General features: G+C 46.3%; 51 protein-coding genes and 1 other RNA gene (2 of these 52 cut by a window edge). 30 read left to right on the top strand and 22 right to left on the bottom strand.

Annotated elements, in window-relative coordinates; genetic code table 11:
- Together AAC052_RS02085 and AAC052_RS02080 are read right to left on the bottom strand one after the other, a co-directional pair.
- Positions 1–381, bottom strand: the 5' portion of a protein-coding gene (locus tag AAC052_RS02085; RefSeq protein ID WP_339810558.1) for a hypothetical protein. It extends 159 nt beyond the left edge of the window; the window shows 381 of its 540 coding nt (coding positions 1–381); its start codon is at positions 379–381; its stop codon lies off the left edge, out of view.
- Positions 382–443: 62 nt separating this feature from the next.
- Positions 444–1,196: an SH3 domain-containing protein gene (locus AAC052_RS02080; protein WP_339810555.1), complete on the bottom strand. Its 753-nt coding sequence runs from the start codon at positions 1,194–1,196 to the stop codon at positions 444–446.
- A 465-nt stretch (positions 1,197–1,661) separates the two neighbouring features.
- On the opposite strand from AAC052_RS02080, the gene AAC052_RS02075 reads away from it, so the two are divergent.
- Positions 1,662–3,014: a hypothetical protein gene (locus AAC052_RS02075; RefSeq protein ID WP_339810554.1), complete on the top strand. Its 1,353-nt coding sequence runs from the start codon at positions 1,662–1,664 to the stop codon at positions 3,012–3,014.
- A gap of 48 nt (positions 3,015–3,062) precedes the next feature.
- Here AAC052_RS02075 and AAC052_RS02070 read toward each other — a convergent pair whose 3' ends face one another.
- On the bottom strand, positions 3,063–5,258 hold the full coding sequence (locus AAC052_RS02070) for a DUF5916 domain-containing protein (RefSeq protein WP_339810552.1): 2,196 nt from the start codon (positions 5,256–5,258) through the stop codon (positions 3,063–3,065).
- 556 nt (positions 5,259–5,814) lie between these two features.
- Here AAC052_RS02070 and AAC052_RS02065 point away from each other — a divergent pair.
- From AAC052_RS02065 to AAC052_RS02055, 3 genes are read left to right on the top strand one after another with little or no spacing between them, the layout of a single operon-like run.
- Positions 5,815–7,554, top strand: coding sequence for a CHASE3 domain-containing protein (locus tag AAC052_RS02065; protein ID WP_339810549.1), 1,740 nt, complete (start codon positions 5,815–5,817; stop codon positions 7,552–7,554).
- Entirely contained in the window at positions 7,544–7,996 is a 453-nt protein-coding gene (locus AAC052_RS02060; RefSeq protein WP_339810548.1) for a response regulator, read from the top strand. Before AAC052_RS02065 ends, AAC052_RS02060 begins: the two co-directional genes overlap by 11 nt.
- Positions 7,993–9,132, top strand: a complete 1,140-nt coding sequence (locus AAC052_RS02055; RefSeq protein ID WP_339810546.1) for a hybrid sensor histidine kinase/response regulator — start codon at positions 7,993–7,995, stop codon at positions 9,130–9,132. Before AAC052_RS02060 ends, AAC052_RS02055 begins: the two co-directional genes overlap by 4 nt.
- 45 nt (positions 9,133–9,177) lie before the next feature.
- Here the strand turns inward: AAC052_RS02055 and AAC052_RS02050 are convergent, their stop codons facing one another.
- The 11 genes from AAC052_RS02050 to AAC052_RS02000 form a co-directional block, all read right to left on the bottom strand.
- Positions 9,178–9,378 carry a hypothetical protein gene (locus tag AAC052_RS02050; RefSeq protein WP_339810544.1) on the bottom strand — a complete coding sequence of 67 codons (201 nt, stop codon included), beginning with the start codon at positions 9,376–9,378 and terminating at the stop codon, positions 9,178–9,180.
- 223 nt (positions 9,379–9,601) lie between these two features.
- Positions 9,602–9,946 (bottom strand): hypothetical protein, encoded by a 345-nt coding sequence (locus AAC052_RS02045; RefSeq protein WP_339810542.1) that lies wholly within the window; start codon positions 9,944–9,946, stop codon positions 9,602–9,604.
- 5 nt (positions 9,947–9,951) lie between these two features.
- The gene (locus tag AAC052_RS02040; protein ID WP_339810539.1) at positions 9,952–10,095 is read right to left on the bottom strand and encodes a hypothetical protein; all 144 of its coding nucleotides are present in this window, start codon (positions 10,093–10,095) and stop codon (positions 9,952–9,954) included.
- Positions 10,096–10,468: 373 nt separating this feature from the next.
- The gene (locus AAC052_RS02035; protein WP_339810537.1) at positions 10,469–10,885 is read right to left on the bottom strand and encodes a response regulator; all 417 of its coding nucleotides are present in this window, start codon (positions 10,883–10,885) and stop codon (positions 10,469–10,471) included.
- A gap of 5 nt (positions 10,886–10,890) precedes the next feature.
- Positions 10,891–12,051 carry an ATP-binding protein gene (locus AAC052_RS02030; RefSeq protein ID WP_339810534.1) on the bottom strand — a complete coding sequence of 387 codons (1,161 nt, stop codon included), beginning with the start codon at positions 12,049–12,051 and terminating at the stop codon, positions 10,891–10,893.
- Positions 12,052–12,485: 434 nt separating this feature from the next.
- Positions 12,486–13,199 carry an ATP-binding cassette domain-containing protein gene (locus AAC052_RS02025; RefSeq protein WP_339810532.1) on the bottom strand — a complete coding sequence of 238 codons (714 nt, stop codon included), beginning with the start codon at positions 13,197–13,199 and terminating at the stop codon, positions 12,486–12,488.
- A 2-nt stretch (positions 13,200–13,201) separates the two neighbouring features.
- Entirely contained in the window at positions 13,202–13,405 is a 204-nt protein-coding gene (locus tag AAC052_RS02020; protein WP_152000535.1) for a fructose-6-phosphate aldolase, read from the bottom strand.
- Positions 13,406–13,450: 45 nt separating this feature from the next.
- Positions 13,451–14,107, bottom strand: coding sequence for a fructose-6-phosphate aldolase (gene fsa, locus AAC052_RS02015; protein WP_152000509.1), 657 nt, complete (start codon positions 14,105–14,107; stop codon positions 13,451–13,453).
- A gap of 69 nt (positions 14,108–14,176) precedes the next feature.
- Positions 14,177–14,274: signal recognition particle sRNA small type (gene ffs / locus AAC052_RS02010), an RNA gene on the bottom strand.
- 62 nt (positions 14,275–14,336) lie between these two features.
- Positions 14,337–14,570 (bottom strand): hypothetical protein, encoded by a 234-nt coding sequence (locus tag AAC052_RS02005; RefSeq protein ID WP_339810531.1) that lies wholly within the window; start codon positions 14,568–14,570, stop codon positions 14,337–14,339.
- A 27-nt stretch (positions 14,571–14,597) separates the two neighbouring features.
- A complete protein-coding gene (locus AAC052_RS02000) occupies positions 14,598–14,765 on the bottom strand; it encodes a hypothetical protein (RefSeq protein ID WP_339810529.1) in 168 nt (55 codons plus the stop codon).
- Between the two features lie 84 nt (positions 14,766–14,849).
- Here AAC052_RS02000 and AAC052_RS01995 point away from each other — a divergent pair, with 84 nt between their 5' ends.
- Positions 14,850–15,401, top strand: coding sequence for a GNAT family N-acetyltransferase (locus tag AAC052_RS01995; protein WP_339810528.1), 552 nt, complete (start codon positions 14,850–14,852; stop codon positions 15,399–15,401).
- Here the strand turns inward: AAC052_RS01995 and AAC052_RS01990 are convergent.
- Together AAC052_RS01990 and AAC052_RS01985 are read right to left on the bottom strand one after the other, a co-directional pair.
- Positions 15,387–15,863 (bottom strand): hypothetical protein, encoded by a 477-nt coding sequence (locus AAC052_RS01990; protein WP_339810526.1) that lies wholly within the window; start codon positions 15,861–15,863, stop codon positions 15,387–15,389. The two genes, AAC052_RS01995 and AAC052_RS01990, sit on opposite strands and share 15 nt — an antisense overlap.
- Before the next feature lie 50 nt (positions 15,864–15,913).
- Positions 15,914–16,507, bottom strand: coding sequence for a PepSY domain-containing protein (locus AAC052_RS01985; protein ID WP_339810524.1), 594 nt, complete (start codon positions 16,505–16,507; stop codon positions 15,914–15,916).
- Positions 16,508–16,920: 413 nt separating this feature from the next.
- On the opposite strand from AAC052_RS01985, the gene AAC052_RS01980 reads away from it, so the two are divergent.
- The 4 genes from AAC052_RS01980 to AAC052_RS01965 all read left to right on the top strand — a co-directional run bounded on the left by AAC052_RS01980 (position 16,921) and on the right by AAC052_RS01965 (position 21,449).
- Entirely contained in the window at positions 16,921–17,649 is a 729-nt protein-coding gene (locus AAC052_RS01980; protein WP_317490202.1) for a porin family protein, read from the top strand.
- A gap of 280 nt (positions 17,650–17,929) precedes the next feature.
- The gene (locus tag AAC052_RS01975) at positions 17,930–18,190 is read left to right on the top strand and encodes a hypothetical protein (protein ID WP_317490203.1); all 261 of its coding nucleotides are present in this window, start codon (positions 17,930–17,932) and stop codon (positions 18,188–18,190) included.
- A gap of 244 nt (positions 18,191–18,434) precedes the next feature.
- A complete protein-coding gene (locus AAC052_RS01970) occupies positions 18,435–20,357 on the top strand; it encodes a tetratricopeptide repeat-containing sensor histidine kinase (protein ID WP_317490204.1) in 1,923 nt (640 codons plus the stop codon).
- Positions 20,358–20,363: 6 nt separating this feature from the next.
- Positions 20,364–21,449, top strand: coding sequence for an alkaline phosphatase (locus tag AAC052_RS01965; protein WP_317490205.1), 1,086 nt, complete (start codon positions 20,364–20,366; stop codon positions 21,447–21,449).
- Between the two features lie 66 nt (positions 21,450–21,515).
- Here the strand turns inward: AAC052_RS01965 and AAC052_RS01960 are convergent, their stop codons facing one another.
- Together AAC052_RS01960 and AAC052_RS01955 are read right to left on the bottom strand one after the other, a co-directional pair.
- Positions 21,516–22,358 carry a gliding motility-associated C-terminal domain-containing protein gene (locus AAC052_RS01960; RefSeq protein ID WP_339810520.1) on the bottom strand — a complete coding sequence of 281 codons (843 nt, stop codon included), beginning with the start codon at positions 22,356–22,358 and terminating at the stop codon, positions 21,516–21,518.
- Positions 22,359–22,447: 89 nt separating this feature from the next.
- A complete protein-coding gene (locus AAC052_RS01955) occupies positions 22,448–23,728 on the bottom strand; it encodes an aminotransferase class V-fold PLP-dependent enzyme (protein ID WP_339810517.1) in 1,281 nt (426 codons plus the stop codon).
- Between the two features lie 247 nt (positions 23,729–23,975).
- Here AAC052_RS01955 and AAC052_RS01950 point away from each other — a divergent pair, with 247 nt between their 5' ends.
- The 9 genes from AAC052_RS01950 to AAC052_RS01910 all read left to right on the top strand — a co-directional run bounded on the left by AAC052_RS01950 (position 23,976) and on the right by AAC052_RS01910 (position 35,468).
- On the top strand, positions 23,976–24,659 hold the full coding sequence (locus AAC052_RS01950) for a hypothetical protein (RefSeq protein WP_339810514.1): 684 nt from the start codon (positions 23,976–23,978) through the stop codon (positions 24,657–24,659).
- Between the two features lie 171 nt (positions 24,660–24,830).
- On the top strand, positions 24,831–25,154 hold the full coding sequence (locus tag AAC052_RS01945; protein WP_339793149.1) for a helix-turn-helix transcriptional regulator: 324 nt from the start codon (positions 24,831–24,833) through the stop codon (positions 25,152–25,154).
- Positions 25,155–25,233: 79 nt separating this feature from the next.
- A complete protein-coding gene (locus tag AAC052_RS01940) occupies positions 25,234–27,801 on the top strand; it encodes an ABC transporter permease (RefSeq protein ID WP_339810511.1) in 2,568 nt (855 codons plus the stop codon).
- Positions 27,802–27,916: 115 nt separating this feature from the next.
- Positions 27,917–28,252 carry a PadR family transcriptional regulator gene (locus AAC052_RS01935; protein ID WP_317490211.1) on the top strand — a complete coding sequence of 112 codons (336 nt, stop codon included), beginning with the start codon at positions 27,917–27,919 and terminating at the stop codon, positions 28,250–28,252.
- A gap of 6 nt (positions 28,253–28,258) precedes the next feature.
- The gene (locus AAC052_RS01930; RefSeq protein ID WP_339810509.1) at positions 28,259–30,859 is read left to right on the top strand and encodes an ABC transporter permease; all 2,601 of its coding nucleotides are present in this window, start codon (positions 28,259–28,261) and stop codon (positions 30,857–30,859) included.
- 59 nt (positions 30,860–30,918) lie between these two features.
- Complete coding sequence (locus AAC052_RS01925; RefSeq protein WP_317490213.1) at positions 30,919–31,473, top strand: Uma2 family endonuclease; 555 nt, start codon at positions 30,919–30,921, stop codon at positions 31,471–31,473.
- Between the two features lie 147 nt (positions 31,474–31,620).
- Positions 31,621–31,947, top strand: a complete 327-nt coding sequence (locus tag AAC052_RS01920; RefSeq protein WP_317490214.1) for a PadR family transcriptional regulator — start codon at positions 31,621–31,623, stop codon at positions 31,945–31,947.
- Positions 31,947–34,529, top strand: coding sequence for an ABC transporter permease (locus AAC052_RS01915; protein WP_339810506.1), 2,583 nt, complete (start codon positions 31,947–31,949; stop codon positions 34,527–34,529). The genes AAC052_RS01920 and AAC052_RS01915 overlap by 1 nt, the downstream gene beginning before the upstream one ends.
- A gap of 168 nt (positions 34,530–34,697) precedes the next feature.
- Positions 34,698–35,468: a hypothetical protein gene (locus AAC052_RS01910; protein WP_339810503.1), complete on the top strand. Its 771-nt coding sequence runs from the start codon at positions 34,698–34,700 to the stop codon at positions 35,466–35,468.
- A 252-nt stretch (positions 35,469–35,720) separates the two neighbouring features.
- Here the strand turns inward: AAC052_RS01910 and AAC052_RS01905 are convergent, their stop codons facing one another.
- Together AAC052_RS01905 and AAC052_RS01900 are read right to left on the bottom strand one after the other, a co-directional pair.
- Positions 35,721–36,110: a helix-turn-helix domain-containing protein gene (locus tag AAC052_RS01905; protein ID WP_339810500.1), complete on the bottom strand. Its 390-nt coding sequence runs from the start codon at positions 36,108–36,110 to the stop codon at positions 35,721–35,723.
- A 10-nt stretch (positions 36,111–36,120) separates the two neighbouring features.
- On the bottom strand, positions 36,121–36,414 hold the full coding sequence (locus AAC052_RS01900; protein WP_317490222.1) for a type II toxin-antitoxin system HigB family toxin: 294 nt from the start codon (positions 36,412–36,414) through the stop codon (positions 36,121–36,123).
- Between the two features lie 143 nt (positions 36,415–36,557).
- Here AAC052_RS01900 and AAC052_RS01895 point away from each other — a divergent pair, with 143 nt between their 5' ends.
- From AAC052_RS01895 to AAC052_RS01875, 5 genes are all read left to right on the top strand, one after another.
- Positions 36,558–39,179: an ABC transporter permease gene (locus tag AAC052_RS01895; protein WP_339810499.1), complete on the top strand. Its 2,622-nt coding sequence runs from the start codon at positions 36,558–36,560 to the stop codon at positions 39,177–39,179.
- A 106-nt stretch (positions 39,180–39,285) separates the two neighbouring features.
- Positions 39,286–39,624 (top strand): PadR family transcriptional regulator, encoded by a 339-nt coding sequence (locus tag AAC052_RS01890; RefSeq protein WP_339810496.1) that lies wholly within the window; start codon positions 39,286–39,288, stop codon positions 39,622–39,624.
- Positions 39,621–42,290: an ABC transporter permease gene (locus AAC052_RS01885; RefSeq protein WP_339810494.1), complete on the top strand. Its 2,670-nt coding sequence runs from the start codon at positions 39,621–39,623 to the stop codon at positions 42,288–42,290. The genes AAC052_RS01890 and AAC052_RS01885 overlap by 4 nt, the downstream gene beginning before the upstream one ends.
- 174 nt (positions 42,291–42,464) lie before the next feature.
- Positions 42,465–42,659: a hypothetical protein gene (locus tag AAC052_RS01880; RefSeq protein ID WP_339793137.1), complete on the top strand. Its 195-nt coding sequence runs from the start codon at positions 42,465–42,467 to the stop codon at positions 42,657–42,659.
- A gap of 207 nt (positions 42,660–42,866) precedes the next feature.
- Positions 42,867–43,925, top strand: a complete 1,059-nt coding sequence (locus AAC052_RS01875; RefSeq protein WP_339810492.1) for a right-handed parallel beta-helix repeat-containing protein — start codon at positions 42,867–42,869, stop codon at positions 43,923–43,925.
- A gap of 3 nt (positions 43,926–43,928) precedes the next feature.
- Here AAC052_RS01875 and AAC052_RS01870 read toward each other — a convergent pair whose 3' ends face one another.
- Both AAC052_RS01870 and AAC052_RS01865 read right to left on the bottom strand, forming a co-directional pair.
- Positions 43,929–44,261: a type II toxin-antitoxin system PemK/MazF family toxin gene (locus AAC052_RS01870; protein ID WP_339810489.1), complete on the bottom strand. Its 333-nt coding sequence runs from the start codon at positions 44,259–44,261 to the stop codon at positions 43,929–43,931.
- A complete protein-coding gene (locus AAC052_RS01865; RefSeq protein ID WP_317490230.1) occupies positions 44,258–44,491 on the bottom strand; it encodes a ribbon-helix-helix protein, CopG family in 234 nt (77 codons plus the stop codon). Before AAC052_RS01865 ends, AAC052_RS01870 begins: the two co-directional genes overlap by 4 nt.
- 147 nt (positions 44,492–44,638) lie before the next feature.
- On the opposite strand from AAC052_RS01865, the gene AAC052_RS01860 reads away from it, so the two are divergent.
- The 7 genes from AAC052_RS01860 to AAC052_RS01830 form a co-directional block, all read left to right on the top strand.
- Complete coding sequence (locus AAC052_RS01860) at positions 44,639–44,971, top strand: PadR family transcriptional regulator (protein WP_151998862.1); 333 nt, start codon at positions 44,639–44,641, stop codon at positions 44,969–44,971.
- Entirely contained in the window at positions 44,971–47,607 is a 2,637-nt protein-coding gene (locus tag AAC052_RS01855) for an ABC transporter permease (RefSeq protein WP_339810483.1), read from the top strand. Before AAC052_RS01860 ends, AAC052_RS01855 begins: the two co-directional genes overlap by 1 nt.
- Positions 47,600–50,275 (top strand): ABC transporter permease, encoded by a 2,676-nt coding sequence (locus AAC052_RS01850; RefSeq protein WP_339810479.1) that lies wholly within the window; start codon positions 47,600–47,602, stop codon positions 50,273–50,275. The genes AAC052_RS01855 and AAC052_RS01850 overlap by 8 nt, the downstream gene beginning before the upstream one ends.
- On the top strand, positions 50,268–52,895 hold the full coding sequence (locus tag AAC052_RS01845) for an ABC transporter permease (protein ID WP_339810477.1): 2,628 nt from the start codon (positions 50,268–50,270) through the stop codon (positions 52,893–52,895). The genes AAC052_RS01850 and AAC052_RS01845 overlap by 8 nt, the downstream gene beginning before the upstream one ends.
- Positions 52,888–55,536, top strand: a complete 2,649-nt coding sequence (locus tag AAC052_RS01840; protein WP_339810475.1) for an ABC transporter permease — start codon at positions 52,888–52,890, stop codon at positions 55,534–55,536. The genes AAC052_RS01845 and AAC052_RS01840 overlap by 8 nt, the downstream gene beginning before the upstream one ends.
- A 192-nt stretch (positions 55,537–55,728) precedes the next feature.
- A complete protein-coding gene (locus AAC052_RS01835; RefSeq protein ID WP_151998858.1) occupies positions 55,729–56,358 on the top strand; it encodes a response regulator transcription factor in 630 nt (209 codons plus the stop codon).
- Positions 56,359–56,728: 370 nt separating this feature from the next.
- Positions 56,729–57,671, top strand: partial view of a SusC/RagA family TonB-linked outer membrane protein gene (locus tag AAC052_RS01830; RefSeq protein ID WP_339810470.1) — the 5' portion only. Its footprint extends 2,378 nt past the window's final position; the window shows 943 of its 3,321 coding nt (coding positions 1–943); the start codon lies at positions 56,729–56,731; its stop codon lies beyond the right edge, outside the window.

The following is a 57,671-nucleotide window of genomic DNA, read 5'->3' as shown; positions in this document are numbered from 1 at the left end:
ATAGTAGGGTATGATGACCTCTTTCAGCCATCGCTGGCCAATGCCCTGGCCCCGCTCCATGATGTGGAAGTATTTGAGGATAAGAGATTTTTCCGGCTCCGGTATCGGATACCTCGATTCAATAGTTGCCAGCTCGCCACGCAGGATGAAAAGAGCGCCCTTCAGTTTTCCCCCCTTCATTAGCAAGTGTGAATCTACCTCCAGGGTGGGTTTCTTTTGCGCTTCATCAAAAAAACGGGTGGCATGGGTCAGCTCATTGTAGTCGTCCCAGTCGTTGGTGAGCTTCCATTGCACGTAGTGTTCGGTTGGCGCCAGAAACCTGGGGTGGAATGATTGACTGAGGAAGAACGACCAATCGCCTGAAGTATATAGCTTTTGCATCACTCCACAAAAGAAGTAAATATATGGCCCGCCCGGTAGAGCGGGCCATATAAAAGTGGGAACTACTGCCCTGTGCTAACACTGTCGGCCGGCTCAGCCAGTGGGTCAATATCCATTCCCTCCAACTCGCCCTCCAGCCTTGGAATAAATGTCGAGCCAGAGAAATCAGGATTGTTTACAATGTCGGAAATGGCCTGCTTTCTCTTTGCCATGTCTTTTTCGTTCAGTGCGATCCTGCCAAATTTGGCGGCAGCAATATCAACAGGCTTTGGCGACAAATTCTCTTTTTTCACCCAGCCTGTTTCTATCCAGGTGCCTTCATTGCGTTTGCCAACAACTTCCGCCCAGTCATCTTGCAGGCTTTTGATGGCTACGATGTCCATTTGGCTGAAGCTTTTGTCGGACTTGGTGAGCAGGTCGGGTCTTTTATAAATTGAAACATCGTCGGTGAACACAGCAGCCATGCCTCCCTCAATCACCAACAGGCTCTGTGCCCAGCCTTCCTTGCCATCGGCCAGGCTTACTTTGGCATATGTACGGTTGTTGTCGGCAGAGTCAACGGCAGATTCTCCCAGCAGGGTCAGTGTTTCCCCAATGCTGATCGAGGTGATGTACTTGCTTTTTGAGTTAGGCTCAGCTCTTACGGAGAGGTTGTCCCACACGCACACTGCGGCGAGTGGCTGTGCGCCTGCTTCGCTTTCGTCGGAGCTGGCCACGCCTTCCACTGTATCCTCATCGGTGGCGGAAGTTTTTTCTGTTTGTGAGCATGCTGCCAGGAGAAAGGTTGACAGAAAAAAGAATGCTATCTTTTTCATAGTTAGGTTGGTTTGGTTGTAATAGTTAAATAATTATTTCTTCAAAATAGAAATAATAAAGATGTAATGAATCATCTATTTCAAAAAAATACGCTTGGAAACTACAGTCATATCAATTGGATTGAAATACTTGTACTCTCATGATTCCCTGTAAACGCAGTGAGAATAGGATGCAAAACGAAAGCATTGCGCTCCAAAGTGACCAGATAGAAAGTGGGTGACGTTAAAGGTGAACCTGATTTCGATGAAAGAAGAAATATTTTTTCAGCACGGGTTACCTTCGAAAAGTCATATTGTAATATGCTTATATTCAGAGTAATATGCCTGTGAGATAAAATTCTATGATATTTTACATATTCAGAATAATCGTTTAAAAATATCAGTTCATCGAAATTATAGAAACATTTATATTAAATATTCAGTATAATATATTGAAATGAATGTTAAACTTAAAACCATAAAACTATGACAATCTTGGGAATTTTGGCAATTATCTTCGGGCTTTTGATGCTCTTCTTTAAATCTGCGCTGTCGGGGCGAATGTCGTCATTTAGCGATCCAAATTCAGACAGCCGGTTACCGGCTTTTTTTATGCTCTTTTCACGAGGAACAGCATTGGCCACCGTTCTGGCAGGCGCTCTTTTGGCCACCATGCCGTACATGTTTTTCTGGGCAGAGCCGGGTTATCAGTACTTCCTGGTCTACCCCACAGGTAACACCGGGGTGGAAATGGATCAGGGTATAAAATGGAGAGGTTTTGCGAAAATCACTCCCTGGCAAAAGTTCATTGACGTGAAGGTGTTGGCTGAAGGAGCCGACAGCAAGGAGATAGAGGGCGTAATGCGTCCGATACCTATCCGCTTTATCGATCAGGTAACGGCCACTGTGATGATCTCAGGCCGGTTCCAGTTGCCTTCCAACGAGGAGGACTTCATCAACATCGCTATCAAATACCGAAGCATGGATAACCTGGTGCAGAACACACTGATACCAACGATCAGGGAGCAGACCAACAACACTGGCTATATGTTCGCTGCGCAGGACTACATCTCGGGTGAGGCACAAAGCTTCAGGCAGACGCTGGATGAGCAGTTGAAGGATGGAGCCTATGCGGTGATCAAGATAGAATCGAAAGATACTGTTTTCAACGAAATACAGATGGACAGGGAAGACCGGACGATCAAGGAAATACGTGCCAGGTACACAGTGGAGAAAGTGTTGGAGAATGGTGTACCGAAACGAATTCCGCATGAGCTGACGGAGAACAACATCATAGTGTCGCAGGTGATTGTGGATGATGTGGAGCTGGAGCCCACCTTCAAGCAGCGACTCGAAGCACAACGTGATGAGTCGGCCAAGCGGCAGATTGAGCAGCAGAAGGTAGAAACTGCCAAAGCCGCACAGTCGAGGATCATTGCTGAAGGTGAAAGAGACAAATCAGCCGAGCGGGTAACGCAGGAAAAGGAGCAGGTGAAGCAGCTGATTTCGATAGAAACCAAGCTGAAGCAGGAGCGCACGAACAAAGAGCTGGCAGCTATCGCTCTGGAAACTGAAAGGCTGAAATCAGAGCAGCGAAGAGTGGCAGCCGATGCACAGGCCTATGAAAACGCCAAACTGGTAACGGCTGGTCTTACGCCACAAGAAAGGGCCGAATGGGAATACAAGACTGCCATTGGTGTGGCAGGTGAAATAGCCAAGCTGAACTTCCCTCAAACGATGATTATGGGGAACGACGGTAAAGGCGGCACTCCCCTGGAAGCGCTTATTGGGGCGGCCATGTCGAAGCAACTGACACAGCCGAATAGTTTTAAAAACTAGGGTTAAGGTAAAACAAAGGCCGGTGTAACAGCCGGCTTTTTTGTTGGGTTAAATATTCCACCAGTAAGTAAACTTCAGCACGATGGCCCGATTTTTTACATTGAACAGGCCAGGCTCATAGGGCGTGGGCAGGTAATTGTCGGTATACACAATGAACAAATCCGACGCCGGAGCATAGCGCCACTGAATCCGTGCATTCAGGTTCACATTGTCCTGCTGATCGTTGTACTGCAAAAAGCCCGTGAGATAGAGCTTATTGGTCATGGTCACGTCGAGGCGTGGGCCAATCAGCCAGAACTTGGTGGTGTTCCATGGCTCCGACATCACAATCTTGTTGTAGCTCGAGCTTAGGGCAATGCTTACGTAGGGCTGGAACCGGTAGCCAATATCGGTGGTGAAGTTGAACCTTGTGCCGTCGTTGTAGTAACCACCGTAGCGGGTGCTGAACCCGTAGGTGAAAACACTTTGTGGCCGACTGCTGAACTCTGTACCCCACGAGGCCCAATTGTGCTTGCTGCCCGTTTGCAAACTGTCCTTGCCTGAGTTGGTGGGGTCAAATGGAAATAGCAGCTCCACATAATCGTAGCCTCTCCATACGGTGAACTTCTCTTGTTTTCTGAAAACAAAATTGTAGCTACCAAAAAGGGTGTTGTCGGTCAGGTAGAAGTCAGGTTTGAACACGGTGTAAGTACCAAGCGTAGGGCCGTGGCTGAGCAGTAGCTTGCCCTTTGGGAAGAAGTTGTAGCTCACCTGAGGCGAAAGGCGAATAAAATTTTTGCGGGGCACGTAACCAGCTTCGGCCGTGAAGTTTTTGCCCACATATTCGTGCTGCCATGCCACTGTCAGTTTCCTCCCGGAGTACTGCAGGTTGGCAGCCTGGGTGAAGTCCTGCCCTTTCACGTCGGGGCTAAACGACTTAAGGAAGAGTGCTTTGCCGGTCAGCTTGTTGTTTGACGTGGCCAGGTTATACTCCAGGCCCATGTTGCGGTTGTACTGCGAGTAAACCGGCTTATCCGAGCTGAGATCAGGCGTGTAGTTGATCGACTCTTTGTTCACAAACAGGAAGCCTATATTAGAACGGGCAAACACCCGGCGTTGCAACGCCATCACGGCAAAGTTTTGCGACGGAAGGGCGGTCTTTTCAACCTTTCCCGTTTGCATATCCATCAATCCAATCCGCCAGTTGCGGTTAATTCTTCCACTCAGTCTGGCGCCGAATTGAATAGGCACTCCCAGGCCAACTCTCCGGGAAAAGAACGGGCGAATGGAAGAGTAGCCAAAATTGGCAAAGAGGTCACCGTTTTCCAGAAAAAACTGTCGGCGTTCCGGGAAAAACAATTCAAAGCGATCGAGGTTGGTTACCTGCCTGTCTACATCCACCTGCGAGAAGTCGGGGTTGATAGTAAGGTCGAGGTTGAGGGAAGAGGTGAGCGCTATTTTGGCATCGGCTCCCACATCGCCGGTCACGTCGGCGTCGGTGCCTTCTTCATAGTTTTTCGTCACACGACCGAGTGTGTAGGGAATCACCGAGATGTTAGGCCCCGCTGCTGGTGGCGGCTGGTCCCAAACGAGTATGCCGGTGTAAGCCAGCGAAGCACTTGGAAACTGCCTTGGCACAGGCGCCCAGCTCGACTTCTCAGTCGTTTTCAGGTCGAGCCTGCTGAAGTTGATACCCCAGTTGGTGATGCCATTTTTGTATCGGATGCTTTTGAAAGGCACAGCCATTTCGAACACGTAGCGGTCGTCGTAATTTTTCACCGCCGAGGTCCATTTGTTGTCCCAGCTGAGATCTACCGAACCCCCGTTGTACATAATGCCATCCCATTGGGCACCAGCCGCATTGGCACCAAAACTGAAGCCATTGGTCTGATCGTCGAACGGATCCATGAACAGCAGGAAGTTGTCGTTCTTCCCGAAGCTAAAGTCCCGCCGCAGTGACTCCACGTAGTACGGGCCTTCTATTGGCCCATGAAAACAAGTGGCTATCAGATAGAGGGTGTGCTCGTCGTAGGTCATGCGCACATCGGTGCGCACCTTTGCAAAGCTGGTATCCATGGGCAGGATACTGAAGAAATCGGTGGCCACATCCGCATCGAGCCAGGCTTGTTCGTCCATGTCACCGTCGATAACTATTGGTGAAGAGGCCTTTTGGATATGGAGTTTGTAGTCTTCGTTTTTTTTCTGAGCTAAAGTGACATGCCATGTTAAACTGAATAGCGTCACCAGGAGTAAAAAATGCTTCACGTAGTAGGGGGTATTGTTTAAGAGGTTCGGGCAAAAGTAAAACCTTATTTCAAGTTTTGAACAACGGATTTGACCAACGGCCATAAGTCAGTTGATTATGGAGCCAGGTAGCATTTTCGTTCGCATGGTGACTAGCAAGTTCCATGTTTTTTTCAGAAGTATTGCCTCCATCGGTGCTAGTCATATTTAGCCGCAATGAGGCTACATTTTTTTCAAGGCAAAAATTGAAGACTATTGCTTTTTCAAATAGAAAAGTTACTTGTGTTAATAGCTGGTATTCAATAATATGGGATGAAACGCATCGTCTTAATTGATGGGTGGTTGGAACTTGTTTGCGTAAATTCTGTAGATTTATAACAGGTGCCAGAAGTAATTCGGCGTTTTCAATCTGGTAATATTTATCTTATTTGTTGGTATTTTGCAATTTTTATTATAAATAATTATCCCATATCACTTTTAGCTGACTTTTTGTGGTATGGAATATTTTTACGAAAGGTTAATAGTTAAGGCAGAATAACAGTGGAATTGGCTAAAACGCCGGTTTTATTCTGCCGCTTTGAAGAGAAGAAAGATGCTATCGGAAGTTGACAAACGTATTATTGGGGGCTTTGTGACGGCACTTTTGCTTCTGGTTGTTACGATGTTCTTTTCCTACCGGAATATGTCACAATTTCGCTCCATCACCTTTGAAGTGTCGCACACACAAGAAGTGCTTTTTCAAATTGAAGGGATTTATTCAAATCTTCTTGAAATTGAGTCGAGTCGACGTGGCTTCCTGCTTTATGGAGAAAAATCCTTTGAGGATACCTACAAGCAAAGGAGCAGGGATATTGCCGTACACTTGGATAGCCTGAAAAAGTTGGTAGCCGACAATGCCGTGCAGCTTGGAAGTTTGGATACTCTGGGACAGCTAATAGCGCAAAAGATTGCATTGGGAACCATGGAAAGTGCGGGTATTGGCCAACTTCCAGCTCCGCCGAATAGAAATTCGCTGACAGGAAAGCGGCTTACCGATGCCATCAGGCGGGTGTCGGAGGGTATGAAGAGCCGTGAAAGAGACCTGCTAGGCAGGCGGGTGAGTCTTGCTAACGCTTCCAATCGCCAGTTCTACCAATTGTATGTGGCCTTTGGGTTGATTATTCTGGTGATCATTATCATTACACTATATATTTTTCGAGGCCGGATGAAGGAGCGTCAGGCTGCTGAAAATGCGCTACGACAGCGCTCCGAAGAGATAAGGGATCTGTACGATAATGCTCCTTGTGGCTATCATTCTCTTGACGACAGGGGTTATTTTATTGAAATAAACAATACTTTGTTACGCTGGCTGGGGTACAACAAGGATGAGGTAGTATACAAGAAGAATTTCTCAGATTTTCTGAAGGAGGAAGAGCGGGAGGTTTTCAGATCGAATTTCCAACTGTTCAAAGAAGGCGGGAGGGCGGATGCTGTTGAATTCGAGCTTGTTAGAAGTGACGGTACTTCTTTCCCAGCTATATTGAATGCAACGGCTGTAGTTGACGGAAATGGAAAATTTATCAAGGATCGTGCTTCTATCTTCGATATCACTGCCAGAAAACAGGCAGAAGAAAAGGCTCATTTTTTGAATGCCGAGCTGGAAGCATTTAGTTACTCCGTTTCACACGACTTACGTGCACCGTTGCGGTCAATTGATAGTTATACGAAGATTATTGCAGAAGAGTACAATGATAAACTTGACGACGAGGGTAAAAGACTGATCAGCATTGTAATGCGAAATGCTGTCCGAATGGCCCGGCTCATCGACGATTTGCTGGACTTTTCACGCCTCGGCCGGAAGGAGTTGGTAAAATCAACTTTTAGCATGAACTTCTTGGTGCAAAGTGTGCTGGAAGAAATGGAGGTAAGGAACGATGACCCCAGGATTTTCTTGAAAAATGAAATAGCGCTTGATGCCTGGGGGGATAAAAAAACGATACGGCAGGTTTGGTACAACCTTATCTCAAATGCGATCAAATACTCTTCCAAAGTTTACAGAACTGAGCTAACCTTTGGCTGTTATTCCGAATCACACCGGCAGGTGTACTTCATAAAGGACAACGGCGTGGGGTTTGACATGGCCTACTATGATAAACTATTTGGTGTTTTCCAGCGGCTGCATAGTGCGAAGGAATACGATGGCACAGGAGTGGGCCTGGCCTTGAGTCATCGGATCGTTTCCAGGCACGGAGGGAATATATGGGCAGAATCTAGCCCGGGCAAAGGCGCAACATTTTACTTTAGTATACCTACCAAAAATACAAAAGATGATAGCTGAAACAGACGGAGAACCTTATTTGGTAATTGTAGATGACAGTGAGGAAGATGCAGAACTCACTACCAGAGTGCTCAAATCGGAAAAGTTGATCAAGAGCGTTGTGCATTTCTCTGATGGTGCGGCAGCGCTGGATTATTTCTTTTCAACTTCATTCAGAAGGCTCCCCGTTCTCATGTTGCTTGACCTGGACATGCCGAAGGTGGGTGGGCTGGAAGTTTTACGAAAGATAAAACAAGACGAACTAAAAAAACATATCCCTATCGTGATCATGTCATCCTGTGGAGATGATAACGTAGTACGGGAGTCTTACTCCCTCGGGGTAAATGGTTTCGTAAGGAAACACGTGCAGTTTGAGAGATTCAAACAGGAGATGCTGTGCGTTGGCGATTTCTGGCTGAGAACAAACTACTATCCGGGCAACCCGAACCAAACTGACCAATGAGCAAACCCAGTTCTTTGCGAATATTGATCCTGGAGGATTTCGAAGAGGATGCTGATCTCTTAAAGATCAATCTTAGGAGGCAAGGCGTTGTTTTTGAAGACGTTGTTGTGGACAACAGGGATGATTATGTCCGGCAGCTGACGGATTTCTGTCCGGAGGTGGTGTTGTCCGATCATCAGCTTCCGCAATTTGATTCAACGGAAGCCCTGCAAATTTGCAGGGAGAAAACAGATAACATCCCATTTATTTTGGTTACAGGCACGGTGTCTGAAGAGTTCGCCGTACTGTGTATTAAGCAGGGTGCAGATGACTACATACTCAAAAGCAACCTTACACGTCTTTCTTCGGCCATATTTAGCGCACTCAATCAACGGGAAGAGGAGAGGAAGCGAAAAGAAGCTGAAGAGATACTGAGAGAACAAAACAAGGAGCTTACCAAACTCAACGGAGAGCTTGATAGCTTTGTGTACAGGGTTTCCCATAACCTCAGGGCCCCCCTCACTTCAGTGCTGGGCCTTATTCAGCTCTCTAAGCTGAATGGCGTGTCGCCTTCCGAAATAGAAAAATACCTCAGTTTGATGGAGCAAAGCATTGTGAAGCTCGATCATACTGTACGAGGCATTCTCGACTACTCACAGAACACCCGGAAAGCTCTTGAGAGTGAAGAGGTGGTTTTCGTTACGGCGATTGATGAAAGCATCTCTAATTTCAGGTACATGGAAAGGTTTGATGCCATTAGTATCAAGAAAGAGATCGATCAGACCACAGATTTTCACTCTGATACACTCAGGCTGGCTTTTATTTTTGATAACCTCATTTCCAACGCCATCAAATTTTCAAAAAAACGAACGGAGGAGCCTCCGTTTATCAGGATTGGGGTCAAGGTTGGAAAAGAGAAGGCGGTCATTATTGTGGAAGACAATGGGATTGGTATAGAACCCGAATATACCAGGAAGGTGTTTGACATGTTTTTTAAAATGGGTGAGTCAGGAGCTGGCCTTGGTTTGTATATCGTCAAAGAAACCGTAGCCAGGCTAAAGGGTAGTATAGCGTTGAGCTCCGAGCCTGACAGGGGCACAACAATTACGATAGAGCTTCCGAATCAACTTCAGCATTCTTTTGAGGCTGATCAATAATTCTGTCGGGTAAGCCGTAATGCGCCGACAGCTCCTTCATCTTCTTCAGCAGCGCATCCAGATAGTAATCTGGCCATTACAGTTTTTCCCTTCAAAAAAGCTGTGGTAATTCTCCGTTAGGTCAGGGAAGTACTTGCTAACAGCCCTTGTCACGAGCATTTTGCGATCGGAAGGCCCGTCGCCAAAAAGGGTCAGGCTGGCAGGCATTACGTACCGTTCACCTACTTTTTGAAAACTGCTCATCATTTGAGAAGGTGCCTGCCGGTGTCAGAAATGTAGGGCAGAAGCGGCATGAGGCTTATACCGGTGTGAAAGCCTGAACTCCAGCCCCCGAGCCTTACTGAGGGTGGAGTGGCGCCGGGCTCAAAAATATAAGCAATGGTATCATTGATTGTGGAAATTGAAAACGTGATGAGCAGATCCGGGGGTGCTTTGCCTTTGAGGTCATCGGGCAAAATAGCCTTGCTTTTTATTCCCTCTGGCAAATCAAAATCTCTGACAATAAGGTCTGACCTGGTGATCCTGGTGTCTTTTTCAATCTGTAGGTAAGGGTCTGTGGCCGACGACAGCACAATGTAGCCGTACTGACCTTTCGGGCAAGTAGGAAAAGGGCTTTATCGAGGAGTGTTGCAGCATTTTGCTTCACAGCCAGCTTTTCCTCCATATGGATACCGTACTTGCTGCCTCGGATATAGCAAAACAGGCTGTTGAAGGAGCAGCCGCTATAAGGGTTGATGGTGTAGTCGTCCAGAAACCAGGGGTCACGCCTTTTGGGTTTGCTGAGGATGGTTTTTGCCTGGATAAGCTGTGGCATGGGGGCTACGTTGAAAAGATCACCTTTCCTTTAATGTACTCAGTCATTCTCAGCAACTCAAGGTTTTCGTTGAAATTGCCCCGGAAAGCAAATGGCCTGCTGTCCATCACAGGCTGGTAGATATGCCATTCTGGCTCGGGTGTAGGCATGTCAGGCACGCTGGCAAGTGCTATCTACTCAAGGGTGCCCTCCATTGCTGGGTGGAGGAGGCAGACGGGCAATGTCTGCCATGTACACAAAGCCGCACCGTCTGTATTTTGTAGGCGAAGTTTCTACAAGGATTCCACAATGGCTCATGTAAGACAGTTTGATGCCGGTTTCTTCCAGGGGTTTCTCTTATTACTACCTCGTGGGGGCTGTCAAAGGGGTTAAGTTTGCCACCCACGGGTGCATAAACCGTTTAAGTTTTTTTTGCCGTTTCAAAAACAGCAGCTCTTTTTTGAACCTGAGAACGCCAATCACAGTGGCTTTTTTTCAGGCCTTTTGGTGCTTGGTGAGCTAGCATCAATTTACGACCGTTTATTACCTGCTTGGGAAATAGTCGCCTACAATGTCATGAACCATCTCGATCGATAATGGCTTGGTTCTAAATCCGGATATAATTGGTTCGCTCTCTGCTCTTGATCGATCGTCCGGGTTAAGCGACGTGGTTAGCATCACCAGTACTATATCGCTTTTTTGATCTGCCCGAAGTCCCCTGTACCTTTCGAGGAAAGTCCACCCATCCATTACCGGCATGTTGATATCAAGGAAAATCAAATCGGGCGGTGTTAAGCCATCATTCAGCGCATCGGCAGAGAGATATTCCATTGCCTCTTTTCCATTTAACCTTATGGTTATATTGTCTGCAACTTCAGCTTTTTGGATAACCATTTTGTTGATCAAATTAGTCGAGTGATCATCATCAACTAGTAAGATGTTTTTCAGTTTACGATGCATATCAATTAAGTTATTGGTATTGTGAAAAAAAACGTACTGCCCCTGCCAGGCCTGGGTTTTGCCCATATTTTTCCGGCGTGCAGGTCGATAATTTTTTTACAATGCGCCAACCCAATGCCGGTACCTGGGTATTCGTCCCGGTTATGAAGGCGTTTAAAAATCATAAAAATAGTTTCGCTGTGCTCGCTCTCAAAGCCGATCCCGTTATCTTTTACCGAGAACTGCCAGGAGCGATTTTTTCTTTGAGCTGATATGTTTATTGCAGGTCTGCTGCCTGTTTTTTTGAATTTAATAGCATTTGCAATTAAATTTTGAAATAGGAGTCGCAGTTCCACTTTATAACCTCTTATTTTTGGCAAGGGGGTCGAGGTAATATTTACGCCTCCGGCTTCTTCAATAACAACAGCTAAGTCGGCCAGCACTCCATGTAGTATAGCATCACAATCAACCACCTCCATTTGCCTGTCTTTGCCAATTCTTGAGTAATCAAGCAACCCTTTGACTAATTCTTTCAGCCTGTTGGATGATTCAACGATATATTTTAAATAGAGGCTGGTTTGCTCATTAAGATTGCCGACAAGGTCATTTTTAAGGAGTTCAACCAAGCTTAGTAATGAGCGCAAAGGTTCCTGTAAATCGTGAGAAGTGATGTAGGCAAACTGGGCTAGTTCTTTATTTTGTTGAGCCAGGATGGCGTTTTTGGCAAGAAGCTCTTTTTTGCTTTTTTCAATTTTTTTTGTGCGTTTAACCACTTCCTTTTCAAGGGTCTCATTTAGTAGCTGAATTTCTTTTGATCGTTTGACAATCTCGACTTCCATTTCATGCACAGTGCTGTTTAAATTGCTTGTTAGCTCTTTTGTCTTCTTGTCCTCTTCTGTCAGGTTGATGTAGTCGGTTACATCCTCCACTTTGTTCACAATACAAATCAATTCATTTTTCTCGTTCAGAACAGGTTTATTCACAGGACACCAGTACCTTACTTCAAAGGTGCCATCTATCATTGGGATGTCGTATTTTATCACTCCCATATTATGTGGTTTCTTGTTTTTTAAGACAAATGAAAGAGATTTCTTCAAGGCTGAAGGGCCATCATTTTCAGGGTTATCAGGATTGGCTGGAAATACCTTAAATATGTTCTTTCCTATTATTTCCTCTTTCTTGGTCATTGTGGCAGCAGCATAGGAGTCCGTGAGGTCAATGATTATCAGCTCTTTGGATAAGATTAAGTTGAGGCCCGGAAGGGAGTCAAATAGAATTTTATAGTTAATTTGGGTCATTTTTACTGTAAGCGAATAAGATTTGATTCTTTGTGGAAGAAATCAGAATCTAACGATTTGCATCTTTTAAGATGATATCTAATGTTGAATTATGGCATGAAAGTATAATGAAAATAAACGGGAAAAAGAAACACGGCTTTGAATTCTTTAAATGAAGCAATGCATGTTTGGGAAACAACATTTTTAATCAATTGTTTCCACTGTCTTATTCACCTATATCACCTTGTTGTTCTGAAGATGAATATGGGCTAAGTTTTTGGAGTGAGTTGCCTGCAAAATAGCAGGAGTCGGGGGGGTAGAGGAAAAAGGATAATAAGGTAGTCTTATAGGTCTTCTGTGGAGAGACTGAAGCTATCTTTTTTGGAATCGAGCAAGCGCCCGGCCTCACATTTGAGCACCCGGCCCGGATATTTTTTCAGAAAGGCGTGGTTGTGAGTCGCCATCAGAATGGCCGTGCCGCTGTTGTTGATTTCCAGAAAGAGTTTGAAAATGCCATCAGAAACGTCCGGGTCAAGGTTACCCGTAGGCTCGTCGGCCAGCAGTATAGCAGGCTCGTTGATCAGCGCCCGGGCAATCACCACCCGCTGCTGTTCGCCACCCGAAAGCTGGTGAGGCATTTTGTTGCCTACTGAGCCCAGACCCACTTTCATCAGCACTTCCGACTCACGGGCCTTCATTTTGGACCGGTCAGTCCATCCGGTGGCCTTCATCACGAAGTTGAGGTTTTCGGAGACGGTTCTGTCGCTGAAAAGCTGAAAGTCCTGAAACACGATGCCTATTTTCCTGCGAAGGTAAGGTACTTTTGAACTTTTGATGTTTCGGATTGAGTGACTTGCCACTGTGGCGTCGCCAAGCCTTAAAGCAAGGTCGGCGTAGAGGGTTTTTAGCAAAGATGACTTTCCGCTTCCTGTTCTTCCAATCAGGTAAACAAACTCGCCTTTTTCAATCTCAAATGTAATGTCATTTAGCACCGTGCTGTTTTCCTGAAACACAGTAGCATTACTTATCGCAACAACGGGTTCAGAACTAAATGACATTTTCAGAGGCTTAGCTTTTGGAGCTTGCCAAAAGGCAGCTCAGTGATCAATTTTTGAAGTGCTTCTTCCTTCCCCTCCAATCCGTACTTTTCAATATTTTTCAAAGGCCTGTCAGCCCTGAAATAGGCAATAAGCACAAAATTATCATCCCTCAGCTGGATGTAGTCTGGAATTTTGGCCTTGCCTTTCACTTTGATAATATACATATCTTCAATGGTAGATGAAGATACAACTGCTGAGACACTCATTTGTTAGGAGTTGCCTTTTTTGTAGTCGGCCAGAAATTTCTCCAGACCGCTGTCAGTCAACGGGTGCTTCAGCAGCGCTGTTATAACATTCAGCGGGCAGGTAACCACGTCGGCGCCTATTTCAGCACATTTGATCAGGTGCATGGTGTGGCGAACCGATGCAGCCAGGATCTGCGTTTCAAAAGCATAGTTGGTGTAAATCTGCACCATTTGCTCAATCAGGTCAAGCCCGTCATGAGAGATGTCATCGAGTCTTCCGATGAAAGGAGACACATAGCTGGCTCCAGCCTTCGCCGCCAGAATAGCCTGGCCTGAGCTAAATACCAATGTGCAGTTGGTTCTGATGCCCTCAGCAGAGAAAGCTTTGATGGCTTTCACGCCGTCACGGATCATCGGCACTTTTACAACAATTTTATCATCAATTTTGGCAAGCTCTTTTCCTTCCTTCATCATGCCTTCGAAGTCGGTAGAGATAACTTCGGCACTTACGTTGTCATCCACAATCTTGCAAATGGCTTTGTAATGAGCCAGAATATTTTCTTTGCCTGTAATGCCTTCTTTGGCCATCAGGCTTGGGTTGGTGGTTACACCATCCAACACGCCCAGGTCGTTGGCTTCTTTAATCTCGCTAAGGTTCGCTGTATCGATGAAAAATTGCATAGTATGAGGGGGTTTTAAGAATGCTTACAAAGCTAGTTAATCTCTGCTAAATTGTAAGGAGGGAAATAAAAAATGGCAAACCGAATATCGCACCGCTACAACCGCTTACCCTTGCTTCCTTCCGGACCTGGGGGATTCAGCAGGAGCTGGTCGTACCGATTTGCCGCTGCAAAGTTATGGAATTATTAATGGTAAAATCAAATAGAAAACAAACTTTGATCGGATTGCCTTATTCCACCAGGCCTTTGAGGTACAGATTAAATTCGAGAGGGCTTCCTTCTTTGAATTCATCCGCCGCCAGGTCTTCGAAAATATCTTTGTCGAATACCCTTTTGGTTTTTTCTATCTGCCCATTGGCATGGACAATTAGTTCTGTGCCCCTAAAGCTCTCCGGATTGATCTGAACCAGTATTTTGAAGCCCTCAAGCTCCTTTTTATAATATTGATGAATGATGTCTTTCATACCTGGGGTAAAGGTATGAAATGGAAACTACAGATCGTCTATTCTTCTGTAACTGCTCTCTCTGCTAACCGACACATCGTAAAATGTGTCGTCGTCATCATCGTCTGTGTCTTCGCTGGTTACAACCACCGTCTTTTCGTATGTGTTGTCCCACAGGTCAGAGTATAAATCGTCGAGTTCTCTTTCTGCTTCCATATCCTGTTGTTTGGAAGCAAGGTATGGTTGGTGGTTTACAACTATCGAAATTATTTTTTAATCTTAAGTGAAATATTGGTAACAATGACCACACCTCAAGTGAAGGAACAGTTTGAGACAGAAAGACTGAAAATAAGAAAGATTGTGCCCACTGACACGCCCCACGTGTTCAATACTTATGCATCGGTTAAAAAATCGACCAGATACATATCGTGGCCTACTCACAAGTCCGTAGAAAAAGATACGCTGCCTTTTGTGGACTACGCCCTACAAGCTTGGAATGCAGGCACTGACTTCACTTACCTGATTTTCGACCTGAGTGGCACCCCTGTTGGCTCAATTGGCTTTATCAATGAAAAAGGCAGAGTGTCTTTTGGCTATATTCTTGGCCCGGCGTTTTGGGGCAAGGGCTTTATTGTGGAGGTGCTGAACGAAATGCTGCCGTGGTTTGCTGCCCAGGTTTGGGTGTACCGCCTGTGGGCCTGCTGCGATGTGGACAATACCGCCTCGAAGCGGGTGCTGGAAAAGGCTGGGCTTCAATTTGAAGGGCGAATTGCCGACTGGGCGATTTTTCCCAATCAAAAATTCAAGAGCAAAGACTGTTTCTTTTTTTACTATCCGTTAAAGAAGAGGTAGCTTTTGCAGCGAGGGCTGAGTAGCATCGGAAATATTCACTTTGTCGAGTAGTTCATCCTCCAAAGCTGATGCCCATGTTGTCAGGTACTTTACCACATCGTCTCTGTGGTTGTGGCGGAGGTTCCGATCCGTCAGGGGAAGCTTGCCAAGCACTTCCTGGTCAGAAAGCCTTTCCAGATGCACAAGATCTTCCCTGTCAAGTCCTGCGCTCAGCATTTCGCTAATGAGCAAGTCCATTGGCATGCCGCTGGTGGGACAGAAGTCGTTGATTTGATCCGACCAGTCGCCATGGCCTCTCATCGCATAGGCATGGATATCGGCCCTGGTCAGCTGAGTGATTTCCTGGGCCAGATTGCCGCAGTTGCAGCTTCCCATATGGCCCCACATATAGTCGTTGCCCTTTTTTAGTTTTTCGGCCGTCCGACGAATCGCCTGAATCAGGGCCGCATTTGCTTTAGCCATCCTACTCTTTTTTGATGGAAAATTTAATCATCTGCTCGATATTTTGCTAACTATGCGTGCACCTTATTTGTTTGCTTTCTCATGGCTTTCGGCCCATACCAGAGCCAAAAACCGGTGATTGTAAACACTAGGAGAGCGAGGCCAATGACTGTGGTGTATGTAAGCTTAAAAAGGCCTTTCTGCCATCCAAAAGCATCGTCGACAATAGAACCGTCGTGGATGTGCTCGATCAAATCTGATAATCTGGTTTCGGTATGCAGCACCTCCCCCGTGGTGCAGTCGATCTGAAGGCTTTGATAATGATCAGTAAACAAGATTTTCACTATCCCCTTGTCGGGCCGGATGTCAAGCCTGTCAATTGTAGGGGAAAGCGAGGCGTCTATGGAGTCGTGAAGGTATGTTTTGGCAATTGTCATTATTTCACTCATTGGTTTCCATTCCTGCTGGTTCGCTGACTGCCCGGTTCGGGTTTTGGCCAGGATCAAGTCGCCCGAATGTTTTTTCCACCCGAGCAGCAGGCCTGATATGGAAACAAAGAAGAAGAATACGAAGAGGAATGCGCCAGTTAGGCGATGCACCTTTCGGAAAACTCTCAACACTTTTGCTTGCGCCTTGCGGGATGCGTTGGCTTCGGAGTTGCTCATTTTAATTTCCTTGCTGTTTCTGCGAAACTATCCGTTACAGGAATTTATTCCCTTCCGGCTATGGAAATTGTGAAAGGAAGTTGCGGGTTCATGGCCGGAAACCGGTAATGGTAGAGGGCAATGGTACATTCGTCGTGAAGGAACCACTAAAATTTGCTAATATTGCACTTCAACTTAAATTTGCACCGCAAAACATAATTACAATGGGAAGAGGAGATAAAAAGACGAGAAAAGGAAAAATTACAATTGCTTCTCACGGCAATTCCAGGCCAGCTAAAGAGAAGAATGAGAAAACCAAAATCCAGAGCCCAAAGGAGTCATAAACTCTTTACAGGTTTTTGGTACGTATGAATGTCTCATGGGAAAGACAATAAATCTTGCCTTTGAGACATTTTAATTTAAAAGGAATCCAAATGAGGTTTTTTCGGATTTTGATCTTCATTGCGGCTTGCCTGTCCGGGGTTTCTGTATCGGGCCAGGAAATTGATGAAACGGCTACAGCGCCCACCGGCAGCAGTAAAGGAGGCGCATGGGGCTATTTTGGCTTGCGTGGGGGTGCGCATTTCAGTGAAGTGCTTTTCAGCGACACGTTCAGGCCTGTGATTATGCAAACTAGTTTTGTTTACGGTAAACAATATGGTGCCGTAGGAAAACTCTTTCTGGCGGAACATGCGGGCATTCAAATGGAAGTGAACTACATCGAGAAGGGCTACAAACAACTTCTCGACTCTGGTTTTTACACCACCAAAATGAATTATTTGGAGATCCCCTTGCTGATGAATGCCTATCTCGGAAAGCAAAAGACTCAATTTTTTGTGAACATGGGCCCCTATCTGGAGATATTCCTCAATCAGAAGGACGAACTGCAGGGCGTAGTAAAAGATGGTGAAGAGTTTTATCGGTTTGACCCGAATGTTGATCGAACCATTGGCTATGGGCTCAGAGCATCGGGAGGGCTCAACAGACTTTTCAGCTTCGGGCTGCTACAACTGGAGGGAGGCCTTGAGGTCACCATCAGCGATATGATTTTTTCAAACAGGCTCATTTCTACTATCCCCGACGGCTCCAAGCACCTGGTAGGCTTTGTGTCTTTGGCCTACATGATTCCCATGGGCAAAAAACCAGAAGCTCGAGGGAAATAATATCTTCGCTTTTTTCCAATTTATTCTGTTTGATTCAAACACACTTGCAAGTGTGCAAATAGTGCTGTTCTCTTTTCTGTTACGTGCTTGTTTCGAAGCAATGTGTCGAAGAGTGGCGACGCCTGGAAATGAAGAATCGCCTGACAAATGCCGCCGAAATCGTTTGTTTAATTAAGTCATTGTTAATATTGCTCGCATTTCTTTGCATTTCATCTAACGAAGTGATTAATTTTGTGCATAATTATTAAAGATATTATTACTCTATTAAGCATTACAAATTATGGCTACTTCAGCTAATGAGAAAATTGAGATGGCTTGCGTTGAGGCACGTGAGAAGCTCGCACAACTTGGGATTGAAGAGAAAATTCAAGCGGAGTTGGACTGGGTACTTGGAAGTTTCAGGAATGACCAAAACTCGTCTGGATTGTATGAGATAGGAGCAAAGGCTTTGAAGGCACTTGTGAAATATAAAAAAGACAAACCCAAAGCCGTTACTAAGAAAATGATTGACGAGCTTGAAAAGGCACTGAAAACGAAGTAATTTTTTTGGTACTACAACAGAGCTGTTTCAATAGGCAGTTGCGAATTTGGTAGTAGACCAAATGTCGATATATTGAGAGTGCGCCTTTCTTTCAATCAGGTTGGTCGGGTAACTACCTTTGAAACAGCTTTTTCTTCACTTCCCATCCCAAGATTTCACAAACCTTTAATCACAGTTCTGCTCCGTGCTGGATCATAATTGCTATTTTTGTTCCGTCAGCGATTTTAGGCGCACCCATGGTTCAATGAAAGGAAGGAAGATACTTTTTATACTACTGTTCTTAATGAGCGGGTCGGTGCCCCCCTTGTTCGGGAGACATTTTTACCAGGAACCGGCGAAACCATCTCACGATCACGTCTCGCTTGTCGACAGCATTAACCATCTTGCCGGCGTTTTCCTTAGAACGGAGCCTGATTCCGCTCAGGCATTAATCACCGAATCACTGGAAGTTTCCCGACAGTACGACTACACTGCAGGCGTTGCGAGGGCTTTATTTCTACAGGGTAACTATTACCAGAACAGAGGCCAGCTTGAGCTTGCCTACAGGACTTTTTACGAGTCGCTTCAACTTCATGAATCTGAGAAGGACAAAAAAAGCGTAGCGGAATGTTATAATAGCATCGGCGATGTTTTCAGAAGGCAAAAGAACTACAAGGAAGCAAGCAGAAACTATGATTTGTCCTTTGCTTTGGCCAACGAAATAGGAGATTCAGCACTAGTCTCGGAGAATATCAACAATTTTGGCGATGTTTTCAGAGATCAAAAAGACTACGATGCGGCTATTCTTCGGTACAATGAGGCACTCGAAATTGATCTGAAAATAAACAATGGATACGGCGTAACCGATGGCTATAATAACCTGGGCGATGTGTATCTCTACCTGGCAGACTACGACCAGGCCATATCGTACTACAATCGTGCCCTGAGGCTGGCAGAGTCAATGAATAATCAGCTGGAGGTGGCAGACAACCTCAATAAACTGGGCCGGGCTTATGCTGCAAAAGACGACCTGGAAACTGCTTTGTTTTACTCGAAGCTGGCAGCCACGGTAAGCGGCAGAATCAGGCTAACTGAGGAGCTTATGGAAGCCTACTACAGCCTGGCGGAGGTGTACCAACGGGTGGGCAGGTATGACAAGGCACTTGAGAGCCATATGCTGTATTCCAAGTTTCAGGACTCACTGCTTGACGTTAGGTCCGTTCGCAAAATATCGGAACTACAGTTTTTGTTTGAATCAGAGAAGAAGGACAGTGAAATTCTATTGAAAGAAGCAGAACTTGAAACACAGTCCGTTCAGCTCAAATGGCTGATTACGGCGGTTATACTGCTGATCATTTTGGCACTGGTGTTTTATCGAAACTACATTTCAAAGCAAAGGGTAAACAACAAGTTGATTGCTCAGCAGGAGGAAATCAAACGCCAGACCGAAAGACTGGAAGAAAAGAACCGACAGCTGAAAATTATCAATGAAGAAAAAAATGAAATCATTGGCATGGTAGCGCACGATTTGAGAGCACCGATCAACCAGGTCATGTCGGTGGTTAACCTTATGCACTACGAAAAGGAATCATTTTCCGACGATATGGTTTCCTATCTGAGCATTATGGAACGGGCTACTACGAGAATGAAATTCATGGTGAGCGAGATTCTTGATGCGGAAGCGATAGAAAACTCGACTTTCAATATGGATATTGAAAATGTCGACCTGTGCGAAATTATTGAGGAGGAGAAGAAGAATTACCGGTTATATGCCGACAAGAAAAAGTTAAAACTGACTACTGAACTGGTGGGAAACCCAGCTTGCGCCAGGGTTGATAAAAATATCTACCGGAATATAATAGAGAACCTACTTTCCAATGCGCTGAAGTACTCTCCAGAAGGAAAAGAGATCAAGTTGATTCTCCGGTTTGAGGCTGACAGGGTTGTCACTTCGGTGAAGGACGAAGGGCCTGGGTTGAGTGACGAAGATATGAAAAGGGTTTTCGGAAAATACCAGAGACTAAGTGCTCAGCCAACGGGAGGTGAGGAAAGCATCGGGCTTGGGTTGTCGCTGGTGAAAAAATTCACTGAAGCCATGAACGGAGAGGTGTGGTGTGAAAGCACAGAAGGAAATGGCGCCGAATTTTTTGTGTCATTTGAAAAAGTAACTTCCAATTCAAACAAATAAACATCAATGTATCTAGCTAAAAGAATTCTTATGCTGCTGTTAGTAATAGTGGCATCCTGCAATCCTCCAAAGGAGGTTTCTACTCAACCTGAGAAAAAGGCGGTGAAGAATGTGATCTTCATGGTAGGTGATGGCATGGGGCTTACACAAGCCACCGCAGGCTTGGTTGCCAATGATTTCAAGCTTAATCTTGAGAGGGTGCAATATGTTGGGTTAAGCAAAACTTTTTCCAGCGATGCATTGATAACCGACTCAGCGGCTGGCGCAACTGCTTTTTCCATTGGAGAGAAAAGCTACAACGGAGCCATTGGTGTTATGCCCGATTCAACTTCGAGAGAAACGATTCTGGAGACAGCCGGAGCTAAGGGACTTGCTACAGGTCTTGTTGTCGTATGCACCATTACCCATGCTACCCCGGGTTCCTTTTATGCTCATCAGCCATCGAGAAACATGCATGAGGAAATTGCTTCCGACATGATCGATTCGCCTCTCAACTATTTTGTTGGAGGGGGAAGAAAGTACTTCGCCACTCGCAAAGACAGCAGCAGCATATTGCCTGCTTTGGAGGAAAAAGGCTTCAGTTTTGTAGAAAGCCTGGAGGCATTCAAAAGTAGTGCATCGGAGAAAATTGGCTATTTCATAGCTGATGGGGAGCCTGCTCCCGTGGCAGAAGGCAGAGGGCCGATCTTGAGCGATGCGGTAGAAGCGATGCTTCCAAAATTAGCCAGCGACCCAGAGGGCTTCTTTTTGGTCGTAGAAGGTTCTCAGATTGACTGGGGTGGGCACTCCAACGACTCTGACTATATCACCTCTGAGATGATCGACTTTGACAACGCTATAGGCAAAGTGCTCGACTTCGCTGCTAAAGATGGTAATACGCTGGTGGTGATTACTGCTGACCATGAAACGGGCGGGTATTCGCTCACCGAATCAGAAGATCCGTGGAAGTTTGAGCCCAAGTTCACTACTGGGCATCACACCGCTACCATGGTTCCGGTGTATGCTTTCGGAGCCGGTTCGGAAGCGTTTGCTGGCATCTACCACAACACGGAAATTTACCACAAGATGATGAAGGCCTACGGCTGGAAATAGCTTGCCATGTGTTTTGAGCTTCTGGCACCTGCTCGCTGGAAGCTCAAAACATTTGGTTTAAAATTCTTACCTGATAATACTCACTTCGCCTTTCCAGGTCTTATCTTTTATCGAATTGGTAAGCGTATAAAAGTAGACGCCTGACGGCCAGTCTCCGCCAGCCCAGTCATTTTGATAGTCTTCGGTTTCAAAGGCCATGTCGCCATCTCTGCTCACTACCTTAAGAGACGATGAAGGCTTGATTCCTTTGATAAAAAACTGATCATTGAATCCGTCCCCGTTAGGTGTGAAAGCCGTGGGAATAATCAGTGGTTCCTCAATCAGGTCGAAATTATCTATAAGAATATTGCCATTGGTTGCACGATTGCCTTCAGGGGTTGCCACAAAAACCAGGTACCTCAAGTTGTCCATTTCAGGCCGGATTACTTCCTCAAAATGTATCCAATCTGTGTTATCAATTAATGGAGACTCCCATAAAAGTTCTTCCATAAGGCAACTTTCGGTTCCTCCGTAAATTGTCAGCTTTATTGGCCGATTGACCCATACGAAAGTGCTATTATCATCGTATCCCATGTCATCGGCATGAGCCAGGCTTACGCTGATCACGTAAGGAAAGCCCGCAATCATTGGGAGGTTGAGTCTGGTTTCCATGTCCTCCCGCACTTCGAACGGTTCGACAGGAAGGCTCCGGGTAACGATGCCCATATAGGTTTTGCCATCATCGGCTGGTAAAGTCACACCATAAGAAAAAGGTTGGGTGTCCGGTGTGCTTTCGGATGAACACGGGTACCAAAACGCCGGTGGTCTGTTGGGGCGGTTGGCTCCTTCGAATGATTTGTTGTTGACCAGCTGAGCCCAGCCAGAGTGTTGAAACATGTAAGCAAATAATAACAATACCAGGTTCTTCATTCAGTTAAATATGGCCTGTTGCTTTTTATTCAATGACAATGAAAATTTCTGGCTCTACACAATCACCTAAAGGTAAACAGAATTTGGGCTTATTTTGAAACTATCTTGGTCAAAGCTTCCACCAGCTTGTCGAGCTCTTTAATGGTGGTATACAAATGCGGAGCAATTCTGGCACCCTGTATGTCATCGTTGTCGATAGCCACAGTGAATATCTTGTATTCGGAATAAAGAGTATCTACCAGTTCATTCGGAGACATTCCTTCAACACCCAGATTGCAAATGGCGTAGGACTGGCCTTCTCCCAATGGCGTGTTAATTTTTATTTTGGGAAAGCTTTTTACCTTACTCACCCAGTAGTGTTTGAGGTAGTTCAGCCGGGATGCCTTCAGGCTACTGCCTATACTCTCGTGGAACCGGATGGCAGCAGCTATCGACAGTTGATTGGCGCATGGTTGCGTGCCAAAGTGCTCCAATTTCTTGATGTTATCTTCAGCAAAGTCAGTGTCGCCAAAAAGTGGCCATATTTTGCTTGCCTTCCCTTTTTTTACATAGAGCAGGCCGTTGCCCAAAGGAGCGCAGAGCCATTTGTGCAGGCTGCACGCAAAATAGTCACAGTCTAGATCCGAGATTTTGAACGGCACATGGGCAAATGCATGGGCTCCGTCTACGATCACTTCAATGCCCTTTTTGTGTGCCATGGCACAAATTTCCTTGACTGGCAGCACCTGGCCTGTCAGGTAGGTCATGAACGATACCAGTATCACTTTCGTCTTACTGGTAACAGCTTTCTCTATAAGCTGCACGATTTGCTCTTGCGAATCGGGAACCAACGGAAGTGGGACCACCTTTACCGGCGTGCCGAATCTCTTTTGTCGCTGATCCAAAGCCTGAATCATGCTTGGGTACTCTCGATTGGTGCGGAGAATCTCCTCGCCCTCTTTCAACGTTAGCCCCTGAATGATGATGTTAAGCGATTCAGTAGTGTTTCTGGTCATGATGAGTTCATCGGTGCCACAGCCGGCAAAGTCTGCGAGCTGCTGCCGCAAGGCGTCTCTTTCTTCAAACTGCTTCCGTCTCATGTAGAAGCTTGGTGACTCATTGATCATGCGCACATTGTCGATCTGGTCTTCCAGGGTCACATTGGCAGCGGGGCTAAAATACCCAGCCTCCAGGTTGATGAAATGCGGGTTCTGTACGTAGCATTGCTGCACCTGATACCAGAACGATTCATCGGTTATCAGCTCAGCGTCAGACTTATCAAGAGGCTTTTTCAATTGGGGCAGGCTCTTTTCGGTGCTTGTTAATGGAAGAAATGTGGCACCAAGTGCAGCTTCGCTTGTTTTTGTTAAGAATGATCGCCTGTCAATCATGGAAGTTTTTTTATTCAATAAAGCAAATTCTGCTGAGGGTAGCACGGTTGTTTAGGGGTATGTTATCAAAAGTTTGTCTTATAGTTACTTTCCAAGAAATACATAGGTTTCTTGTTTTCTGTATAAATACCACCCATGCATTAGCGGGTGGTATTTTTTATGCCCTATAGCTTCCGCAAAGAGGTATCTTTCTTACCTTATATAGTGTTATATTTCAAAATTCTTTTCCCGTTTGAACTCCAAAATTATGAATGTCAACAAGCTGCTTTTTACCGTGCTCCTGGCTTTTCTTTTTTCTCCGGCTTTTTCGCAGTCTTTTAATGGACGGAACCTTGCCGATCATATGCTGATCAAGATCATGGATAAGAGTCTTTACAAACAAGAATATCCTGTTGATGGCTCTCCTTACTTAAACCCAGAGTTTGTAGAAGGTGAGGTGTACACCAGCAAGGGAAACTATACCGAGGTGCCTTTGCGATACAATATTGATACAGATGTGATTGAATTCAGCCAGAACGAAGCGGTGTATGCACTTGATCCGGAGCCAAGGATAAAGAAGGTGGTGATAGGGGAAAATGTGTTTGTGGTCGACAAAGGAGAAATAGTGGGTAAAATGAATAATAGCTTTTATCTGCGGCTTGACAGCGGTAAGGCTCAGTTGCTGATGAAAAAAACAGTGTCGTTCAGAGAAGCTCAGGCAGCGCAGGCCATGCAGGCGGCCTCTACTCCAGCAAGGTACCAAAAGATGCCGGATCAGTATTTTTACAAAATAGGGGACGGCGGGGTAATGAAAATCGGCAGTATCAAGAAATTGATCGAAGAGTTTCCTGACAAACAGGAAGAGCTCAGTGCTTTCGCCAAAAAGGAAAAGATATCTCCTAAAAATGAGAAAGAGCTGGTCAGCTTTTTTCAGTATTACAATTCCCTATAACCCCGGTGCCAATCGGGGTAATCGCATGGCTTGAGCCGGTAAGTAAGTTTTAGTTTGCTTTCAATCATCATTTCCTTTGCAAACAGGAAATAAATAATTTCTATATCATTTGGTTTTAGGAATCAAATCTGCTTACATTAGATTTGGTTTTAGGAATATAATACGTAGACTATGAAGCTAGGAGCATTTGAAGAATTGGTATTACTGGCAGTAGGTTCGCTTGGCGAGGAGGCCTATGGGGTTACTGTAAAGGAAACACTTCAGCAGAAAATGGGTAAGAACCCCAGCATTGGTGCGCTACACTCCGCTCTTTACCGGTTGGAGGATAAAGGCTGTGTAACGTCTGAGGAGGGCGGTGCAACGACAGAACGGGGCGGGCGCCGGAAGAAATTTTATAAGCTGACGGCCTATGGCATTACCATGCTGGAAGAAGCCAATCAATTGCGAATGGAGTTTGCCCGTCAGGTGCCAGGGCTAAACTTAAGCACGGAGTAAGTCGTGCCCACAGCGACACATCAGATTTTATCGCTGTCAGTTCAGTGAGAAGCTGGCGGCACGATTTATAGAAAGAGCCATGTCAAATAGAAAAATACACCCTCCCCGCCTTGCCGACCGCTTCCTCCGGTGGTTCTGCTCCGACGAAGTGCTGGAAACACTCCAAGGGGACTTGTATGAGCTGTATGAAAAGCGGAGGGAGAAAAAGGGGGAGCTCCTTGCGGACATTTACTATGCGTTCGATGTGCTAAGTGCACTTCGGCCATTTGCACTTGAAAAGAAAAGGTCAAACTCAAATTATACAACGATGTTTCATCATTACATAACCATTTCGTGGCGGAACCTCCGGGTCAACCGCCTTTACTCATTGCTCAATATTTCCGGGCTGGCCGTTGGGTTGGCTTGTGGTATACTGATCCTTTTATGGATTTCGCATGAACTGAGTTACGATACTTTCCACAGAAACCAGGCAAATATCTACCAGTTGATGCGCCATGAGGTAATGAGCGGTGAATACTTCACAGGCGATGTTACCCCTGCACCATTGGGGCCGAGCCTGAAGAGTGGCATGCCCGAAGTACTTTATGCGACCCGGACGCTTGGGGCTGGCAAACAGCTGGTGAACGCAGGGCATGAAAACACCTATGAAGCGGTGCTTTATGCTGACCCTGATTTTTTTAATATTATGACCTTTCCGTCCATTACCGGGAATGCTATAGAAGCATTAAATTCTCCTGGGAGTGTGGTCATTACCGAGCGTACTGCTAAAAAGCTATTTGTGAATGCAGACCCAATAGGAAAGGCGATCACTGTTAATAATACCGACGAATTTTTGGTAGCAGCCGTTATTCGGGACATCCCAACCAATAGCTCAATCCGATTTGATATCGTTATTCCTTTCAGCACCTATGAACAAAACAGACATCTTACGTGGGACAATAATTCCTTCCAGACATGGATACTGCTTGCTCCGTCCACGGATTTGCTTGCTTTTAATGAAAAAATAGATGGCATGGTTGAAGAGCATTTGGACAACGAAGAGGTTCATTTGTTTGCTTTTCCCCTCGAACGCCTGCACCTCTACAACCACTTTGCCAACGGAAGACCCGATGGTGGCAAAATAGACTTCGTGTACCTGGTCGGTGCGCTTGGTGTGTTTATTTTGCTCCTTGCCTGTGTGAACTTTATGAACCTGGCCACGGCACGCTCTGAACGCCGGGCAAAGGAAGTGGGGATCAGGAAGGTGATAGGGGCACAGCGAAGAATCATTGTGGGGCAATTTTTGACCGAGGCGATGATGATCACTTTTTTTGGCCTTTTTCTCAGTGTTATTGCAGTCAAGCTTGTGCTACCCTCGTTTAATGAACTGACAGGAAAAGACCTTTCGATGTCGCTGGCCAACTGGCGACTTTGGTCATCAGTGTTGTTGCTCGGCTGGACTACAGGTATGGTGGCGGGAAGTTATCCGGCATTTTTCCTAAGTGGGTTTAAACCGGTGCAGGCTATAGCCGGTCTGGGTAATACAGTAAAAGGCGCTTCTATTTTTCGTCGTGTGCTTGTAACCTTTCAGTTTTTTGTCTCCATTTTCCTGATTATATCAACGATTGTCATTTACGTGCAGCTGGAGCACATCCAAGGCAGGCCTTTGGGTTATGATCAGGAGACCCTGATCGAACTGCCGATGCGTGGAGACATGGGCAAAGCATTTGAAGTTTTCAAGAATGACCTGCTTCAGTTGCAAGGAGTGACAGGCGTGTCGGCAGGTGGTGACAACCTGATCAAGGTAGGAGGGGGCGTCACCGGCTTTCAATGGCCTGGCAAAGGTCCCGACGAAGATTTCCCGGTCAATATTACCTCAGTGCATTACGACTGGATAAAGACGACAGGTCTGACGATGGCCGAGGGCAGGGACTTCAGCCCCGAATATGGCACCGATTCGCTGGCTTGTTTGATCAACGAAACTGCAGTGAGGCGCATGAGGTTGGAGCAGCCAGTGGGCACTCATCTGGGGGAGAAAAGTTATATTGTGGGAGTGGTGAAGGACTTTGTATTTAATGACCCCACAAGTGACCCGGAGCCCCTTGTTATTTACCTGGGCACAAACCAGATCAGGCACATTTTTATCCGCTTTGAGAACGACCATGACTGGCAGCAGAGACTTGGTCAGATAGAGCAAATATTCGAAGGTTATTTCCCTGCCTATCCCTTCGAGGTGCATTTTACCAAAGACGAGTATCAAAAGCGCTTTGAAGTGATACGATCAATGAGAGGAATAGCCATACTTTTCAGTGGATTAGCCATCTTTATCGCTTGTCTGGGTCTTATCGGCTTGTCCGCCTACGTTGCTGAACGTCGCAAAAAGGAAGTAGGTATTCGTAAGGTGCTGGGAGCCACCATTTCAAATATCAGCATTGCCCTTTCTTTGGACTTCCTAAAACCGGTGTTTTTATCCTTTCTCCTCGCAGCTCCCCTTGCAGGATGGCTATTAGACACCGGATTAGACAATATTGACTATAGGATAGAACTTTCGTGGTGGATATTTGCCCTGGCTGGCGGGGTGGCATTCACATTGGCCTGTCTAATGGTGAGCTATCACGCTATCAAAGCTTCAACCGCCAATCCTGTGGAATCGCTGAGAAGAGAATAGGCTACTACACTATTTTCGTTCCCGCCACGCAGGTATAACAGACATATGTTATACTTTATATAACATATCTCAATTCTTTCCGTATATTTGTTATACTATATATAACTAATGGCAAATGGAAAAAGAATACATTGGTGAACTGGAAGAGTTGGTGCTGCTCCTGATAGTGATGCTCAAAGAAGATGCTTATGGGCTGGCTATCAGAAAGGCTTTGAAGGAGCAAGCGAGCCGCACGGTAACCATCGGCGCAGTACATGGAACGGTAAACCGCCTGGAGAGCAAAGGCTTTATCGAATCGAGGCTTGGTGGGGCTACCGAAGAAAGAGGAGGCAGGCACAAAAGGATTTTCAGTCTTACAGCCTCTGGTAAAAAGGTGCTGGAAAGAAGCCGGGACGTGAAGGTCAACCTTTGGATGCAGATTCCCGAACTGGCCATCAACAAGCTAGGCTAATTTCGCATGGCTGCACACAAAAATAAACGGCCGCCTGCATCGGCAGACAAACTCCTTTCCTGGTTTGTTAAAGACGAGCTGCTGGACGAAATCCTCGGCGATCTCTATGAATACCACCAGGAGCTTGCTCACAAGCCTAGCTGGAAAAGGAGGCTTTTCTACTGGTTCCATGTGCTCAATTTTCTGCGCCCATGGGCATTGAAAGGAATATCAAGGACTAACTCAAATTATACAACCATGTTTAAACACTACTTCAAAATCTCCTGGAGAAACCTCCTTCGGAACAAAGGGTACTCTCTTATCAACATCGGAGGACTGGCGGCCGGGATGACGGTGGCCATCCTCATCGGTCTTTGGATCAACGATGAGCTTTCGTTCAATAAATACCACGAAAATTACGACACCATTGCCAAAATCTACAGGACCAGTAAATTGGACCAGTTCACTAATTCGGTGCAAGTACCAGGCCTTGCCCGGGTCCTAAAGTCGGAATATGGCGATTTCTTTGAGCATGTGGCGCTGGTAAGAGCCAGGGTCGAAGAAAGGGTGATCGCTTTTGGTGAGAAAAAGTTTTCGCAAAGCGGCTATTTCATGCAAGATGGAGGCCCGCAAATGCTCACCCTAAAAATGAAATATGGGAATCAGGGTGCCCTGAAGGAGATGAACTCCATTATGTTAACGTCCTCACTTGCTTCGAAGCTTTTCGGCGACACCGACCCCGTTGGAGAGATGGTGACTATGGATGCCACTACCAGCCTGCAGGTCACGGGTGTATACGAAGACCTTCCGAAAAACTCCGAATTCAACGAAGCGTCCTACCTGGCACCTGTTGAGCTCTATGTAAATGGTTGGACGACACTCAATGTGTGGGATAATTATTTTACCTACATCTACCTTCAGATCAAGCCGGGGCATTCATTTGAGGAAATATCGGCCACCATTGCCGAAGCCATGGTGCCTCACGTTGACGAGGAAACTGCTGAGGGAGATCCAAGGATTTTTCTTCAGCCCATGAGTAAGTGGCACCTTTACTCCGAATTTGAGAATGGCACGCCGGTGACCAGCCAGCGATTGAAGACCGTCTGGTACAATGGTATTATTGGTGGATTCGTGCTCCTGCTGGCCTGCATCAATTTCATGAATTTAAGCACCGCCAGGTCGGAAAAACGTGCCAAGGAAGTCGGTATACTCAAAGCACTTGGTTCGCATCGCAGTCAGCTGATACAGCAGTTTTTTGGAGAGTCTATGCTGGTAACATTGCTTGCTTTTATAGTCGCCATTTTCTTAGTGGTGTTGACACTGCCCTGGTTCAATGAGGTGGCAGCCAAGTCCATGGTACTCCCATGGGCAAGCCCTCTCTTCTGGCTGGCCGTTTTATCGATTGTCGGGATAACCGGAGTGCTGGCGGGCAGTTATCCGGCCCTTTTTCTTTCATCGCTTGATGCGGTAAAGGTACTTAAGGGTACGTTCAAAGCCGGACGCTTGGCATCGTTGCCACGGAAACTATTGGTGGTTATCCAATTTACAGTATCGATCAGCCTGATCATTGGCACGCTGGTAGTGTATCAGCAACTGGAATACGCCAAGAGTCGGCCCGTTGGCTACTCCCGGGATGGTTTGATCTCGCTGAGGAGCGCTTCGAAGGAGTTCAAAGGAAAGTACCTGGTGCTAAGAAATGAATTGAAGCAAACAGGCATGGTGGAGGAAATTGCCGAAGCCAACTATTCGGTGACAGACACCCGTGGCTGGAATGGTGGATTTGCCTGGCATGGAGAAAAATATGAGCAGACATTCAACACTATTTTTGTGACGTATGAGTACGGCAAAACCGTCGGTTTACAATTCGTTGACGGCAGAGATTTCTCGAGAGACATAGCTAGCGATAAAAGTGGTATCATCATCAATGAGTCAGCCGCTAAGCTATTTGCGCTGGAAAACCCTGTCGGCGAAGAGCTAACCTGGCAAGACAGGGGTTCATACACCATTCTCGGCGTAGTAAAAGACATGGTAAAGGGTTCTCCTTACGAACCCACCGATCCGTCGGTCATTTTCTTAGGGGAGTTTGATATGTCTTGGCTGTATATCCGCCTCAATCCTGCCGTAAGCACGCACGAAGCTCTCCCGAAAATTCAGGAAGTGTTTGCAAGACTCACCCCATCTACACCCTTCGACTACACATTTGCTGATGAAGCTTACGCTCTAAAGTTTGAGGAAGAAGAGCGAATAGGTAAACTGGGGTTTGTGTTTGCCGGTTTGGCCATTCTAATCAGTTGCCTGGGATTATTGGGGTTGTCGGCTTTTGTGGCCGAGCAGCGCATTAGGGAAATCGGCATTCGAAAGGTGCTGGGAGCATCGGTGGCTGGCTTATGGCAAATGCTGTCCAAAGACTTCATCGTGCTTGTTGTTATTTCTTGTGTTATCGCCATGCCGCTGGCCTGGTATTTTATGGATAGCTGGCTGGATAGCTTTGTGTATCGGTCCGCCATTAGCTGGTTGGTTTTTGCCATTACCGGTGCCATTGCCCTGCTGATCACAATGGCTACTGTAAGCTTTCAAGCTTTGAAGGCTGCGACTGCTAACCCGGTGAAGTCGTTGAGGACAGAGTAGGTGATTGTTTACCGAAGGCGAAAGTTTTGTATATTTAATTAACAAACTGATTTTGTGCCATGGCTACAGAAGTAATGAAGCGGTTGATTAATGTGGACGAGTACTACAAAATGGCTGAGGTGGGCATACTCAAGCCTGGTGATCGTGTGGAATTAATCAACGGAGAAATATATGAGATGAGTCCGATAGGAAGCAAACATGGAAGTGTTGTCAAAAAGCTGGCAATGATCTTGAACGAAATTTTAAAGGGTCAGGTAGTGATAGGAATCCAGGATCCTGTAAGACTTGATGAAAGCAACGAGCCAGAACCTGATATTTCCATTTTGAAATATAGAGCTGATTTTTATTCTCAGGCTCATCCCGGCCCGCTGGATCTGTTAGCCATCATTGAGGTGGCCGACTCTTCGCTACGTCATGACAGACAAGTTAAATTGCCACTCTATGCATTTTATGGAGTCCCAGAATATTGGATCATCGATATTACGACGAAGCAGATAACAGTACATCTTGGCCCTGTTGGAAACGGCTATTCAAGTCAAAGGAAATTCGGAATGGGAGACGAGATCAACCTGCTGGGCAAAACCATTGTAGTGAGCGATTTGCTCAAATTCTGACGATTCTCAAACCTTATTTTGCCACTACTCCTTCCCGGAAGTGATCCATAGCCTCAAATAGAGGCTATTATTTTTTTACACATATTTACTTAACAAAATTGAAACTAATATATTATCTTCACGTTTGTTAAGTAAATAAAATGGCAAATGAAGGAACAATCATTAGGCGAATTTGAAGAGCTGGTGCTGCTGATGGTAGCAGCCCTGCACGACGAAGCATACGGGGTCACTATCCTCGAAAACCTTGAAGAAAAGCAGAATAAGAAAGTCAACATAAGTGCGATTCACGTAACGCTGAAGCGACTGGAAGACAAAGGCTTTGTCATTTCCAGGTATGGTGGCATCACTGGTGAGCGAGGCGGTCGCAGAAAGAAGTTCTATGTGATTACGGCTCTGGGTAAAAAGACCTTGGATAGCCAATACTCGTTGCGTACGGCGTTGTACCAGCAAATTCCTAAAATCTCCTTTGGGTAATGAATGCGCAGCCTCCAAAATACCCCCTCCGCTTCCTCCGCTGGTTTTGCAGGGAAGACTACCTCGACGAGATAGAAGGAGACCTTATTGAGCTTTTTGAAAAACGGGCTGAGAAGTCACCAGAGAGAGCTAAAAGGAGGTTTGTTTGGGACGTGGTGAAGTCGTTCAGGTTAAGGAATATTAGATCTTTTAAAAGAAGTCAAAACTCAAATTATACGGCCATGTTAAAACACACCATTATTTTGTCTTTCCGCAGCTTCAGGAAGTACAAAACCACGTTTCTTATCAACCTTGCCGGGCTTACCTCAGGTTTGACCTGCGTGCTGCTCATTTATCTTTGGGTGAATCATGAGCTGAGTGTCGACAAGTTTTACAAACATGCCGATCGCCTTTATCAGGTTTTCGAAAACAGGGAGCAATCGTACGGAATATGGACGGCTGAAACCAACTCGGGGCCCATGGCTGCCGACATGCAGGCCGATTTTCCTGAGGTTGAATACGTGACTGGAGTGGCTTCAAGAGGCAAAGCCACGCTGACGGTAGGGGAGAAAAACATCAAGAGTGATTACATATATGCGGGAAAGGATTTTTTCAAAGTCTTTTCCGTCACGCTGCTGGAAGGTCAGGCTGATCATGTGCTGGCAGATAAAAGCTCCATCGTAATATCGGCCGATATGGCTGAAAGATTATTCGGCGACGCCAGCAACGTTGTCGGTAAAACTATTCGCTTCGAGCACGAACAGGATTTTGCGGTGTCTGGTGTTTTCGAAACAGCACCGCTCACCTCTTCATTTCAGCATCATATCATCATTTCTATTGATCTGATAAAAGACCAGTACGCAAGTGTCTGGAACTACAACAACACATTTGTGAAAACATACCTGCTCCTTAAGCCCGGAACTGACGCAGACGGACTCAATAAAAAGCTCGAAGGATATATTGCCAGCAAGGTCAACGGAGAAACCAACCGGACGGCATTTGTGGCACTGTATCCGGACTATTACCTGCATGGAAAGTATGAGAATGGACAGCTGGTGGGAGGGAGAATTACCTATGTAAAGCTGTTTTCCATCATCGCTGGGTTTATTCTCCTGATCGCCTGCATCAACTTCACCAATCTAAGTACCGCCAGGGCGTCACGAAGGATGAAAGAGGTGGGTATTAAAAAAGCTATGGGCTCGGGTCGTACGGCACTGATTTATCAGTACCTGGGCGAGTCAATTTTGGTTGCCATCATTTCTCTGATGCTTGCTTTGCTGACGGCCTATCTCCTTTTACCTCAGTTCAATGTCATCACGGGCAAACAAATGGTCATCGATTTTGACTTAAAAATGGTCGCCGGGGCATTGCTCATAGCCGTTGTTACAGGCTTTTTGGCTGGCAGCTACCCTGCCTTTTACCTGTCCGGATTCAATCCGTCGACGGTGCTGAAGGGGCAGCTGCATCGCTCGATTGGTGAACTATGGGCACGGAGGGGGTTGGTCATCTTTCAGTTTGCGATTGCCATAGTGCTCATCACCTCTGTGCTGGTGGTGTACAAACAAATGGACATGCTTCAATCAAAAGACCTGGGCTACAACAAAGACCAGGTGCTCATCTTCCCAAGGGAAGGAAAGCTTGAGAGTATTTCGGCGACGACTACCTTCCTGGCTGAAGTGAAAAACATACCCGGCGTTATCAATGGTTCCAGCACGGATCACGACATGACGGGCCATAACAGTGGAACTTCAGGGATTTACTGGGAAGGAAAAGATCCGAACGATAGGTCTGAGTTTGAAAACCTGCCCGTCAATTATGACCTGATGGAAACGCTTGGAATAGAGCTCAGAGAAGGCCGTACCTTCGACAGAGCTTTTGGTGCCGACAGCTCCAAAATTATTTTCAATGAAACCGCCATCCGCTACATGGGCCTTGAAAACCCCCTGGGAAAGACCATCAAGCTTTGGGGTGAAGACCGGCAGATAATTGGCGTGGTAAAAGACTTTCATTTCGAATCTCTTCACTCAGAAATAAAGCCGGTTTTCTTTATACTCACAGGCGAGGATGGTGAAAGCTTTATGGTCAAAATTACGGCAGGCAGAGAAAAGGAGGTAGTAGGCAGACTCGCCGAGCTTCACACCAGCTTCAACCCCGGTTTCCCATTTGAGCCCCGGTTCCTTGATCAGGACTATCAGGGGCAGTATCAAGCTGAGAAAAGGGTGAGCACTTTGTCGGGGTATTTCGCCAGCCTGGCCATCATCATTTCATGCATGGGGTTGTTTGGGCTTGCAGCGTTTGCTGCCGAGCGAAGGCTGAAGGAGATCGGGATCAGGAGAATATTGGGCTCCAGTATAGGACAGATTGTCTACATGCTCTCTGCCAGCTTTAGTAAGATGATTTTGGTGGCGATCGTTATCGCCATTCCTTTCAGCTACTACATAGCCAGCAGCTGGCTGGAGGGTTTCGCTTATCGGATTGACCTGGAGTGGTGGTATTTTGGCGTGTCGGGATTATTGGCGCTGGCTATTGCCTGGGCCATCGTGGGCTGGCAAACATTCAAAGTGGCGTCAGTAAATCCCACAAAATGTCTTCGGGATGAATAAGCCTTGGGTAAACCTAAGTTTTCAAAGCCGTGTTTTCACGGCTTTTTTGTTAGCGACTCTTGTATGTGCTTAGCCTATCTTGCACAAACTTGAACAGCGTTTGAACGGAAAAATGATCTTCATTTTCATTACTTGAGGAAAATAGGTTCAAACAAAACTCAAATGAAAATGAAGAATCAAAGAAACACGGCTAAAGCAAAATTCAGTTATTGGAAGGCGGCCTTAGCGGCATTGGTGATGCTCATATCGGCTGACCACTTGATGGCACAGTCAGCCAAATACACCCTGCTTGTGGACGTTGCTCACGGCCAGAAGTTCTACAACAATCCCAGTAAAATGAACGCTTCGGCCGGGAGCGATGGGCCCAGAGTGGAGTACCTTATCGGGGAGCTAAGCAAAAATGCCAGTAGTCTTGGTGCTCAGGTTGGATTTCTAAATGAAGCCATCACGCCTGCGCAATTGGCAAAATGTGACTTATTGTTCATTCATATTCCATCCAGCACTTACAGCGCCAACGAAGTGAGAGCCATTACCGAGTACGTTGCTAATGGAGGTTCGTTGTTCCTTGTGATGGAAGAGGACTACTGGTCAACACTGAAGCAAACCAATACCAATGATTTGATACGACCATTCGGAATCCAGTTTGGTGAAAATAGTGCCGACTCGTTGTCGGGCGGTTTTACCAAACCCACGGTGGTTATGAAAACCCCTTTGAAAATCACTTATCATGGTGGTAGGGTGGTTACAGGAGGTACGCCCTTTTGCTTCAACAGCCAGACCAAAGAGCCTTTTGGAGTTTTCACAACACTTAACAACGGTGGGAAAGTGATTGCGATGGGTGATGGCATGACACCGCTTTACATGACTAGCTGGAATGGCGTCACCGATTACCAGTGCAGCGAATTCATGGGTGCAGTGCTTGGGTGGTTGTTGGAGTGATGAGCCTCAAAAACAATATGGCACAGGTTTCATTGTCTTTGGGCAGTGGACCTGCTTCTTCGATTTCTCAGATGCTGTTCTATTTGTTTTTCGGAAGGACGTGAGTCAAAGCACTTCAATTTTTTCAAAGAAGCGCTAATGCGCACTTTCTTTCTGTCAAACACGCTTAAAGGGTCTAAATGTTTCATGCGAAAAGGAACTTTAAGATCCAGTTTTGTAGCAAATTAGTTTGCTTCAGGATTTTCACAGTCGCTAGGCATGCGACAAGATAAACTCTGCGTCAATTTTTAATTTGTCGTGAATAGCCTTTAAAAAAGCCACATCAGGCTCACGTTTACCAGAAAGAATTTGAGAAAGTTTAGGAGCAGCAATTCCCAATGCTTTCGCCAGCTTGGCTTGCGTTAATTTCTGTTCAACCATTTTTAATTCTACTGCTTCCCGCAAATTACCTGGCCGGATAGGCATTATTTCCATCACCTTGTCTTCATAAGTTTCAGCCAGTTTTGAAAGGGTGTTTAATAAATCGCTCTCTTCTTTTGCTAGTTTATGAAATCCCCCCTTTTCTGTGGCTTCCTTCAAGAGCTCCTCAATGGTTTTCATCACCATCTGGTATTCTTTCTCAGTCCTTATTTTGGTTATCATTTTGAAGCCGCTAAATTTTAGTACAATCAATTTTGTCGTAATTGGTGTGCGTGCCAACATAACGGATATAAATAGTTCTTATATCAAAGAATATCATGGCAACCAGTCTGTATTTGTTCCCCTTAATATTGAACACATACCTGTCATTGCCCACATAATCGACCGAATTAAATGTGGTCTTTATGTCTTGAAGCGTAGCCCAATCGGCTTTTCTGGTTTTAGCCCACCAATCGTTAAGCGGTTCAATAGCATCGGCGTGGCTTTTACCAAATTCCTGCAATATTGTTTTCGCTATAACAACCACGTTGATCGATTAATTTCAATAGTATAAATAATATTTCATTTTTTGAAATATTATTGAAATTACTCCAGGCCAGTATTTTTTTCTCCTTTTCTGCAACCTTTCGTTTTTTCTCAGGTACCTTAGACAAAGGTGAAACTAATACCATGCCGCAGAGCCAAAACCAGATCGACACAAAGCTGACTCCTCCAAAATGGATGACGAGGTTTTTTACCTGGTACTGCAATGATCACCTGTCTGACGCTGTGTTGGGCGACCTGCTCGAATTGTACGAAAGGAGGCACGCACAGCTGGGCAGGCACAGGGCCAACTGGTTTTTCTTCTGGAATGTGCTTCAGTTTATCCAGCCGTTTGCCGTGAAACGAAACTCAAAGAAAAGGTCAAATCAAATAAATAGTTACACCATGCTAAAACACTTCTTCAAGGTTTCCTGGAGAAACCTTTTCAGAAACAAGGGTTACTCCTTCATCAACATCGCTGGCTTGTCGGCAGGCATGGTAGTAGCCATGCTCATTGGGTTGTGGATATGGGACGAATTCTCGTTTGATACAAATTTTGACAACCGCTCCAGGCTGGCCGAGGTAATGGCGCATCAGTCAGCCGGAGACATCTCCTACACTGGAACGACTGTGGCGATGGCGCCTGGTATTGCACTTAAAGAGCAGTATGGCGACAATTTCGACGGTGTGTCGCTGGCATCGAAGAATGGTGACCATGTACTTAGCTATGGAGACAAATTGATGTCCGGAAAGGGCATGTGGGTACAAAAGGATTTTCCGGAAATGTTTACCGTGGAGATGCTGCAGGGCAGTCGGGGCGTTTTAGTGGATCCATCAACCCTGCTAATTTCATCGTCGCTGGCGAGGGCTGTGTTTGGCGACGCCGATCCTATGGGCAAAACCATCCTGCTCGATGCTACCACCAACTTTGCGGTCGGGGGTGTGTATGAGGACTTTCCCCACAACTCAACACTTTACGACACCAGGCTTCTGCTGCCATGGGAAAGCAAACAGAACTGGATGAATTCAGCAGATGTGTTATCGAGCTGGACGAATCACTGTGGCGTGGCTTATGTGCTTTTAACCGAGCAGGCAGACATTTCTCAAATCAATGAACAAATCAGAGAGTTGCCTCAACCCTTCATCACCGGATGGAAAGAGAAGTTGCTGATTTATCCGCTTACAAAGTTGCATCTCTATAACGAGTTTATCGATGGCCAGGGTGCCGGAGGCCGAATCCAATATGTTTGGCTGGTAGGCATCATTGGGGTTTTCGTGCTGCTTTTAGCTTGTATCAACTTTATGAACTTGTCCACCGCCCGCAGCGAAAAGCGTGCGAAGGAAGTAGGCATTCGCAAAGCCATTGGCTCAGTACGCACGCAGTTGATCCTGCAATTCCTCAGTGAGTCGCTCACTATTACCCTTCTTGCCTTCGTGTTGGCGATGATCGTTACACAGTTTGCCTTACCCTTTTTTAATGACCTGGCCGATAAGCAAGTGGCTATTCCGTGGAGCAATGCAATATTCTGGCTTGTGTCGCTAAGCTTTGTTGTTTTCACTGGAGTAGTGTCAGGCAGCTATCCGGCTTTTTATCTTTCCAGTTTTCAGCCAGTGAAAGTGCTAAAAGGAGTGATGAGGGGAGGAAGGTTCGCCTCACTTCCCCGAAAGGTGCTGGTTGTCATTCAGTTTACAGTGTCTGTTGGCCTCATAGTAGGCACCATCATTGTCTTCCAACAGATCCAATACGCCAAAAACAGACCCGTTGGATACAGCCGCAATGCGCTTGTATCAGTTCAAATGAATACAACCGACAAGCCGGGATTGTTTGCTGCACTAAAAAACGAGCTGCTCCAGACGGGTGCTGTCGAACAGGTGGCCAGGTCATCGCAGTCTCCGGCCCACTTCAATAACAACAACAGTTTGGACTGGAGAGGGAAAAATGTGGAGTCAGAAATATTCTTCCGAAATGTGAATGTTTCGCCGGATTTCGGCAAAACCATTGGCTGGAGCATCGTGGAGGGCAGAGACTTTTCCAACGAGCTGGCCTCCGACTCCTCTGCCGCTTTGTTGAACGAGGAATCTGTCAAGATCATGGGATTCGAAAACCCCGTAGGTGAAGTGATTAAGTTTTGGGACAAGAACTATACAGTAATCGGCGTGGTGAAGGACATGCTCACGCAATCACCGTATGACCCCATGCAGCCGGCGGTCTTTCTGGGAGATGGCTGGCAGGGCTTGATCACCATGCGACTGAATCCAAATCTTCCCATTAGAGAAGCATTGACAGCCATCGAGCCTGTGTTCAAACAATACAACCCCACGGCTCCGTTCGAAGCGCAGTTTGTGGACGAAGAATTCAATAAAAAGTTCGCTGACGAGGAGCGGGTGGGTAGTTTGGCAGCATTCTTTGCTATCCTTGCCATCTTCATCTCCTGCCTCGGGCTGTTCGGGCTGGCGTCCTACGTGGCTGAGCAGCGTTCCAAAGAGATCAGCATTCGCAAAGTGCTGGGCGCTTCGGTAGCTATGCTGTGGAAAATGCTTTCCAGAGACTTTGTGATTCTCGTCACCATCTCTTGTTTCATTGCTATGCCATTAGCCTACTATTTCATGAGTGGCTGGCTTCAAAATTACGAGTATCATACATCAATAGCCTGGTACATTTTCGCTCTATCGGCGCTGGGGGCTTTTGCAGTCACCTTGCTCACAGTAAGTTTTCAGGCAATAAGGGCGGCGGTGGCTAACCCGGTGAAGTCTTTACGGGCGGAATGAAGGCAAAGACAGCACTTTTATCAATTATCGGGAAATAAATTTCATAATGCCTGAAACCTTTTAGTTCCATGCAGGTACTTTAGGCAAAGGTGAAACAAATAAACGCATGAAGGGAACATACCTGGGTGAATTCGAAGAGCTTGTGTTGCTGACGGTCGGTATTCTGTACGACGATGCCTACGGTTTGGCCATTGTAGATGAGCTCGAAAAGCAAACAGGCCGCAATGTCATGATCAGCTCGGCGCACAAGGCTTTAGTGAGGCTGGAAGACAAAGGCTACCTGAAGTCGAAAATGGGCGGAGCTACTGAAAGCCGTGGTGGCAGGGAAAAAAGGCTTTACGAGCTGACCCATGCCGGTGCTAAAGTATTGGAGCAATCCAAAGAACTGCGCAACGCTATGTGGAATCAGGTGCCAAAAGTGGTTTGGGAAGGAAACAACCTATGAAGTCCCCGATGCCCCAGAATGCAGGGCCGCCCAAATGGGCCATCCGCCTCTTTCGCAGGTTCTGCAACGACCACCTGTGCGATGCGGTTTTGGGCGATATGCTGGAGCTCTACGACCGGCGGTTCATCAAGGTAGGCAAGCGGAAAGCCGATTGGCTGTTCGTTTGGAATGTTGTTCAGTTTCTCCAGCCATTTGCCTTGAAAAAAACAAAGAAGTCACAAAACTCAAATAACGCAGCCATGTTCAAAAGTTACCTGAAAGTCGCCTGGAGAAGTATGGCCAGGCAAAAAATGTTCACTTCGATTAAAATCGGAGGATTTGCGCTCGGTATTGCCGCTTGCATTCTCATCACGCTGTTTATAAAGCAGGAGCTTAGCTACGACAAGTTCTATAAAGATGGCGGAAACATCTATAGGGTGTACAATGAATTTAAACAAGATGGAGAAACCAATAAATGGACGTCTTTTCCAGCCCCTACTGCAGGTATCTTCAAAGCAGAATTTCCGGAAGTTGAAAAATCAGGGAGGTTGATTCCATACGCTGGTTGGTTCAATGCGGGCAGCAACTTGTTTCGGACTGAAGACCAGCGACAAAACACCTACGAGGAAGGTTTCGTATACGCCGATCAGGCTCTGCTTGACATTCTTCAAGTACCGATGGTGTATGGCCAAACAGAAAATGCGTTGGCTGACCCGTATTCGATAGTGATCTCCAAAACGGTTGCTGATAAATACTTCCCTAACGACGACCCGGTGGGAAAAGTAGTTTTCTTAAACGATGACCAAAACAAGCCCTACAAGATTGGTGGGGTTATGCAGGACTTTCCTGACAACACCCACCTTCAGTTTGATTTTCTCATCACGTTAACTGGCGTCGAATTTTGGGGTGGAGAACAAACAAGCTGGTGCTGCTGGAACTACAATATTTACTTTGAACTGCAGCCTGGCACTGATCCAAAAGAGCTGGAAGCCAAGCTGCTATCTGTTCGGGACACACACTATGTAGGTCACCTTGAAAAAGAAGGGAATCAGTCAGTAGACGAGGTGCGCAAAAATCACTTCTTCAAGCTACAACCAGTGGCCGATATTTATCTCTACTCCGACGGTATACATGCCATGGTGGAGCAAGGCGATATTCGGTTTGTTTGGCTTTTTGGAGGTGTCGCATTTTTTGTTCTTCTGCTGGCGTGCATCAACTTCATCAATCTTTCCACCGCCAAATCGGCTAACCGAGCCAAGGAAGTGGGAATGAGAAAGGTAGTAGGATCAGTGAGAGCTCACCTTGTTAGGCAGTTTCTTACTGAGTCGGTTCTCTATAGTGTGGTGTCGTTTGTGGTAGGCATTTTGCTGGCCTGGATAAGTATGCCATTCTTTAATGAGCTGGCTGATAAATCACTGAAAATGCCCTGGCTTGAGTGGTGGTTTATCCCAACCCTCGGAGGGGCGGCAACGCTTGTTGGTGTACTTGCCGGCCTTTATCCTGCCTTTTACCTGTCAGGGTTCAAACCGATAGACGTTTTGAAGGGCAGCCTAAGCAGAGGAAGCAAAAGCTCAAGAATGCGAAGTGTGATGGTGATATTTCAGTTCACGACATCCGTTGTGTTGATCATAGGCACCTTCATTATTTACCGCCAAATGCAGTATATCCTCAACAAAAAGATTGGCTTCAACAAAGAGCAGGTTGTGTTGATTCAGGGTGCAAACACACTTGGCGACAAGATAAAAACACTGAAGGCCGAATTGGCCACCCTTTCGGGCGTTCAAAATGCAGCAATAAGCGGCTACCTTCCTATCTCTGGCACCAAACGTGATGGTAACCCTTTTTGGAGAGAAGGCAAGTCCAAAGAAGACAAAGCCGTTGGTGCACAGCGATGGTATGTGGACAGTGACTATATAGGCACCCTCGGAATGCACCTGGTGGATGGTAGAAACTTTGTGCAGGGCATGGCCTCCGACTCCTCTTCAATTATTGTCAACCAGGCTTTTGTGAAAGAGTTTGGTTTTGAAAACCCAGTAGGAGAGAGAATACAAAACTGGAAGCCTTATACTATCATTGGTGTGGTGGAAGATTTTCACTTCGAATCACTAAAGGGGAAAATCGAACCCCTTACAATGGTATATGGAGAATGGGGCGATGTTGTTTCGGTGAAAGTCAGCTCGCCAGAAATGAAGGAAGTCCTTGCTTCGATCAAAGAAGTTTGGGACGACTTTGCTCCCAACCAACCCATGAGGTATTCGTTTCTCGACGAAAGCTACGCCAGGATGTACGAAGACGTGCAAACAATGGGCCGGGTCTTTACCACTTTTGCTGTGCTCGCCATCATTGTTGCCTGTCTCGGGCTCTTTGCCCTGTCGGCCTACATGGTAGAGCAGCGAGGCAAAGAGATCAGCATACGCATTGTGCTGGGAGCCTCTGGCCGGGTCATCTTTAACCTGCTTACACTCAATTTCATCAAGCTAGTCCTAATCTCTCTTTTGCTGGCCATGCCGCTGGGCTGGTACCTGATGAAAAGCTGGCTGGACGACTACACCTACCGCACCGATATCACCTGGGAAGTCTTCGCCATTTCTGGACTGATGGCATTGGGTATTGCGGTGCTAACTATCAGCTTTGAGTCGATCAAGGCATCAAGAATGAACCCTATCAAGAGTCTGAGGTCAGAATAGCATGAATGATAAACTAATAAATGGGTAAGGAAAAGGCTCCGGAAATTCTGGGGCTTTTTTTGTGCTGAAATGTCTCAGGTTGATTATCAGGAAAGGAAGATATTTTTTGGCCATCAGACAGTTTGTTTTCGAATAAGTGATAATTAACGTACTTTACTCATAAATAAAGTCATTATGGATCGTAGTGAATTCAAAAGGGAACTCGAACGGCACAAAAATCAAATAGATGCCAGCATCAAGTTTTTGCAACAGGGCTTTGAAGATTTGAATAAACGCAACTATGAGTTTTACGAATTCATTGAGTCTAACTACTACGATTTGGAGGAAAGACTCTCCGCTCTTGAAAGAAAAGTAAAGGAAATTTCCTGAAGAGAACATTTCATTAATCAATAATATTTCTGTTGTAAACATAAGCCTTGAGTTTTCTCAGGGCTTTTTTTCGTAAAGGCATGGGTCTGGCTTGAGCAGCTTTGAACAGTATTGTAACGCTCTTGCAGAAACTTGAACAGCACTTGAATGGCGAAAGGGATATCGCAACTACTACTTGCATCGCAAAAAACACGAAAATCAAAAGCGATGAAAAAATTACTCTTTACCCTTTCTCTGTTCCTGTTATTAAAAGTGAGCGGCTCTGTGGCTCAGACCATTTATGTCAATCCTGATAGCGGCAGTGACATGGCTGACGGCTCAGAAGGCACACCATATGCCACACTCGAAAAGGCAGTGGCGGTAGCTAATGAACTTACAGGCAGTGGCTCCATCACTATCAAGCTTTTTCCAGGTTTGTACTCCCTTAAGGATAAGGTGGCCATCCACCCCTTGCGGATGCTCAACGACACCACACGGTTCACGGTAGAAGCGGTGGTGCTGCCTGACGACGAAGACTGGCTCCCGACAAAAATGCCGGCGATACAGTCAATATCCGGCAATAATTCAAAGACGCAGTTTGTTCATTCCACAGGTCTGCTGGTGGCAACAAGCCATGTCACCATTCGTGGCTTGAAGTTTCTGGGAAGCGCCCACCCTGATGTGACTTACTATTACCCCATTTCAAAAGAGGATGAGTCTTTAGGTGATATGGAAGTGTCACAATGTTATTTTGTATCTGAAGTGCACAGCTCGCAGATTCAGGGCGCTATTTGGGCCCAGGGACCGAAAACGCAGGTCGATCACTGTGTGTTCTACAACTGTCGCAATGCCATTCTGCTTTTCCGTTCGGTTGAAGACTTCTCAGTGACGAATAGTATCATTTACGGGGCCAATGAAAGTGCAGTATGGATGGGGCCTGTTGAAAATTTTACTTTTAAAAACAATGTAATTGCAGGCGGCAATTATGTTTGGGTTCGGCCCGGTGACTCCAGCCCGGCTTATAAGTTCACCGATTGTGTCATGGTAGATAACCAACACTATATGGGCTACTACGGCAGCAATGGGCTGGTAGAAACAACCAACAATAAAAATTTCGTGGAAACCAATGTGGTGAAAAAGGGGAAGGTGGAACTTGTTATCCGGAAGGAGCCAGCCTATCCAATCAACTACCTGCACCTTACACCTGGGTCTGTTGGATATGAACTGAATGCCGGGATTTTCAAATCGCCCAAACAACCCAACCCAGTCAAGAAAAAAGGAATGTAATGGTCAGTACTTCAAAATATCGTTGAGAGTTTTAACTGATTCCTGAACAGTAGATTGATCAATCTCTCCGAGTTTTTCAATAAGTCGGTCTTTTGAAATCGATCTGATATGAAAGATCAGCATTTCTGAGATCGACTTTAATCCATTTTTGTCATCGGGTACTAATATCGGGTTTCCTTTGTAGCTTTTGACTTTTGAGGTGAGGGGAATCACAATAGCGATTGGAAGATGAGTATTTAGTAGATTACCGCTTATTATTACTACCGGACGGTAGCCTGCCTGTTCACTCCCTTTCACGGGATCCAGATTGGCATTCCAGATTTCACCTTGTCTCATTTCTCCAGTTCTCTTAAGTAGTCAGCCATTCCTTCTTCGGCAATAGAGAGTATCTCATCGTCTGTTGCTGCCTGTTTGTACGACTTGATGTATTCTGCTTTTTCAAGATGTTCGAGGTACAACCTAAGTGCATTCTCAATCAGTCGGTTCTTCGGCTGTGACAGTGCTTTGGCCTTTTCCGCTAGTATTTTTAACAGTTCATCTGGAAGTGTACTGGTGAATGTTGCCATCTTAACTATCTTTTATATTTCTATTATACAAATATAAAACATAAATACAAACAAGGGAATGACCAGCCATTCAATATTTTACATACAAACAATGAATATATTAAAATCATTTTACATACATTTAATGAACAAATGAAATATTGACAGATGAAGGGTACCAACTTAGGAGAATTTGAAGAACTCGTTTTGCTCACGATAGCGGCCCTGATGGAGGAGGCTTATAGTGTGGCAGTGTGCGATGAGCTCACAAAGCATACTGGTAGAGAAGTGAAACTTGGCGTGGTGCACGCCGTGCTCAACAGGTTGGAAGAAAAGGGCTATGTAAAGAGCGGCTTGGGCGAAGCTACCAACGTTCGTGGTGGCAGAAGAAAACGCTTCTACACAATTACCAGTGGCGGCAAGGCTACTTTGCTTAAAGCCAGGGAGCAACGTGACCAGCTTTGGAGCATGATCCCAGACGTTGTATTTAAAGGGATTTAATGAAAAATATTCTGCCTCCCCGCTGGGCCTCAAAGCTGCTGGAATGGTACTGCAAGCCTTCGCTTTACGAAGACCTCCAGGGTGATCTGTTTGAGTACTTCGAAAGGAATGTGGAGAAAAAAGGAATGTTGCGGGCCAAACTCATCTACATCGTCGATGTACTTAAATTTTTCAGAACCTACACAGTTCAAAAACCTCAAATATTTAAGGGAATGAATCAGTTTATCCTACTATCCAATTATTTCAAAACATCGGTGCGGAGCATGGCCCGAAGCAAGCTCTTCACTACCATCAACGTTGTGGGGCTGGCCATTAGCATGTCGGTAGGCTTGCTACTGATTGCTTTGCTGTACGACATTCAAAAAATAGACGATTTCCACACAAACAAGGACCGGATTTACAGAGTCATTTCGAAAAGACAGGTCAGCAATGGCGGCGTGAGTAATTTTGCCACGGCCTCCGTATTGGCAGCAGAAAGAGTGAGACAAGAGGTGCCAGGCGTGGAAAAAGTGGTAGTGCTCAACGGTGGCCTGACAGGAGACCTGAGCCTCGACGAGCGGGCGATTAGCGTTGCCGGTTTTTTTGCCTCGGAGGAATTTTTTGACATTTTCTCTTTTGATCTGAAACGGGGTAATCCAGGCGCAGTTTTGGCGGCTCCTAATACGGTGGTACTCACTGAAAGCACGGCAAAAAAGCTATTCGGAGATGCCGAGGCAGTGGGCAAGACGATTTTCTTCGAAAATGCAGGCAGAGGGAATGCAGTTGCCGATAAATCGGAGTATCTCGTAACAGGCATCGTACAGGATGTCCCACAGAATTCTCACCTGCGGTTTAATCTGCTAGTTTCTTATGCCACCCTTGAAAAGCCAGGGTCCGATGCCAGCAAGCAGGACTGGCTGAAGGAAATGATGTCCGACAACGTTTATGTGCTGCTCGACCAGAACAACAGCCGGGAAGTGTTGGATCGCAATCTTGAGCGCATAAGCAGCGAGGAAAATGCGGCCTTTAAAAACGCCGGCACCACTGTTATTGCGAGTGCTCAGGCTTTCAACGACATTGTTCCCGGGCCGCACCTGATCAACTGGCGGGGGCCTAAGCTGGATGCAAATACAGTCAACATACTCATAGTCCTGGTGGTTGTGATCATGGTGTCTGCCTGCTTCAACTATACCAACCTGTCCATTGCCAGGTCGCTTACCAGGGCCAAAGAAGTAGGTATACGCAAAGTGGTGGGTGCAGGGAAAGCGCACATAGCCGGTCAGTTTATTGTTGAAGCTATAGTGATCTCGTTGTTATCGCTCTGTTTAGCCATCCTTTTATTTTTCCCGATACGGAACGAATTTTTGCAGCTGAATGAATTTGCCAGTGGCATGGTTTCGCTCAGTCCGTCGCCAGCTTTGTTTTTACTTTTTGGTGTCTTCGCAATTGCGATAGGCATTTTGGCGGGAGTGGTACCTGCCGTTTCGTTTTCAAAAATTAAGTCGCTGCACATGAGCGGCCGACTGTCGAACCGGCCGATGAAGGGACTTGGTCTTCGCAGAACCCTCATCGTTTTGCAATATGCTTTTTCCCTGGCGTTCATTACAGTGGCCACTCTTGCCTATAAGCAGTTTCACTACTCGGTCAACTTCGATTTGGCTTATGATACAAAAAATGTATTGAACATAGATCTGCAGAAAAATAACCCGGACGTAGTTATTGAACGACTTCGCCAACTCAATGAGGTCGAAGCTGTTGCCCAATCATTTTCGGTCATGAGTACTGGCTATTATTGGTATACGCAGGTCAGGTACCTGGGCGATTCCGCCTACTTCAATTTCAATTCAATTGATGAGAACTATATACCCCTCCTTGACCACAAGCTACTGGCCGGAAGCAACTTTCACCACATGGCAGGGGACGTAAAGTCAGCCGGAGTTATTGTCAATGAAAAGTTTATCGAACGATTGGGTATTGGAAGTCCCGAAGAGGCAATCGGTAAGGTTGTATATTTCAACGGTGTAAAAGAGTCAGTTTTAGGTGTTGTGGAAGACTTTCACTACGGCATGTTGGACAGCCCTGTGGAGCCCTTTGTGTTTCGCTATACACCGCAAAACTACAAAGTAGTGCATGTGAAGTTGAGAGACGGAGCGTTGCTGGCTGCAATGGACGAAATTTCAAGAACGTGGGATGAGCTTGATCCAAGTCACCGTTTAAAGGCAGAATTCTATGACCAGCATATAGAAGCAGCCTATCAGGAATATCTGACGATGGTGAAAGTGGTGGGATTTTTGGCCATCATTTCCTTGTCAATAGCCTCGTTGGGTTTGCTGGGGATGGTGGTTTTTACCACAGAATCCAGAATGAAGGAAATCAGCATCCGCAAGGTGTTGGGCGCAACCGAAGGCAGCTTGCTGTACTTGCTGAGCCGTGGATTTGTTACGCTGCTGTTGATTGCCGGCTTGTTGGCTGTCCCTGTCACCACCTGGGTTTTTGAAAAAAAGGTACTCTCTAATGTAATTTACAAGGCACCGGTGGGCCCACTAGAGCTTCTCTCAGGAGTAGCTTTTGTGCTGGTGCTGGCGCTCATTGCGATAGGTACACAAACGATAAAAGCCGCCCGAACTAACCCATCGCAAATCCTTCGAAATGAATAAGCGCAGGCCGATATCGTCACCTGTCCCCCGTAACGACGGACCGCCTCGCTGGGCCAGCCGCCTGCTCGAATGGTACTGCAAGCCTTCACTTTTCGAAGACCTGCAGGGCGACCTGTTGGAATACTTCGAAAGGAATATGGAGAAAAGAGGAGTGGCCCGTGCCAGGCTCATTTACATCATCGACGTCTTCAAATTCTTAAGACCTTATACAGTTCGGAAACCTCAAATTTTAAAAGGGATGAATCAGTTTATTTTATTCGCCAACTATTTCAAGGCTTCCCTTCGGACAATGTCCAGAAGCAAGCTCTTCACTGCGCTCAATGTGGCCGGACTGGCCATCAGCATGTCGGTTGGGTTGCTGCTGATTGCGCTGCTTCACGACATCTATCAAGTCGACGACTTTCATACAAAAAAAGACAGGATCTACCGGATTATTTCCGAACGGCAAGACAACGATTTAGAAGTAACCCATTTCGCTTCTTCTTCCTGGCTGGCATCGAATAGAGTAAAAACAGAGGTGCCGGGTGTAGAAGAGGTAGTGGTATTACATGCCGACCTTGGCGGAGACGTCACATGGAATGATAAGACCGTTGACCTTCATGGATTTTGGGCGTCTCCAGCATTTTTTGAGGTGTTCTCTTTTGAGCTCTTAAAAGGGAATCCTCATACCGTTTTGGATGAGCCCAATGCTGTTGTGATTACTGAGGAGTCAGCTACGAGGTTATTTGGAGAGGTCGACCCAATTGGAAAGTCCATTGCGATTAATAACGACGGTCCTTATAAGGATGTCGAGGGAAACATTGAGGGTGTCGTGACAGGTGTTGTGAAAGACGTACCAACCAACTCTCATATCCAGTTTGATTTGCTGCTTTCATACAATAATTACCTGCCAGTGATGAAAGCAAGAGGAGGACGTGACTCATGGTTGGCGATGGCCAACGATTTTGTGTATGTGCTGCTGGATGAAAGTAACAACAGGGCAGTTCTCGATAATAACCTCGCAAGGATCAGCGGCGAAGAAAATGAAGCCTTCAAGGAAGATAATATTTTCATTGAAGCGACAGCGCAACCATTTACCAACATCATTCCAGGCCCTCATCTCATCAACTGGCGAGGCCCGGTGCTTGAGGCGAAGAATGTTTGGAGTTTAGTCGGACTTGTGCTCGTTGTCATGGTATCTGCCTGTTTCAATTATACCAACCTGTCTATAGCCAGATCTCTCAGCCGGGCCAAAGAAGTGGGCGTTCGCAAAGTTATAGGAGCGGGGAGAAGCCAAATTGCCAGTCAGTTTGTTGTTGAGTCGATAGTGATTTCCTTGGTGTCATTGTGCTTCGCTATTGCCCTTTTTTGGCCGATCCGCCACCAGTTTTTGCAACTTGATGAGTTCGCCAGTGGGCTGGTCAGTCTCAATCCCTCACCTATTTTGTTTGCTCTTTTTGGGGTCTTCGCTGTGGGCGTCGGCGTACTGGCCGGCATTGTGCCTGCCCTTTCGTTTTCAAAATTAAAACCAGTCGGCCTGGCTGGTGCATTAAAAGGAGCTGGAATGAAAGGGCTTACTATTCGCCGCCTCCTCATTATTTTTCAATATGCCTTTTCTATCGCTTTTATCACACTGGCAGCGCTGGCTTACCAGCAATTTCAATATGCTGTCAATTTTGACCTGGGATACAAAACAGACAATGTGATCAATGTTGATCTGCAGGGCCACAGCCCTTCCGTCCTTGCTGAACGGTTTTCCCAAATACCAAGGGTAATTGCTGTAGCGCAGTCGGCCAGTATTACCAGCACTCAAGCAGCCTGGTTTACGAAGGCAAAATATGGATCTCCTCCCGATTCCGTTTCACTGACCTTTAATGCGATCGACGAAAACTACATCCCACTCCTGGGGCACCAGCTTATGGCTGGAGAAAATTTCCATCATCTGGCCCGGGACGCAGAATCGCAAAGCGTCATTGTAAACGAGCAGTTTGTGAAACGCTTTCAGATGGGGTCGCCTGAAGAAGCTATAGGAGAGATGGTAGACTTTTATGGAAAAAAAGAAGCCATTGTAGGCGTGGTGAAAGATTTTCACTACGGTACCCTCGAAAGCGAAGTTGGTCCCTATGCCTTTCGCTATGTACCAAGATTTTTCAACACTGTCAACCTGAAGATTGAGGGGAGTGATGTGCTGGGTACAATGGAGGAGCTTGAAGATGCCTGGAAAGAGGTGGATCCTATACACCCGTTCCAGGCGGAGTTTTATGATAAGAGCATTGAAAAAGTATACAGGGAGTACCTTACCATGGTGAAGGTGGTAGGTTATCTGGCCATTCTTTCCATTTCGATTGCCTTGCTGGGCTTATTAGGCATGGTGGTATTCACGACAGAAAGCCGTTTGAAGGAGATCGGCATCAGAAAAGTGTTGGGGGCAAGTGAGCAGAGTCTGGTTTACTTGCTGGGCAAGGGGTTTGTTATTTTGCTGCTGTTGGCGGCACTGTCGGCGATACCTGGCACTGTCTATTTATTCAAAGATGTAGTGCTCCGGGAAGTCATTTACAAAGCGCCGCTGGGTTGGTTTGAGCTTCTGGGAGGGGCATTGTTTGTTCTGGCGGTTGCCCTGCTCGCCATAGGAATCCAAACTTTGAAAGCCGCCCGTACCAATCCGGCTAATATTCTCAGAAGTGAATAATAAGAAAAACATATCGCCTAACCCCCCAGCCTGGGCCAGCCGCCTGCTCGAATGGTACTGCAAGCCTTCGCTTTTTGAAGACTTGCAGGGCGACCTGCTGGAGTACTTCGAAAGGAATGTGGAGAAAAGAGGAGTGGCGTATGCCAGGCTCATTTACATCATCGACGTGTTCAAATTCTTCAGGCTTTATACGGTACAAAAACCTCAAATTTTAAAAAGGATGAATCAGTTTTACATTTTTGGCAACTACGTCAAAACGTCGGTGCGGAGCATGGCCCGCAACCGGTTGTTTACCACTATCAATGTGGTGGGGCTGGCAGTCAGTATGTCTGTCGGATTGTTAATCATTGCGTTCGTGTCGGATCTGTTTTCTTATGATAATTTCCACGAAAACAAGGATCGAACCTACAGGCTTATAGCTAAAGACCTACGCTCGAACGGGTCTGTGATGGAGTTGGCAACGACATCTGTGAAGGCAGGGGTTAATATCCGGGAGGAAGTGCCTGAGATAGAAAATCTCACCATCATGAGGAGGGGCTTTGACAGAGACGTGCAGGTAGCGGACAAAGTGATCCAGGTGGGCGGCTTTTGGGCCGACGAGTCATTTATGGATGTGTTTTCATTCAAGCTTTTGAAAGGGAATCCGGGCACTGCGCTGAAGGAGGTAAATTCCCTCGTTCTCACTGAAACGACCGCAAGAAAACTATTTGATGATACGGACGTCGTGGGGCGAATCGTGAAACTTGACACCGCCAGTTATCAGGTGACAGGGGTGTTGGAAGACATCCCGAAGCTTTCGCATATCAGGTTTGAGGCACTGGCTTCATTTGCTACGGTGGCTGCCGAAGAGCCGGACATGGATGGCGGCTTCTACAATTGGGAGAACATCTACATGAGCCATACATACATGACCGTTAAAGAAGGAAGCGATTTGGCGGCGATACAAGAAAAGCTTGATAAGATAAGCGAGACTGAGAATGCGGCGCTGGAAGGTAGAACAATCGATCTTTTCCTCCAGCCAATCGATGAAATCGCTGTTGGGCATCACTACACCAACGAAACAGGATCAACCATGAATATCATAGCGCTCTGGATACTGATCGGACTTGGTGCTGTGGTAATTATCTCCGCTTGTTTTAATTACACCAATTTGTCTATTGCGAGAGCCCTCCGCCGATCGAAGGAAGTAGGTATCCGGAAGGTGGTGGGAGCCTCGAAAGGCCAGGTTGTGGCCCAATTCCTGACCGAATCGGTTTTGATTTCGCTACTGGCCTTAGTGATTTCTTTCGGCCTTTTTCTGGTGCTCAAAAGGCAGTTTCTTTCTCTTCATAGCTTTCTATCGAATTTGGTATCGCTCGATCTCTCTTTTAATGTCGTTCTTGCATTTGCGGCATTTGCTATCGTTACGGGAATTGTGGCTGGCTTGCTACCAGCCATTTTCTTTGCAAAAATCCGGTCACTGGCCGTATTGAAGGGAGCGTCTGCCATCCTTTCGTCGAAGAGGCTTGGTTTGCGAAGAGGCCTTATTGTGGTTCAGTATGTCTTTTCACTCATTTTTATTACCACCACGGTTATCGGGTATGTCCAATACAAGGGAATGCTATCGTACGACCTCGGGTTTTCAACAAGCAATATCGTCAACATCAGGTTGCAAAATAATAAGCCTGAAATAGTGGAGGCCCGCATGGCAGCGCTGCCGGAAGTCGAGCAAATATCGAAATCCGCTATGGTCACCTCGCTTGGTTCGACCTGGGGCACTCAGGCCAAATACCAGGAAGATTCCGGTTTTGTGTGGCAAAACGGAATCAACGAGCAATACCTGCCATTGCATCGGCACACGCTGCTGGCAGGGAGAAACTTTGAAGCGAAGGCCCAAAGTGCTGCGGAAACGGAGGTCATTGTTAATGAAAAGCTGTTGGCTCGCTTTAATATCGCTCAGGATAACGTAGCCGAAGCGGTGGGTGAAGTGCTGACCATCGAAGGCAAGAGGCTTGCTATTATTGGCGTGGTCAAGGATTTTCACTACGAGACGCTGGAGGATCCTATTGAGCCGACAGTGCTGCGGTATGAATCCCAACCAGGTGGATATTTGAATGTTAAGGTGAACACAACCGACCTGTCGGCGACAATAGCTTCGCTGGAATTGGCCTGGGAAGAAATAGATCCGGTTCACCCAATGGATGCGAAGTTTTACGATGAACAGATTGAACAAGCCTACAGCCAGTTTTCAGTGATGCTCAAGGTGATTGGGTTCCTGGCGTTTCTGGCAGTTTGCATCGCTTCGATGGGCTTGTTTGGCATGGTTGTATTCGCTACTGAAACCCGCCTGAAGGAAATAAGCATTCGAAAAGTGCTGGGAGCTGGCGAAGGCAGCCTTATTTACCTGCTCGGGCGTGGTTTTTTGTGGCTTCTTGGCATTGCAACGGCCATTGCTCTGCCTGTCACCTATTTGTTTTTTGACCAGGTAGTGCTGGCCCAATTTGCTTTTCATGCCCCTATCGGGTTCACCGAACTTTTTGGTGGAGTGGCTGTCGTGCTGGTGATAGCCTTTCTTATGATAGTTAGCCAGACGATGAAGGCTGCCGGCACTAATCCCGCCCAAATTCTCCGGAATGAGTAAACGTTCCCACATATCACCCCATATCGACAGACCACCCCGCTGGGCCACCCGGTTCCTCGAGTGGTACTGCAAGCCTTCGCTATATGAAGACCTACAGGGAGACCTGCTGGAGTACTTCGAAAGGAATGTGGAGACAAAGGGGGTGGCAAAGGCGAAGCTCATTTACATCATCGACGTCCTCAAATTCTTCAGACTATACACAGTGCAAAAACCTCAAATATTTAAAGGAATGAATCAGTTTATTTTACTATCCAATTACTTCAAAACCTCGGTCCGTAGCATGGCCAGGAATAAGCTTTTCAGCACCATCAATGTGGTGGGACTGGCCATCAGTATGTCAGTCGGGCTGCTCATGATTGCCTTCCTCACCGACATTTACTCATTCGACACTTTCCATGAAAAGTACGATCGCATTTACCGGGTGGGTAACACATACCAGCGACTGGAGGAGGACGAAAGCAAATTCGCCTCCACCTCTATTCAGGCAGCCAATCGTATCAAAAGTGAAGTGCCGGGTATTGAGGAGATGGTGCTGATAACGAGAAACTTCCGTGGAGACGCAGCTTACAACAGTAAAGTCATTGCGATAGAGGGGCTTTATGCGCAGGAATCTTTCTTTTCTGTGTTTTCCTTTAAGCTGAAACAAGGTGATGCAGCCACCGTGCTTAAAGAACCGTATTCCGTAGTACTGGATGAGACCACGGCAAAAAAGCTTTTCGATGACAAAGACCCGGTTGGAGAGCTGATCAAGCTCAACGACAAGGATAGCTACACTGTTACCGGAGTGATGGAGGATATGCCTGGAAATTCACATTTGAGGGCACCGGTAGTGGCGTCTTACTCTACTTATGAAATTAAAGAAAAGGAAAACGAAGAGTCGACCAGGCTCACTCGCTGGAACAACATGTGGTCTAACTACATTTACATTGTTGTCAGACCTGATCAGGACATGGAGGCTTTGCAGGCCAGTCTGAATCAGATTAGTGAAGATGAGAATAAAGTTGACGAGCACACGACTATCAACATGTGGCTACAACCTCTGGCTGCTATCGTGCCGGGAGAAGATCTAAGCAACCAGATCGGACCCAGCTTGGAATTGAAAATTGTTTGGATCATCGTAGCGCTCTCTTTCGTGGTGCTCGTTTCAGCTTGTTTCAACTATACCAATTTGTCCATTGCCCGCTCGCTCAGGAGGTCAAAAGAAGTGGGTATTCGAAAAACTGTCGGCGCCTCTGCAGGAAATGTCTTCACTCAGTTTATCCTGGAGGCGGTAGTCATCTCTGGCTTGTCTCTGCTTTTCGCTTTTGTGCTGTATTATCTTATTCTCCGGCCGAGGTTTTTGGAACTGGGGGAGGAAATCGGGGAGATGGTCACACTACATCCTTCAGCGTTGACATTCTTATATTTTGGCTTGCTGGCAGTCATCGCAGGTCTTTTTGCAGGGTTCTTCCCGTCGCTTTTCCTGTCACGGATCAGCGTGCACAAAGTACTAAAGGATGTTTCGTCCCTGAAACTATTCGGCAACATCGCTTTTCGTAAGGTGCTGATTGTTTTTCAGTACACGCTGTCTCTTGCTTTTATTATAGGTGCTACCATGGCCTACAAGCAATACGACTTCGCAGTCAACTTCGACCTTGGCTACGAGACGGAAAATATTCTTAATATCGATTTGCTGGGAAATGATGTCGAGAAAGTAAGAACCGCTTTGTCTGAAATTCCAGAAATCACCGCCATGTCGGCGTCAACGCTTGTCACAAGTGTGGGGAGCTATTGGGGCACTAAGGCCAAATACAACGACCCGCTGGACTCCACCAATATACATTACAATGGCATTGACGAAAACTACATTCCTATTCACGGGTTGGAGATCATTGCAGGCCGAAATTTCATTCCGCAGTCGGATAGTTCGGCGGAGAGCCAGATCATCGTGAATGAAAAGCTTCTTAAGCGATTCAATATTGGAGAGCCATTGGATGCCATTGGGGAGACGCTGAAGGTGGATGACAAGGACGTTAAGATAGTGGGTGTGGTAAAGGATTTTCACTACGGTAAAATAGATTCCCCTATAAAGGAATTTGCTTATCGTTATCATGCAGACCAGTACTACGTCATTAATGCTTTGATATCATCGGCCGACATTCCTGGCACAATGGAGAAAATTGAAAGTAAATGGGATGAACTGGACGCCATCCATCCTTTCGAGGCGGAGTTTTACGACGACAGGATTCAGAAGTCGTACGATGAGTACCTGATCATGGTGAAGATTATCGGGTTTCTTGCATTTTTGGCCATTTCCATCGCCTCACTGGGCTTACTAGGAATGGTGGTGTTTACGACAGAAACCAGGCTGAAAGAAATAAGTATCCGTAAAGTGCTGGGCGCAACAGAGCGAAACCTTGTGTTGCTGCTGGGCAAAGGATTCATAACACTCCTTATTGTAGCTACTGCCATCGCAGTGCCTGCTACCTGGTATTTTTTCAATCAAATAGTGTTTAACGACCTGGCCTACAAAGCGACCTTTGGCTTTCTGGAACTGTTTGGAGGTGTTCTGGTGGTTTTTGGCATTGCTGCGCTCGCTGTGGGCTCTCAAACTGTGAGAGCTGCCCGGACGAACCCGGCGGACACACTGCGGAACGAGTAGCGCCCATGTGATTAGATCTTAACACCAGGGGGACTAAAAATCCCCCTGTTTACGGTAGAGGGTCAGGCAACTCTAAGCTGTTACCAAGCGTAAGTAAGGTCATACTCCAACCGTATTTTATGGCCGTGATCGATTTGCTTGATATAGCTGCTTTCCAGTTAGCCTAATTTTTATTGTATGTGGTCAAACACTATGACAACCATTCCTACCAAGATTTGTATCGTTGAAGATAACTTTGTTATCAAAGAAGGCTACAAGATTCTGATCGACAGTATTTCTAAATACCATGTCGTGAATACATATACTTCTTGTGAAGAGGCCCTGGATAATATCGAAAGCGACGCACCAGATGTAGTATTGATGGACCTGGAACTGCCGGGCATGAGCGGCATTGAAGGCATTGGGCGCATTAAGAAGAAGCTTCCGAAGGCCAATATAATAGTGGTTTCGCTGCATACGGACAAAGAATCAGTTTTCCAGTCGTTCAATGCAGGTGCAGCTGGCTTCATGGCAAAGGCTGTTAGCTACAGCGATCTTCTTGACGGTATTGACGAAGTGCTACAGGGAGGCGCCCCTCTTTCCAAAGAAATATCACGCATGGTTATCGAATCTTTTCAACGCAACACAGACTCGCCGCTTTCCAGGAGAGAAACAGAGGTGCTGGAGAAACTGGCAGAGGGAAAGAGCTATTCCCAGATCGCTGATGAATTATTTGTTCACAGAGAAACCATCAAGACGCACATCAAAAATATCTACATAAAGCTGGGCGTAAAATCAAAAGCCAACGCCATTGAGATTGGCCGCCACAACAAGTACATCTAAGTTTCAACCTGAATATACAATTGGAAAAAAGCCTCATTAGAGGCTTTTTTCATTTCCAGCTTGCTCAATTCACCCTGCAAAGGAATTTCCCCTTGTACACATGCTTTCTCAAGCGGCCTTTCATTATAGTATTTTCAATGAAACATGCTTTCTGTTGGAATTATTGAGCGCCCCACATTTTAAAATCCCACAAATAGGGGGAATTAATCCCGCAACACTTCGCTGACATTTGAGATTGGATACTTCCGCTAAGGTAGCGGACTCTTTCCGGCAGCGAAAACCAAGGACAGCGAGGCGACATGCATAACCTGTGTGTATCGAATGGCTTGATAGCCACAATCATTTTTAACTACAATCCAATTATTTTCTTATGAGAAAAATTCTACTGATTACAATTTTGTTTACTACGACAGCATTAACCCATGTTTGGGCGCAGGACCGAACCGTATCCGGTAAGGTAGTCTCAGCCGAAGACGGCACAGAGCTACCTGGTGTGAACGTGGTGCTGAAAGGCACCGCAACTGGTACCGTCACTGATATTGACGGTAATTATAAAATCACCGTTCCTTCATCGGGAGGGACATTGGTTTTTTCATTTATTGGTCTTTTGTCCCAGGAAACTGAAATCGGCTCCCGTTCCGTCATCGACGCTAGCATGGAGTCCGACGTGAAACAACTCTCTGAGGTGGTTGTGACAGCAGTTGGTATTGAGCGGGAGAAGAAAGCACTTGGCTATGCTGTAACGGAGCTGAAAAGCGACCAGATAGCTCAAAAATCTGAGCCCGATGCTTTGAGAGCCTTGCAGGGTAAAATACCCGGCGTCAACATCATTGGCGCAGGTGGTGCGGCTGGCCAGGGTTCTAACATCACCATCAGGGGAGCCTCTTCTCTGCTGGGAAACAACCAACCGCTTTGGGTAGTGGATGGTGTGCCTTTTGACAACACCACCTATGCCACTGGCTCATTTACCAGCCAAACCACTACGTCCAACCGTTCCTTTGATCTTGACCCCAACACCATCGAGTCAATGACAGTGTTGAAGGGTGCTGCAGCTGCGGCGCTCTATGGCTCAAGGGCTGCGAATGGTGTGATTGTAGTAACAACTAAAGCTGGTAAGAAAGGAACCCGTAAGGGAATGGAAATCAGTGTAAACACTTCCTATTCCACTGAGAAAGTATCCAATTTGCCTGATTATCAGACCCAGTATACGCAGGGCAATAACTTCCTTTATGTTGATGGTAACTTTGGCACGTGGGGTGCTCCCTTCGATTTGAATTCGCCTGCATGGCAAGTGAGAGAGAATGCCACGCTAA

This window comes from uncultured Imperialibacter sp., assembly GCF_963974565.1.
Taxonomy (GTDB): domain Bacteria; phylum Bacteroidota; class Bacteroidia; order Cytophagales; family Cyclobacteriaceae; genus Imperialibacter; species Imperialibacter roseus.
Note: the sequence above shows the minus strand (reverse complement) of the source record. Positions and strands in the feature narration are given on the sequence as shown.

What these genes read in the sequence shown, in the direction of transcription:
- AAC052_RS02080 (WP_339810555.1), bottom strand. Translation starts at nt 1,196, where the DNA reads ATGAAAAAGATAGCATTCTTTTTTCTGTCAACCTTTCTCCTGGCAGCA.
- AAC052_RS02075 (WP_339810554.1), top strand. Translation starts at nt 1,662, where the DNA reads ATGACAATCTTGGGAATTTTGGCAATTATCTTCGGGCTTTTGATGCTC.
- AAC052_RS02060 (WP_339810548.1), top strand. Translation starts at nt 7,544, where the DNA reads ATGATAGCTGAAACAGACGGAGAACCTTATTTGGTAATTGTAGATGAC.
- AAC052_RS02055 (WP_339810546.1), top strand. Translation starts at nt 7,993, where the DNA reads ATGAGCAAACCCAGTTCTTTGCGAATATTGATCCTGGAGGATTTCGAA.
- AAC052_RS02050 (WP_339810544.1), bottom strand. Translation starts at nt 9,378, where the DNA reads ATGATGAGCAGTTTTCAAAAAGTAGGTGAACGGTACGTAATGCCTGCC.
- AAC052_RS02045 (WP_339810542.1), bottom strand. Translation starts at nt 9,946, where the DNA reads ATGCCACAGCTTATCCAGGCAAAAACCATCCTCAGCAAACCCAAAAGG.
- AAC052_RS02040 (WP_339810539.1), bottom strand. Translation starts at nt 10,095, where the DNA reads ATGCCTACACCCGAGCCAGAATGGCATATCTACCAGCCTGTGATGGAC.
- AAC052_RS02035 (WP_339810537.1), bottom strand. Translation starts at nt 10,885, where the DNA reads ATGCATCGTAAACTGAAAAACATCTTACTAGTTGATGATGATCACTCG.
- AAC052_RS02030 (WP_339810534.1), bottom strand. Translation starts at nt 12,051, where the DNA reads ATGACCAAGAAAGAGGAAATAATAGGAAAGAACATATTTAAGGTATTT.
- AAC052_RS02025 (WP_339810532.1), bottom strand. Translation starts at nt 13,199, where the DNA reads ATGTCATTTAGTTCTGAACCCGTTGTTGCGATAAGTAATGCTACTGTG.
- AAC052_RS02020 (WP_152000535.1), bottom strand. Translation starts at nt 13,405, where the DNA reads ATGTATATTATCAAAGTGAAAGGCAAGGCCAAAATTCCAGACTACATC.
- fsa (WP_152000509.1), bottom strand. Translation starts at nt 14,107, where the DNA reads ATGCAATTTTTCATCGATACAGCGAACCTTAGCGAGATTAAAGAAGCC.
- AAC052_RS02005 (WP_339810531.1), bottom strand. Translation starts at nt 14,570, where the DNA reads ATGAAAGACATCATTCATCAATATTATAAAAAGGAGCTTGAGGGCTTC.
- AAC052_RS02000 (WP_339810529.1), bottom strand. Translation starts at nt 14,765, where the DNA reads ATGGAAGCAGAAAGAGAACTCGACGATTTATACTCTGACCTGTGGGAC.
- AAC052_RS01995 (WP_339810528.1), top strand. Translation starts at nt 14,850, where the DNA reads ATGACCACACCTCAAGTGAAGGAACAGTTTGAGACAGAAAGACTGAAA.
- AAC052_RS01990 (WP_339810526.1), bottom strand. Translation starts at nt 15,863, where the DNA reads ATGGCTAAAGCAAATGCGGCCCTGATTCAGGCGATTCGTCGGACGGCC.
- AAC052_RS01985 (WP_339810524.1), bottom strand. Translation starts at nt 16,507, where the DNA reads ATGAGCAACTCCGAAGCCAACGCATCCCGCAAGGCGCAAGCAAAAGTG.
- AAC052_RS01980 (WP_317490202.1), top strand. Translation starts at nt 16,921, where the DNA reads ATGAGGTTTTTTCGGATTTTGATCTTCATTGCGGCTTGCCTGTCCGGG.
- AAC052_RS01975 (WP_317490203.1), top strand. Translation starts at nt 17,930, where the DNA reads ATGGCTACTTCAGCTAATGAGAAAATTGAGATGGCTTGCGTTGAGGCA.
- AAC052_RS01970 (WP_317490204.1), top strand. Translation starts at nt 18,435, where the DNA reads ATGAAAGGAAGGAAGATACTTTTTATACTACTGTTCTTAATGAGCGGG.
- AAC052_RS01965 (WP_317490205.1), top strand. Translation starts at nt 20,364, where the DNA reads ATGTATCTAGCTAAAAGAATTCTTATGCTGCTGTTAGTAATAGTGGCA.
- AAC052_RS01960 (WP_339810520.1), bottom strand. Translation starts at nt 22,358, where the DNA reads ATGAAGAACCTGGTATTGTTATTATTTGCTTACATGTTTCAACACTCT.
- AAC052_RS01955 (WP_339810517.1), bottom strand. Translation starts at nt 23,728, where the DNA reads ATGATTGACAGGCGATCATTCTTAACAAAAACAAGCGAAGCTGCACTT.
- AAC052_RS01950 (WP_339810514.1), top strand. Translation starts at nt 23,976, where the DNA reads ATGAATGTCAACAAGCTGCTTTTTACCGTGCTCCTGGCTTTTCTTTTT.
- AAC052_RS01945 (WP_339793149.1), top strand. Translation starts at nt 24,831, where the DNA reads ATGAAGCTAGGAGCATTTGAAGAATTGGTATTACTGGCAGTAGGTTCG.
- AAC052_RS01940 (WP_339810511.1), top strand. Translation starts at nt 25,234, where the DNA reads ATGTCAAATAGAAAAATACACCCTCCCCGCCTTGCCGACCGCTTCCTC.
- AAC052_RS01935 (WP_317490211.1), top strand. Translation starts at nt 27,917, where the DNA reads ATGGAAAAAGAATACATTGGTGAACTGGAAGAGTTGGTGCTGCTCCTG.
- AAC052_RS01930 (WP_339810509.1), top strand. Translation starts at nt 28,259, where the DNA reads ATGGCTGCACACAAAAATAAACGGCCGCCTGCATCGGCAGACAAACTC.
- AAC052_RS01925 (WP_317490213.1), top strand. Translation starts at nt 30,919, where the DNA reads ATGGCTACAGAAGTAATGAAGCGGTTGATTAATGTGGACGAGTACTAC.
- AAC052_RS01920 (WP_317490214.1), top strand. Translation starts at nt 31,621, where the DNA reads ATGAAGGAACAATCATTAGGCGAATTTGAAGAGCTGGTGCTGCTGATG.
- AAC052_RS01915 (WP_339810506.1), top strand. Translation starts at nt 31,947, where the DNA reads ATGAATGCGCAGCCTCCAAAATACCCCCTCCGCTTCCTCCGCTGGTTT.
- AAC052_RS01910 (WP_339810503.1), top strand. Translation starts at nt 34,698, where the DNA reads ATGAAGAATCAAAGAAACACGGCTAAAGCAAAATTCAGTTATTGGAAG.
- AAC052_RS01905 (WP_339810500.1), bottom strand. Translation starts at nt 36,110, where the DNA reads ATGATAACCAAAATAAGGACTGAGAAAGAATACCAGATGGTGATGAAA.
- AAC052_RS01895 (WP_339810499.1), top strand. Translation starts at nt 36,558, where the DNA reads ATGCCGCAGAGCCAAAACCAGATCGACACAAAGCTGACTCCTCCAAAA.
- AAC052_RS01890 (WP_339810496.1), top strand. Translation starts at nt 39,286, where the DNA reads ATGAAGGGAACATACCTGGGTGAATTCGAAGAGCTTGTGTTGCTGACG.
- AAC052_RS01885 (WP_339810494.1), top strand. Translation starts at nt 39,621, where the DNA reads ATGAAGTCCCCGATGCCCCAGAATGCAGGGCCGCCCAAATGGGCCATC.
- AAC052_RS01880 (WP_339793137.1), top strand. Translation starts at nt 42,465, where the DNA reads ATGGATCGTAGTGAATTCAAAAGGGAACTCGAACGGCACAAAAATCAA.
- AAC052_RS01875 (WP_339810492.1), top strand. Translation starts at nt 42,867, where the DNA reads ATGAAAAAATTACTCTTTACCCTTTCTCTGTTCCTGTTATTAAAAGTG.
- AAC052_RS01870 (WP_339810489.1), bottom strand. Translation starts at nt 44,261, where the DNA reads ATGAGACAAGGTGAAATCTGGAATGCCAATCTGGATCCCGTGAAAGGG.
- AAC052_RS01865 (WP_317490230.1), bottom strand. Translation starts at nt 44,491, where the DNA reads ATGGCAACATTCACCAGTACACTTCCAGATGAACTGTTAAAAATACTA.
- AAC052_RS01860 (WP_151998862.1), top strand. Translation starts at nt 44,639, where the DNA reads ATGAAGGGTACCAACTTAGGAGAATTTGAAGAACTCGTTTTGCTCACG.
- AAC052_RS01855 (WP_339810483.1), top strand. Translation starts at nt 44,971, where the DNA reads ATGAAAAATATTCTGCCTCCCCGCTGGGCCTCAAAGCTGCTGGAATGG.
- AAC052_RS01850 (WP_339810479.1), top strand. Translation starts at nt 47,600, where the DNA reads ATGAATAAGCGCAGGCCGATATCGTCACCTGTCCCCCGTAACGACGGA.
- AAC052_RS01840 (WP_339810475.1), top strand. Translation starts at nt 52,888, where the DNA reads ATGAGTAAACGTTCCCACATATCACCCCATATCGACAGACCACCCCGC.
- AAC052_RS01835 (WP_151998858.1), top strand. Translation starts at nt 55,729, where the DNA reads ATGACAACCATTCCTACCAAGATTTGTATCGTTGAAGATAACTTTGTT.